Origin of the sequence: Campylobacter concisus, from assembly GCF_003048875.2 — a bacterium.
Lineage (GTDB): Bacteria > Campylobacterota > Campylobacteria > Campylobacterales > Campylobacteraceae > Campylobacter_A > Campylobacter_A concisus_AU.
The window spans coordinates 112569-170239 of record NZ_CP049264.1 but is presented as its reverse complement, the minus strand read 5'-3'; the positions used below and the strand labels follow the sequence as shown (position 1 = coordinate 170239).

50 protein-coding genes (2 of these 50 cut by a window edge) are annotated in these 57671 nt (G+C 35.8%); 12 read left to right on the top strand and 38 right to left on the bottom strand.

Annotation, left to right across the window (positions count from 1 at the left end):
• The 7 genes from CVT07_RS00890 to CVT07_RS00860 all read right to left on the bottom strand — a co-directional run.
• Nucleotides 1–517 carry the 5' portion of a D-2-hydroxyacid dehydrogenase gene (locus tag CVT07_RS00890; protein ID WP_107937438.1) on the bottom strand. 413 nt of this gene lie to the left of the window's left edge, so the window shows 517 of its 930 coding nt (coding positions 1–517); the start codon lies at nucleotides 515–517; the stop codon falls past the left edge of the window.
• A 2-nt stretch (nucleotides 518–519) separates the two neighbouring features.
• Nucleotides 520–1701, bottom strand: coding sequence for a glutathionylspermidine synthase family protein (locus CVT07_RS00885; RefSeq protein ID WP_107937436.1), 1182 nt, complete (start codon nucleotides 1699–1701; stop codon nucleotides 520–522).
• A 2-nt stretch (nucleotides 1702–1703) separates the two neighbouring features.
• Nucleotides 1704–2327, bottom strand: a complete 624-nt coding sequence (locus CVT07_RS00880) for a UPF0323 family lipoprotein (RefSeq protein ID WP_107937434.1) — start codon at nucleotides 2325–2327, stop codon at nucleotides 1704–1706.
• An 81-nt stretch (nucleotides 2328–2408) separates the two neighbouring features.
• Nucleotides 2409–3026: a UPF0323 family lipoprotein gene (locus CVT07_RS00875; protein ID WP_103573929.1), complete on the bottom strand. Its 618-nt coding sequence runs from the start codon at nucleotides 3024–3026 to the stop codon at nucleotides 2409–2411.
• Entirely contained in the window at nucleotides 3023–3655 is a 633-nt protein-coding gene (locus CVT07_RS00870) for a transcriptional regulator (protein ID WP_004317981.1), read from the bottom strand. The genes CVT07_RS00875 and CVT07_RS00870 overlap by 4 nt, the downstream gene beginning before the upstream one ends.
• 103 nt (nucleotides 3656–3758) lie before the next feature.
• On the bottom strand, nucleotides 3759–3971 hold the full coding sequence (rpsU, locus tag CVT07_RS00865; protein ID WP_009294994.1) for a 30S ribosomal protein S21: 213 nt from the start codon (nucleotides 3969–3971) through the stop codon (nucleotides 3759–3761).
• A gap of 58 nt (nucleotides 3972–4029) precedes the next feature.
• Nucleotides 4030–5505, bottom strand: coding sequence for an FAD-dependent oxidoreductase (locus tag CVT07_RS00860; RefSeq protein ID WP_107937432.1), 1476 nt, complete (start codon nucleotides 5503–5505; stop codon nucleotides 4030–4032).
• Between the two features lie 104 nt (nucleotides 5506–5609).
• Here CVT07_RS00860 and ccoG point away from each other — a divergent pair, with 104 nt between their 5' ends.
• From ccoG to CVT07_RS00830, 6 genes are all read left to right on the top strand, one after another.
• Nucleotides 5610–6935, top strand: coding sequence for a cytochrome c oxidase accessory protein CcoG (gene ccoG, locus CVT07_RS00855; protein WP_107937474.1), 1326 nt, complete (start codon nucleotides 5610–5612; stop codon nucleotides 6933–6935).
• Nucleotides 6936–6965: 30 nt separating this feature from the next.
• Entirely contained in the window at nucleotides 6966–7592 is a 627-nt protein-coding gene (locus CVT07_RS00850; protein WP_107937430.1) for a TetR/AcrR family transcriptional regulator, read from the top strand.
• Between the two features lie 107 nt (nucleotides 7593–7699).
• Nucleotides 7700–8857: an efflux RND transporter periplasmic adaptor subunit gene (locus CVT07_RS00845; protein WP_107937428.1), complete on the top strand. Its 1158-nt coding sequence runs from the start codon at nucleotides 7700–7702 to the stop codon at nucleotides 8855–8857.
• A 10-nt stretch (nucleotides 8858–8867) separates the two neighbouring features.
• The gene (locus CVT07_RS00840; RefSeq protein ID WP_107937426.1) at nucleotides 8868–11993 is read left to right on the top strand and encodes an efflux RND transporter permease subunit; all 3126 of its coding nucleotides are present in this window, start codon (nucleotides 8868–8870) and stop codon (nucleotides 11991–11993) included.
• Nucleotides 11983–13365 (top strand): efflux transporter outer membrane subunit, encoded by a 1383-nt coding sequence (locus CVT07_RS00835; protein ID WP_107937424.1) that lies wholly within the window; start codon nucleotides 11983–11985, stop codon nucleotides 13363–13365. The genes CVT07_RS00840 and CVT07_RS00835 overlap by 11 nt, the downstream gene beginning before the upstream one ends.
• Nucleotides 13366–13386: 21 nt before the next feature.
• Nucleotides 13387–13614 (top strand): hypothetical protein, encoded by a 228-nt coding sequence (locus CVT07_RS00830; protein ID WP_004318043.1) that lies wholly within the window; start codon nucleotides 13387–13389, stop codon nucleotides 13612–13614.
• A 130-nt stretch (nucleotides 13615–13744) separates the two neighbouring features.
• On the opposite strand, the gene aqpZ is transcribed toward CVT07_RS00830, so the two are convergent.
• From aqpZ to CVT07_RS10070, 29 genes are all read right to left on the bottom strand, one after another.
• Nucleotides 13745–14452 (bottom strand): aquaporin Z, encoded by a 708-nt coding sequence (gene aqpZ / locus CVT07_RS00825; RefSeq protein WP_103574900.1) that lies wholly within the window; start codon nucleotides 14450–14452, stop codon nucleotides 13745–13747.
• A gap of 299 nt (nucleotides 14453–14751) precedes the next feature.
• Complete coding sequence (locus CVT07_RS00820) at nucleotides 14752–15204, bottom strand: hypothetical protein (protein ID WP_107937422.1); 453 nt, start codon at nucleotides 15202–15204, stop codon at nucleotides 14752–14754.
• A 300-nt stretch (nucleotides 15205–15504) separates the two neighbouring features.
• Nucleotides 15505–16131, bottom strand: a complete 627-nt coding sequence (locus tag CVT07_RS00815; protein WP_159071308.1) for a hypothetical protein — start codon at nucleotides 16129–16131, stop codon at nucleotides 15505–15507.
• Nucleotides 16132–16678: 547 nt separating this feature from the next.
• Nucleotides 16679–17005: a hypothetical protein gene (locus CVT07_RS00810; protein ID WP_107937416.1), complete on the bottom strand. Its 327-nt coding sequence runs from the start codon at nucleotides 17003–17005 to the stop codon at nucleotides 16679–16681.
• A gap of 33 nt (nucleotides 17006–17038) precedes the next feature.
• Entirely contained in the window at nucleotides 17039–19216 is a 2178-nt protein-coding gene (locus tag CVT07_RS00805) for a hypothetical protein (protein WP_107937414.1), read from the bottom strand.
• Nucleotides 19209–19844 (bottom strand): hypothetical protein, encoded by a 636-nt coding sequence (locus CVT07_RS00800; RefSeq protein WP_196375741.1) that lies wholly within the window; start codon nucleotides 19842–19844, stop codon nucleotides 19209–19211. Before CVT07_RS00800 ends, CVT07_RS00805 begins: the two co-directional genes overlap by 8 nt.
• A gap of 2 nt (nucleotides 19845–19846) precedes the next feature.
• The gene (locus CVT07_RS00795) at nucleotides 19847–20419 is read right to left on the bottom strand and encodes a hypothetical protein (protein ID WP_107937410.1); all 573 of its coding nucleotides are present in this window, start codon (nucleotides 20417–20419) and stop codon (nucleotides 19847–19849) included.
• A gap of 61 nt (nucleotides 20420–20480) precedes the next feature.
• Nucleotides 20481–22976 (bottom strand): type VI secretion system Vgr family protein, encoded by a 2496-nt coding sequence (locus CVT07_RS00790; RefSeq protein WP_196375740.1) that lies wholly within the window; start codon nucleotides 22974–22976, stop codon nucleotides 20481–20483.
• 1313 nt (nucleotides 22977–24289) lie between these two features.
• Nucleotides 24290–24658 (bottom strand): hypothetical protein, encoded by a 369-nt coding sequence (locus CVT07_RS00785; RefSeq protein ID WP_087583047.1) that lies wholly within the window; start codon nucleotides 24656–24658, stop codon nucleotides 24290–24292.
• The gene (locus CVT07_RS00780; protein WP_230855714.1) at nucleotides 24655–25200 is read right to left on the bottom strand and encodes a hypothetical protein; all 546 of its coding nucleotides are present in this window, start codon (nucleotides 25198–25200) and stop codon (nucleotides 24655–24657) included. The genes CVT07_RS00785 and CVT07_RS00780 overlap by 4 nt, the downstream gene beginning before the upstream one ends.
• Nucleotides 25197–25757 (bottom strand): hypothetical protein, encoded by a 561-nt coding sequence (locus CVT07_RS00775; RefSeq protein WP_230855713.1) that lies wholly within the window; start codon nucleotides 25755–25757, stop codon nucleotides 25197–25199. Before CVT07_RS00775 ends, CVT07_RS00780 begins: the two co-directional genes overlap by 4 nt.
• The gene (locus tag CVT07_RS00770) at nucleotides 25754–26308 is read right to left on the bottom strand and encodes a hypothetical protein (RefSeq protein ID WP_230855712.1); all 555 of its coding nucleotides are present in this window, start codon (nucleotides 26306–26308) and stop codon (nucleotides 25754–25756) included. The genes CVT07_RS00775 and CVT07_RS00770 overlap by 4 nt, the downstream gene beginning before the upstream one ends.
• Nucleotides 26305–26796: a hypothetical protein gene (locus tag CVT07_RS00765; protein WP_230855711.1), complete on the bottom strand. Its 492-nt coding sequence runs from the start codon at nucleotides 26794–26796 to the stop codon at nucleotides 26305–26307. Before CVT07_RS00765 ends, CVT07_RS00770 begins: the two co-directional genes overlap by 4 nt.
• A gap of 187 nt (nucleotides 26797–26983) precedes the next feature.
• Entirely contained in the window at nucleotides 26984–27505 is a 522-nt protein-coding gene (locus CVT07_RS00760; protein ID WP_012001093.1) for an Hcp family type VI secretion system effector, read from the bottom strand.
• A 64-nt stretch (nucleotides 27506–27569) separates the two neighbouring features.
• The gene (locus CVT07_RS00755; protein WP_107937406.1) at nucleotides 27570–28487 is read right to left on the bottom strand and encodes a hypothetical protein; all 918 of its coding nucleotides are present in this window, start codon (nucleotides 28485–28487) and stop codon (nucleotides 27570–27572) included.
• Between the two features lie 9 nt (nucleotides 28488–28496).
• Nucleotides 28497–31985: a type VI secretion system membrane subunit TssM gene (gene tssM, locus CVT07_RS00750; RefSeq protein ID WP_107937404.1), complete on the bottom strand. Its 3489-nt coding sequence runs from the start codon at nucleotides 31983–31985 to the stop codon at nucleotides 28497–28499.
• Nucleotides 31986–32062: 77 nt separating this feature from the next.
• Nucleotides 32063–32959: a type VI secretion system baseplate subunit TssG gene (locus CVT07_RS00745; RefSeq protein WP_107937402.1), complete on the bottom strand. Its 897-nt coding sequence runs from the start codon at nucleotides 32957–32959 to the stop codon at nucleotides 32063–32065.
• Entirely contained in the window at nucleotides 32956–34674 is a 1719-nt protein-coding gene (gene tssF, locus CVT07_RS00740) for a type VI secretion system baseplate subunit TssF (protein WP_107937400.1), read from the bottom strand. Before tssF ends, CVT07_RS00745 begins: the two co-directional genes overlap by 4 nt.
• Nucleotides 34674–35063 carry a hypothetical protein gene (locus tag CVT07_RS00735; protein ID WP_012001091.1) on the bottom strand — a complete coding sequence of 130 codons (390 nt, stop codon included), beginning with the start codon at nucleotides 35061–35063 and terminating at the stop codon, nucleotides 34674–34676. The genes tssF and CVT07_RS00735 overlap by 1 nt, the downstream gene beginning before the upstream one ends.
• A gap of 8 nt (nucleotides 35064–35071) precedes the next feature.
• A complete protein-coding gene (gene tssC / locus CVT07_RS00730) occupies nucleotides 35072–36520 on the bottom strand; it encodes a type VI secretion system contractile sheath large subunit (protein WP_107937398.1) in 1449 nt (482 codons plus the stop codon).
• A 2-nt stretch (nucleotides 36521–36522) separates the two neighbouring features.
• Complete coding sequence (gene tssB, locus CVT07_RS00725) at nucleotides 36523–37008, bottom strand: type VI secretion system contractile sheath small subunit (protein WP_012001089.1); 486 nt, start codon at nucleotides 37006–37008, stop codon at nucleotides 36523–36525.
• An 80-nt stretch (nucleotides 37009–37088) separates the two neighbouring features.
• Nucleotides 37089–38372: a type VI secretion system domain-containing protein gene (locus CVT07_RS00720; RefSeq protein ID WP_107937396.1), complete on the bottom strand. Its 1284-nt coding sequence runs from the start codon at nucleotides 38370–38372 to the stop codon at nucleotides 37089–37091.
• Nucleotides 38373–39137 carry a type IVB secretion system protein IcmH/DotU gene (icmH, locus tag CVT07_RS00715; protein ID WP_021086306.1) on the bottom strand — a complete coding sequence of 255 codons (765 nt, stop codon included), beginning with the start codon at nucleotides 39135–39137 and terminating at the stop codon, nucleotides 38373–38375.
• A 9-nt stretch (nucleotides 39138–39146) separates the two neighbouring features.
• Nucleotides 39147–40541 carry a type VI secretion system baseplate subunit TssK gene (gene tssK / locus CVT07_RS00710; RefSeq protein ID WP_103617862.1) on the bottom strand — a complete coding sequence of 465 codons (1395 nt, stop codon included), beginning with the start codon at nucleotides 40539–40541 and terminating at the stop codon, nucleotides 39147–39149.
• A gap of 1 nt (nucleotide 40542) precedes the next feature.
• On the bottom strand, nucleotides 40543–41010 hold the full coding sequence (tssJ, locus tag CVT07_RS00705) for a type VI secretion system lipoprotein TssJ (RefSeq protein WP_087583804.1): 468 nt from the start codon (nucleotides 41008–41010) through the stop codon (nucleotides 40543–40545).
• A 115-nt stretch (nucleotides 41011–41125) separates the two neighbouring features.
• Complete coding sequence (locus CVT07_RS00700; protein ID WP_230855710.1) at nucleotides 41126–42406, bottom strand: thioredoxin reductase; 1281 nt, start codon at nucleotides 42404–42406, stop codon at nucleotides 41126–41128.
• Nucleotides 42407–42484: 78 nt separating this feature from the next.
• Nucleotides 42485–46189 (bottom strand): hypothetical protein, encoded by a 3705-nt coding sequence (locus CVT07_RS00695; RefSeq protein ID WP_196375739.1) that lies wholly within the window; start codon nucleotides 46187–46189, stop codon nucleotides 42485–42487.
• 24 nt (nucleotides 46190–46213) lie between these two features.
• Nucleotides 46214–49573 (bottom strand): lipase family protein, encoded by a 3360-nt coding sequence (locus tag CVT07_RS00690; protein ID WP_107937394.1) that lies wholly within the window; start codon nucleotides 49571–49573, stop codon nucleotides 46214–46216.
• Nucleotides 49573–50328 (bottom strand): tRNA 2-selenouridine synthase, encoded by a 756-nt coding sequence (locus tag CVT07_RS10070; protein ID WP_230855709.1) that lies wholly within the window; start codon nucleotides 50326–50328, stop codon nucleotides 49573–49575. Before CVT07_RS10070 ends, CVT07_RS00690 begins: the two co-directional genes overlap by 1 nt.
• 318 nt (nucleotides 50329–50646) lie before the next feature.
• Between CVT07_RS10070 and CVT07_RS00680 the strand changes: the two genes are divergently transcribed.
• Together CVT07_RS00680 and CVT07_RS00675 are read left to right on the top strand one after the other, a co-directional pair.
• Entirely contained in the window at nucleotides 50647–51837 is a 1191-nt protein-coding gene (locus CVT07_RS00680) for a NifS family cysteine desulfurase (protein ID WP_103617352.1), read from the top strand.
• 16 nt (nucleotides 51838–51853) lie between these two features.
• Nucleotides 51854–52846, top strand: a complete 993-nt coding sequence (locus CVT07_RS00675) for an iron-sulfur cluster assembly scaffold protein (protein WP_103617351.1) — start codon at nucleotides 51854–51856, stop codon at nucleotides 52844–52846.
• A 278-nt stretch (nucleotides 52847–53124) separates the two neighbouring features.
• Here the strand turns inward: CVT07_RS00675 and miaA are convergent, their stop codons facing one another.
• On the bottom strand, nucleotides 53125–54003 hold the full coding sequence (gene miaA, locus CVT07_RS00670) for a tRNA (adenosine(37)-N6)-dimethylallyltransferase MiaA (protein ID WP_103617350.1): 879 nt from the start codon (nucleotides 54001–54003) through the stop codon (nucleotides 53125–53127).
• Nucleotides 54004–54005: 2 nt separating this feature from the next.
• On the bottom strand, nucleotides 54006–55220 hold the full coding sequence (locus CVT07_RS00665) for an NAD(P)/FAD-dependent oxidoreductase (protein WP_107936198.1): 1215 nt from the start codon (nucleotides 55218–55220) through the stop codon (nucleotides 54006–54008).
• A 102-nt stretch (nucleotides 55221–55322) separates the two neighbouring features.
• On the opposite strand from CVT07_RS00665, the gene mqnP reads away from it, so the two are divergent.
• From mqnP to moaA, 4 genes are all read left to right on the top strand, one after another.
• Complete coding sequence (gene mqnP, locus CVT07_RS00660) at nucleotides 55323–56183, top strand: menaquinone biosynthesis prenyltransferase MqnP (protein WP_430393577.1); 861 nt, start codon at nucleotides 55323–55325, stop codon at nucleotides 56181–56183.
• Nucleotides 56180–56701, top strand: coding sequence for a hypothetical protein (locus CVT07_RS00655; protein ID WP_103597885.1), 522 nt, complete (start codon nucleotides 56180–56182; stop codon nucleotides 56699–56701). The genes mqnP and CVT07_RS00655 overlap by 4 nt, the downstream gene beginning before the upstream one ends.
• A 9-nt stretch (nucleotides 56702–56710) precedes the next feature.
• Nucleotides 56711–57217, top strand: a complete 507-nt coding sequence (locus CVT07_RS00650; RefSeq protein WP_107936196.1) for a DUF6115 domain-containing protein — start codon at nucleotides 56711–56713, stop codon at nucleotides 57215–57217.
• A gap of 133 nt (nucleotides 57218–57350) precedes the next feature.
• Nucleotides 57351–57671 carry the beginning of a GTP 3',8-cyclase MoaA gene (gene moaA, locus CVT07_RS00645; protein WP_012001065.1) on the top strand. Its footprint extends 648 nt past the window's final position, so only the first 321 of its 969 coding nucleotides appear in the window; the start codon lies at nucleotides 57351–57353; the stop codon falls past the right edge of the window.

The window sequence follows — 57671 nt, the reverse complement described above, 5'->3', positions numbered from 1 at the left end:
AGCTCACGTTTGCGCCAAATGCACGTGCCGCTGCCGCCACGCCGCGTCCTATCTCGCCAAGTCCGATGATGCCAAATTCTTTGCCGGCTATCTCGCTGATATCTGCGCCAAGATAGGTGAAAATTTCGCTTTTCACCCACTCGCCACTTTTTACGTAGTGATCGTAAAATTCGATACGATTTGTTAGCTCAAAAAGCAAGGCAAACGTATGCTGCACGACGCTTGCGGTTGAGTAGCCAGCGACGTTTTTCACAGCTATATTTTTAGCTTTTGCATGCTCTAGATCGACATTATTCATACCAGTTGCGCTTATGCAGATAAGCTTTAAATTTGTCGCCTCCATCACGGCTTTGTCGATGACGACCTTGTTTGTGATGACGACATCAACGCCCTTTAGACGAGGCACGACCTCTTCGCTCTTAGTTTTTTGGTAGCTGATAAACTCGCCAAATTTCTTAAAAACACTAAGATCAACGTTTTCGCCAAGAGTGGCTGCGTCTAAACAAACGATCTTCACCTTTAGTCCTTAATAAAATGTCCTACAAATTTAGAGTAGTTATTTAAAATTTTACCGCCCTTTCTATATCCAAGCGCGCATGCCTCATAAGCGTAAAATACCCCTGCTTGGTAGCTCTCGCCCCTCTCGTCTTGATTAAACTCGTAAAATTCTTGATAGATGGCTTTGTTTGAGTCGTATTCGCCATCATTGCTAGCTATTTGCGCGCCGTTTTCATCGTGTATCGAGACGTTTGCGCCTTCTCTGCCAAATACCGGCTTTTTCACATATTTTTTGCCTTTTAGTGGCTCATTTGAGGTCTCAAGCAAGAGCGGGTGATTAGGATAAAGATCCCAAAGGATTTTTAAAATCCCTTTGCTTTGGAAAAGCAGCGTGTAGGCTGGATTTATGATGATAGCTTTTTGATTTTTGACAATGTTTGAAAGTATCAAAGCCAGCTCGCCCTCATCGATCGCTATGCTCTCCCAAGGGACAAGCTTAAACCAGTACTCGAAATTTTCATCGCCTTTAAAAATGCCCTCATCATCGTTAAAAACGACCTCATCGACGTAGGCAAAGTCTGTTTCAAAGCCAGCCTCTTTTGCGATGTATTGCAGAAGTTTTACGGTCTGCTCGTCCTCGATACTGCCAGCGATGCTGCTAAAGAGTATCCCCCAGCCCTCGTAAAGCTCGTCAAAGTCCGCATCCTCGTCGCCAAGCGTTATAAGGCGTTTGAAATTTTGCTTTAGCGACTCGTAAAGGTCGTTAAACTGGGCCGCTTCATCCATGTGATTTAGCTTTAGCATAGCCCACTGGATGATCGCCGTCTCAAAAACTGCCGTTGGCGTGTCGGCGTTAAATTCGATCAGCTTTATAGGCTTACCATCAAGCCCGCCAGCTAGGTCAAACCTGCCGTAAAGGTGCCAATGAACGTCATTTTCCCAGCTATCTTTTATGATATCAACAAGGTTAAATGGTATGCCCATCTCGTGAAAAAGGTTGTTGTCTATCACGTGCTGAGCGGCATTTACATACATATCATATAGCTCGTTTGCAGCCTCATAGTAGGCATTTGCCTCTTTTTCGCTTACTTGCACGATCTCATCTGCGATATACGAGCTGTTGTCGTTATCTGTATGCCATGCAAAGCCGATTTTCTCCATAAATTCGTTATTTAATGGGGTGATTTTTCTTAAATTTATCATTTTTATCCTCCAAAGTGTAAATGTGATTTTTTGCCACCACTAAAGAACCCGCTTCTGCCACTGCTTTTAGTTGAGCTATCGCTTGAGGTTCTATACCTTCTCTTACTCTTATTATAACTTTCAGAACTTCTTGAATAAACGCTCTGATGAGCATAACTACTTGCTTGACGAACTGCTTGATAGGTTAAGTTACCAATAAGCTTACTGCCTATCCAGCTACCAAGTATCGCGCCAGCTGCTGAAGATAGTATCGTCTCGCCAAGGCTTAGACCACCGCTACTTAGCTGTGCGTCGCTCTCTTTTGTTGAATTTAACGTCTTGCTATCTTCTGTATCACTTGCATGAGTTAATAGATCTTCTATCTCGTCATAGCCTAGCACACGCTCGGTGCCGTTCATATCTTTTAAAACGACCCTAGTTTCGGTGCTTGGATACTCTTCTAAAATTTTATAAACGCCAGGTGCGCTCTCCTCGATAATGACAAAGGCACCGTTTTTTTGCGCAACTTCGTTTAGTGCGTTTTCATTACCGCCATCGTCGCTTCCACAACCAGCAAGTCCAGCCATGATAATGGCACCAAATCCTCCAACCGCAGCATAAGTTGCTATCTTTTTAATGTGTTTCATATCTCTTTATATGCCATGCAAAGCCGATCTTCTCCATAAATTCGTTATTTAACGGGGTGATTTTTCTTAAATTTATCATTTTCAGCCTCCAAAGCTTGATGAACTAGAGCCTGACTTTGAGCCACCACCGAAAAATCCGCTCTTACCGCCACTACTTCTTGCAGCAGAATTTGCCGCTTTTTGCTTGTTAAAGCTATCCACACTTCTTGTGTAGGCACTTGGATTTTTATATGTGCTTTGGCGATTTGCTTGGAAATTTTGGTTACCAAAGAGCTTACTGCCTATCCAGCTACCAAGTATCGCGCCAGCTGCTGAGGCAAGGATCGTCTCGCCAAGGCTTAGCCCGCCGCTACTTAGCTGTGCATCGCTAGTTCTTGTCAAATTTGAAGTGTTGTTGTCGATCTTTGCGTTTGCTTGCGCTAGAAGCTTATCGATCTCCTCTTTGCTTAGCACGCGCTCGGTGCCGTTTATATCTTTTAGCACGACCCTAGTTTCGGTGCTTGGGTACTCTTCTAAAATTTTATAAACGCCAGGTGCACTCTCTTCGATGATGACAAAGGCGCCGTTTTTTTGCGCAACTTCATTTAGTGCGTTTTCATTACCGCCATCGTCGCTCCCGCAACCAGCAAGTCCAGCCATTATAATGGCACCAAATCCCCCAACCGCAGCATAAGTTGCTATCTTTTTAATGTGTTTCATATCTCTCCTATCAACTCTTTTAAATTTTTATGTCTTCTAACAAGTATCACGCCGCGTTTAAATTTGATAAATTTGGAGTGATGTATCGCTTTTATTATCTTTTCACTGATCTTTTTTGTCGCTTTTGGCTTTAAATTTAACTCCTTTAGATATTCGCTTAAATTTATCCATTTTGATTCGTCCTCTATCTGCGCATCTATCGCCACTTCGCTTGCGGCACTTTCGTTTTTAGGTGCTAAAAGTGGCCTTTGCATAGCATTTAGAAACTGCATGAGCTTCTCGTCTCTGTCCTTGTAAATTTGCAAAATTTCATTTTTGCGCTCAATGAGCATCTGCTCTTTTTCTTTAAAAAGCCTGTCTTTGTCGGCTTGTAAGTTTAAATTTAAGCTCTTAAGCTCATTTAGCTCATTTAGCAAATAACTTACAAACTCGTCGTTTTGGGATTTAGTTTTTGTGCTTTTTGGGGCGGTTTTTGTGGGTTTTTCGCTACTTGGCTCCTCGTCAAGGATGACAAATTTAGTGCCATTTTCAATGACCGTTTTTAACGAGCCTCGGCGGATTCTATTATATACTGCTTCTTTTGTTATGCCTAAAATTTCTGCAGCTTCATTTACAGCTAGCTTTTGCATCGGATTTCCGTTTAAAATAAAATAAAAAAATTGCTTTGATTATAAAAAAATAAGGCTAAAAGAAGAGTTAAACAAAGAGAGCAAAGCCCTCTTTGTCTTGGTTTTAGAGTCTTGACTCGTAGCGTCTAAGCATATAAAGACGTTTAAGCATTTTCTTGCGAGCTGCAATTTTTTGTTTCTTGCGGATCTCAGTCTTAGGCTCAAAGAAGCGTCTAGCTCTTGCTTCAGTAACGACTAAGTTACGGTCAGTTTGTTTTTTAAACTTTCTGTAACCCTCGTCAAATGACTCGTTAGGATGTACCTTAATACCAGGCAACGTCCTCACCACCTTTCAGATTAAAATAAGCCGTGAGTATAGTCTGTTTTTTATAAATTTAAGCTTTCAAAATATGCTCAGCAGCTATCAAACCAGAGCTAATGCAGTCTGGCGTAGAGCAACTTGTCAGTCTTGCATAGCCGTGAATTCCACCTGTTGCTTCGCCTATGGCATATAAATTTTTAATAGGCATATTATCTTTCAAAGCTAAAACTTCAAAATTTAAACTAACCCTTACTCCGCCTGGTGTATAGCTTATACCAGGAGCTGCTAGCATCGCGTAAAACGGAGCTTTTGAGATAGTATTTACCTTACTTATATCTTTTTTAAAGTCACTATCATCTTTTTTCTCTATATTTTCATTATATCGCTTGATCTCGCTGTTTAAAGCTTCTAAATTTAGCCCAAATTCCTTTGCCAACTCATCTAAATTTTGAAATTTCTTCATCTTTCCATCTTCCACAAATTTGTTTAGTCTTTTTGGATCATGACTGCTTCCAAAGCCGACCTCATCGAAGATTATCACTGCAAATTTATCTGAGTTATTATCTTGCATATTTTCTAAAATTTTATCCGACAAGCCCTGCCTATCGCCATCTTCGTTCATAAACCTTTTTGAGTTTTTACCATCGACTATCATTGAAAAGACCAGGTCTTCAGTTGGGATCCCAAAAGAGTACCTACCAAGACTTAGCTGAATAGGCGTTGCTCCAGCTGCTAGCATCATCTTTAAAGCACCAGCTGTTGCGCCTGGATTTGAAGGTGTTTTAGCAAGAGCTAGTCTTGGATTTTGAGCAGCTTTAAATGCCTTATCTGCCGAATATCCACCACTTGCAAAGATGACAGCTTTATTTGCTTTGTAAAATTTGCTATCGCCTGTTGTGTTTTGTATGTCGTCATCAGCCAAGCTCTTATCAAATTTATACTCTTCTCTCACCTTTAGGCCTATTACCTTGCCGCTCTCGTCAAATATAATCTCATCAGCCTTTACGCGCTTAAGACTTGCCCCGCCTTTACTTTCAAAGTGCGAATTTAAAGTCTGAACAAACGCTCCACCGCCGCCATCTGTCTCTAAGCTTCTGGCTACGCTATGTCCGCCAAGATGTTTTAGCTTGCTAGCAAATTTAACACCTCTTGCCTTTACAAATTCATACGATCGTTTCGAATTTTCAGCTATGCGTAGAGATTGCGCAACGTCGTTAAAACCCTTACCTGCTTTGTTTAGGTCTTTGACAAAAAGTTCTATGGAGTCTTTTATGCCAGCATTTACCTGTTCGTCTGATCCAACGCATGCAAAGTCAAGCTGTGAGATGACTGAGTTGCCACCAAGCCTTGACATCTTTTCAATCAGCGCTACCTTTAGTCCAGCCTCTGCCAGAACTATACCAGCAACATTTGCGCTAAGTCCGCTACCAACGATAAGTACGTCAAATTCTTTATCCCATTTTGGCTCGTTTTGTGACGCCTCTAAATTTAAAGCAGCTAGTGTTGTGGCTGCTAAACTTGTCTTTATGAATTTTCGTCTAGAAATCATGCACGCTCCTTTAAAGAATTTGTAAAAATATAGCTTAAAAAAAGGGCAAAAATGGGTTTAAAGCGGTTTTAATGTATAATCACAAAAAATCAAAAAGGCTTACCATGTCAAAGGATGTTCATCTTACCTACGCCAAGAGGCGTTACATTTTTTTTGCCTGTATCACGCTATTTGTATTTATTTTGCCATTTATCAGGATAAATGACGCGCAGCTATTTTTGCTAAGTTTTGATAAGAGCAGAGTTGATCTATTTTTTACAAAATTTGATATGCAAGAGCTATATTTGCTGCCGTTTTTGTTTATCACTTTGTTTTTGACTATATTTTTCCTAACGACGCTTGCAGGGCGTATCTGGTGTGGCTGGAGCTGTCCGCAGACCATTTTTAGAACGCTCTTTCGTGACCTTTTGCAGACTAAAATTTTAAAGATCAGAAAAAACATACAAAACAAACAAAATGAGCCACAAGGTCAAATTTTTAAGCGTGCATTAGCTGTTGGAATTTGGTGCGTTTTAGCCCTTATCATAGCTGCAAATTTCATGTGGTTTTTTGTGCCGCCATTTGAGTTTTTAGCCTATATAAGCGAGCCAAGCGAACATAAAATTTTACTTGCATTTTGGCTTAGCATAGCTGCTTGGCTAGTCTATGACGTGGTCATTTTAAAAGAAAATTTCTGCGTCTATGTCTGCCCGTATGCGAGGGTGCAGTCAGTTATGTTTGATAGCGACACGATCCAGGTTATTTATAATCAAAAACGAGGCGGCGTCATATATGATGGCCGTGAGAAATTTAAAAAGCCAAAAGAAGAAGGCGCACTTTGCACTGGGTGCGAGGCCTGCGTAAGGATATGCCCGACGCATATAGATATAAGAAAAGGCATGCAGCTTGAGTGCATAAACTGCCTTGAGTGTAGTGACGCGTGCGCTAAAGTGATGGGGCATTTTAACGAAAGCTCGCTCATCGAGTGGAGAAGTATAAATTCTCAAAATGAAAATAAAAAGGTGAAAATTTTTAGATTTAGAACGGTTGCTTATCTTGTCATTTTGTGCGTAGTTTTGGTAGCTGCAGCGCTGATGAGCGGTAAAAAAGAGAGCATGCTTTTAAATATAAATAGAACAAGCGAGCTTTACAAGGTTTTAGATCAAGACGAGGTTGAAAATTCTTATGTATTTTTAGTGCAAAATACCCAAAGCAAGGATCATAAATTTTACTTTGAGATAGATGATAAAAGCATAGAAATTTCTCGTCCAAATAAGCCTTTTACACTAAAAGCTGGCGCAAAGCAAAAGGTAATCGTCACGCTAAAATCAAAAAATGAAAACACAAGCGAAAAAGATCTTTTAAAACATATAAATATAAAAGCTTACGCCACTGACGAGCCAACTATCAGCGTGCAAAGAGCTAGCACCTTTATCTATCCTAAAAGATGATAAAATGACGAAAATTTAGTGGGAAGTGAAATGGCGATCTCAGAAAAAGGCAAAAAACGATACGAGCTCATCGTAAAAACAGCGCTTGATCTATTTTTAAAAAATGGCTACGAAAAGACAAGCCTTAGCGATATCGTGGCGATAAGTGGCGGCTCGCTTGCTAGCATTTACACATTTTTTGAGAGCAAAGAGGGGCTTTTTCAAGCGATCATCGAGCAAGAGATAAACGCTCTTATAAAAGAGATCGATGAGAAGATAGATCTTAAAATTTCTCACAGCTTGGAGGAGTTTTTAACCAAATTTGCAACCATTATTTTTTCTATCATCTGCACCAAGAAAAATATCTCACTTGGTAGGATAATGATGAGCGAGGGCTCTAAAAATGGCGGCAAACTTGGCAGGGTATTTTTAGATCAAATTTTAAATAGGATCGATCTTGTGCTTATAAATTTCTTTGAAAGAGATGAGGTAAAAGCCGAGCTTAATCCAAAATTTACAGTCAAATTTGCCGCAAAGTGCTTTATGAAAAATGTAATTGGTCTTTATTACTTCGACTCGCTTATGATAAACAAAGAGCCAAAACTAAGCAAAAAAGAGCGTGAAGAGCACGTTGCTTTGTGCGTGGAGCTATTTTTAAATGGCATTATTAAGAAGTAGAATTGACTTTTAATTTATTTTTGGTTATATTCATGGCATTTAAAATTTTGTAATGAAAATTACAAAACTAAATTTGGGATTAAAATTTAAAATTAAGAGAGGTTTTTATGTTGAAATTTAAAAGTTTTCTTATGCTTTCAGCTGCCGTTTTTTTGCTTTCTGGCTGCTTTGAAAGTAGCGACAAAAAGGCTGCTGCTGGCCGCCAGATGCCAACATCTCATGTTGATATATTTGTTGCACAAAAAACAGATGTGCCTATTAGCTTTGACTACACGGCCACAGTTACAAGTAACCAAGATGTCATCATCTATCCAAAGGTTGGCGGCACGATCATAAAGCAGTTTTTTAAGCCTGGCGATAAGGTAAAGGCTGGAGAGAAGCTATTTCTCATAGATCCAGAGAAATATCAAGCCAGCTACGACTCACTTGACGCAGCTGTTGGCGTTGCAAATGCAAATTTAAAAAATGCCGAGACTGAGTTTAAAAGAATTTCTGCCCTTTATAAGAAAAATGCAGTCTCTCAAAAAGACTACGACGCAGCCGTTGCAGCTTACGATATCGCAAATGCAAATTTAGTAAGCGCAAAAGCAAATTTAAAAAGTGCAAAAATAGATCTAGGCTACACAAGCATAGTAGCTCCATTTGACGGCGTAGTGGGCGATAATAAAGTCGATGTTGGCTCACTTGTCATAGCAAGCCAAACAAAACTTGTAAGACTAACTAAGATAAATCCGATCGAAGCTGACTTTTACATCGCAGACGTGGATAATCTAAGCAGAAAAGCAAATTTAGATAGTGGCGCTTGGCAGCAACTAAATAGCGAGGCTGTCTTAAATTTAAATAATAAAGATTTCACTGGCAAAGTGACTTTTATAGATAATGTCGTAAATACCGCAACTGGCAGCATTTTGGCAAAGGCTAGCTTTGATAATAGTGAAGGTAAAATTTTACCAGGTGCGTTTGGTCATATAAAGATGAGCGGATTTGTTCAAAAAAATGCCTTTAACATCCCACAAGTTGCCCTTCAACAAAGCGCTACAAACACTTATGTTTTGGTCGTAAAAGATGGCAAAGTAGGCCAAAAAAATGTAAAAACAGGATATCAAACAAAAGATATGATCGTAGTGACTGAGGGTCTTGAGGAGGGCGATAAGATAATAGTTAGTAACTTCCTTAAAATCGGAGTTGGCGCACCAGTTGAAACTGACAAAGACCTAAGCGCAAATTTCTTAAATAAAGATGCAAACGCTACAAGTAGCAAGTAAAGGCAGATAGATGTTTTCAAGATTTTTCATAAACCGCCCGATATTTGCAACTGTTATATCTATCATCATAGTTATAGCAGGTTTTATGGGTATCAAAGGGCTTCCTATAGAGGAGTATCCAAGTCTTACACCGCCTACTGTCTCTGTAAGTGCGACATATAGCGGTGCTGATGCACAGACGATCGCTGACTCAGTCGCAAGTGCCATTGAAGATCAGATAAATGGCGTTGAAAATATGCTTTATATGCAAAGCACCTCAAGCTCTGCAGGTACTATGAATATAAGCGTATATTTTAAGATCGGCTCGTCAGCAAAACAAGCAACGATCGATGTAAATAACCGCGTGCAAGCTGCCCTTTCAAGATTGCCTCAAGAGGTGCAAAGTATGGGCGTAACGGTGCGCGAAAGAAGTGGCTCGATCCTTCAAGTAGTTGGCTTTACAAATCCAAATATGAACCAAGTTGAGCTATATAACTATGTAAATTTAAACATTGCTGACGCGATCAAAAGGGTAAATGGCATCGGTGATACAGTGCTAATTGGCAACAAAGAGTACTCGATGAGAATTTGGCTAAAGCCAGACAAACTCGCTCAGTTTAAACTAACTCCAAGCGATGTCATCTCACAAGTAAAAATTCAAAACTCACAATACGCCGCTGGCAAGATCGGCGAGCAGCCATCAAAGGGCGAGAATCCTTATGTTTATTCAGTAGTTTCTGAAGGACGTTTTAAAGATCCAAAGCAGTTTGGTGAAATTTTGATAAAAAGTGATAACGGCACAGTTGTCAAGCTAAAAGAGGTCGCCACAGTCGAGCTTGGAGCTGCTAGCTACGCATCTGAAGCTATGCTAAATGGCAAGCCAGCAGTGCCACTTTTGCTATTTTTACAAAACGACGCAAACGCACTTGCAACTGCTGAAGCGGTCAAAGCAAAGCTTGAAGAGCTAAAGAAAACCTATCCAGTTGGCCTAGAGCACACGATAGCCTACAACCCAACTGAATTTATCACCGTCTCAATAGACGAAGTTATAAAAACTTTCGTAGAAGCGATGGTGCTAGTTCTTATCGTAATGTACTTCTTCTTAAAGAGCTTTAGAGCTACCATCATACCGATGCTTGCTGTGCCAGTCTCTATCATAGGCACATTTGGCGGGCTTTATGTGATGGGCTTTAGTATAAATTTGATCACACTTTTTGCCCTGATCCTAGCCATCGGTATCGTCGTGGATGACGCGATCATCGTTATAGAAAACGTCGAGAGAATTTTGCATGAAGATAAAGAGATAAGCGTAAAAGACGCGACATTTAAGGCGATGGAAGAGGTGCAAACTCCAGTCATCTCTATCGTGCTCGTACTTTGCGCGGTTTTCGTGCCAGTTTCATTTATGGAGGGCTTTGTCGGCGTTATACAAAAGCAGTTTGCACTAACACTTGTCGTTGCTGTTTGTATCTCAGGCTTTGTCGCTCTTACTCTTACGCCAGCGCTTTGTGCAGTTATGCTTAAAAAGCAAGAGAGCAAGCCATTTTGGATAGTTCAGAAATTTAATGACTTCTTTGACTTTAGCACTAGGCTCTTTACAGCAGGCGTGGCAAAAATTTTAAAACACGTCATCATTAGCTTTATAGTAATTGGCATAATGGGATTTGCTACGTATGGCTTGTTTCAAAAGGTGCCAAAAGGGCTTGTGCCTTCAGAAGACAAGGGCGCTTTGATGGTTATCACCTCACTTCCACCTTCAACAAATATGCTAAAGACTAAAGAAGAGGTAAAATCTATTAGTAACGCCATTTTGAGCAATCCAAATGTCGAATTTACCATGGGCTTTGCAGGCTATGATATGCTAGCTAGCTCGCTTAGGGAAAACTCAGCCATTAGCTTTGTCAAGCTAAAAGACTGGAACGAAAGAAAAGGTGCAACAGACGGCGCAGATGCTTTGGTAGGTCAGTTTAATGGCATGCTTTGGGGCTCTAAAAACTCAATGACCTTCGTCGTAAACGTGCCACCTATCATGGGTCTATCAATGACTGGCGGCTTTGAAATGTATCTACAAAACAAAAGTGGCAAGAGCTACAACGAGATAGAAGCAGACGCTAGAAAGGTAACTGCAGCAGCAAATGCAAGACCTGAGCTAACAAATGTGAGAACTACGCTTGAGACAAACTACCGCCAGTTTAAGATAACTGTTGATAAAGAGAAAGCAAGGCTATTTGGCGTAAGCGAGAGTGAAATTTTTAGCACGATAGCGGCTACTTTTGGCTCTTACTACATAAATGACTTCAACCTTGCTGGTAAATCTTACCGCGTATATGCAAGGGCGAGTGATAACTTTAGAAACAACCCTGAGGATCTAAGAAAGATTTTCGTCCGCTCAAATGAGGGCGAGATGGTGCCATTAAATTCAGTAGCGACGCTTACAAGATCGATAGGACCTGATATCGTTGATAGATTTAACCTCTTTCCAGCGGCTAAGATCATGGGCGATCCAAAACCTGGCTACACATCAGGTGATGCGATAAGGGCGATCCAAGAGGTCGTAAATGACACGCTAAGTAGCGACGACTACGCTATAAGCTGGGCTGGAACTGCGTATCAAGAGGTAAATTCTCAAGGAACAGGCACGGTCGCCTTTATCTTTGGTATGGTCTTTGTCTTTTTGATCCTTGCGGCTCAGTACGAAAGATGGCTCATCCCACTTGCAGTCATCACTGCCGTGCCGTTTGCAGTATTTGGCTCGTTGCTAGCTGTTTGGTTAAGAGGGCTAACAAACGATATCTACTTTGAGATCGGACTCTTGCTACTCATCGGTCTAGCGGCCAAAAACGCCATATTGATCGTAGAATTTGCGATGCAAGAGCGCGAGAGTGGAAAGAGTATATTTGACGCAGCGATAAATGCGGCCAAACTTCGCTTTAGACCTATCGTAATGACCTCGATCGCATTTACTTTAGGCGTTTTCCCGATGGTTATCAGCACAGGCGCAGGCGCTGCATCTCGCCACTCACTAGGAACTGGCGTGGTTGGCGGTATGATCGCATCAACAACAATAGCGATATTTTTCGTGCCGTTGTTTTACTATTTGCTTGAAAATTTAAATGAAAAATACTGGAAAAAGGGAGCAAAAAAAGATGAGAAATAAGGCGTTTATACTTATAACAGCGGCGTTTTTGGCTGGTTGCTCGTTTCGCCCAGATATGCCAAACGTGGATACAAATTTCACCTCAACATACACTTTTGAGACAAGCGACATAAGAGATCTTTGGTGGAAAGAATTTCACGATGAAAATTTAAATTCTCTAGTCGAAAGCGCACTTGAGAAAAATACAAATTTACGTATTGCATATTTAAATTTACAAAAAGCAAAGGCAAGTCTTGGCATTGCTGAGGCTGATTTGCTGCCAGGGGTAAATTTAAATGTAAGTTATACCAAGGCAAAGACCAGTGGTGAAACTTACACTGGGCAGCCTCAAACACGCTATAGAAGCTCGAGCATAAATTTAGGGCTAAACTATGAGATAGATCTTTGGGGTAGAGTGCGAAATAGCGTGCTTGCAGCTAATGAAAATTTAAATGCGAGTAAATTTGACTATGATAGCGCCAGACTAAGCCTTAGCTCAAGTGTGGCAAAAAGCTACTTTGCTCTAGTATCGCTAAACATGCAAGAAGCGGTGCTAAAAGAGACTCTAAAAACCTACGAAGATACGTTAGCACTTCGCAAGACGCAGCTTGATCTTGGTGGCATAAACGAGATGACCTATCTGCAAAGTAAGGCTGAGGTTGAAAGGGCAAAAACTAGCCTAACTTCAGTGCTAAACTCCAAGTCGCAAGCGCTTACTTCGCTAGCCATCCTAACTGGCAAGAGCAATGATGAAATTTTAAAAGGAGCCGTTGCTAGTGCGCAAAATTTACCAAGTTCGCCTGAGATAAAGGCTGGCATCAGCTCAGATGTCTTGCTTAGAAGAAGTGACGTGGCAAAGGCGCTAGCAGATCTAAAAGCTACAAATGCTCTTGTGGGCGTGGCAAAGGCTGATTATTTTCCTACGATCTCACTTACCGGACTTTTGGGCTTTACAAGTATTGATTTTGAAAATATATTTGTAGGAAATGCCAATACTTGGAACATAGGTGGCTCTTTAGCGCAAAAAATATTTGACTATGGCAGGACAAAAAACAATGTCCGCATCGCAGAGACAAACGAGCAAATCGCAGCTATCACTTACGAAGCGACCGTTAGATCAGCCCTTGGTGAGGTTAGAGATGCCCTTATATCAAGGCAAAACGCAAAGCTCTCTTTGGATCAGGTAAAAAATTTGCTACAATCGCAGCAAAAAATTTATTCGCTTGCTAAAGATCAGTATAACGCTGGCTATATCGGTCACTTAGAGCTTCTTGATGCACAGAGGAATTTGCTTCAAGCAAAGCTTCAAGATATCTCAGCTAAGCTTGATGAGGTAGATAGCGCGGTTGAAGTTTATAGAGCACTTGGCGGCGGATTTAAGATAGATAAATAAACTCAAAAAGGAGAAAAGTTGATGACTAAGATTTTAAATTTTTTATTTTCTTGGGGATTTTTTGTTTTTGCTATCGCTCTTGGTGTAGCATTATGGTTTGCGATAAATTACGTGGATACCATTAGGCTTGAGTCAAGCTTTTATGATATCGGCGAGATATTTATGATGGCAGCTGTATTTGGTATCGTTTTTTACCTCATTGCAGCGATATTTGTTATACCTATTAGGGCGATGACAAAAAAGGCCTAAAACCTCTCTTCATCTAAGAATTAAATTTCTTAGATGACCCCCTCAAAAATATCTTATAAATTTCTTTTTACTGATTTAAATTTTTAGAAGTAGAAAGGGCGAAGATCGCCCCTTGAAGTATAAAATTTGATTATTTTGCACTTTTGCAGCCGCATGTGCAGCCTAAAATCCTATAAATGATAGCTCCAATGATCGCTCCAACGATAGGCGCAACCCAGAAAAGCCAAAGCTGCTCTAACGCCCAAGTGCCTTGAAATATCGCAACACCGGTTGAGCGAGCTGGATTAACCGATGTGTTTGTGATAGGTATCGAGATAAGGTGGATAAGTGTCAAACCAAGGCCAATAGCGATCGGTGCAAAGCCCTTTGGAGCACGCTCGTCAGTAGCACCTAGGATGATGATAAGGAAAAACGCAGTTAGAACGATCTCTGCAACAAGTGCTGAAACTAGACTGTAGCCATTTGGTGAGTGCTCGCCGTATCCGTTGCTAGCAAAACCGCTTGCAGTAGCGTCAAATCCAGCCTTGCCTGAAGCGATAAGATATAGCACAGCAGCAGCTGCGATCGCTCCGATAACTTGTGCGATGACGTAAGGCACGAAGTCTTTTTTATCAAATCTTCCGCCAACTAATAGACCAACTGAGACAGCAGGGTTGAAGTGTCCGCCACTGATGTGACCAACTGCGTAAGCCATCGTAAGAACTGTAAGACCAAAAGCAAACGCAACACCTACAAATCCAATACCAAGCTCTGGAAAAGCTGCTGCAAATATCGCACTACCGCAACCTCCAAAAACTAACCAAAATGTGCCAAAAAACTCGGCTAAATATCTCTTCATTTTCTCCCTTTTAGGTAAATTAAAAGGGGCGATTTTAGCAGAAACGTGTGACATTACAAAATATTGTAAAGATAGAGTTTTATGTAAATTTACTTGTGGTTTTGGGTTAAAATTTTTAATACTTATACAGCCAATATTTATTGCTCACTATATCATCGTAATTTTTTAACCCTAGCTGGCACAATATAGACAATTCACATAAGTTAATATTAAAAAATAGGATATAAAATTATACCAACCTTATATCGGCTACCATCAAGACTATATTCTTTCTCTAAATCCTAGTAAGCTCACCACTTTTATGCACCGCTGTCGCCATCCAAAATTACTTCTATCCCATTATTAACTTTTTTAAAATCAACATTGAAGAGAGATTCGTTAGAACAATCATTGTATTCTAGTTTGAGATAGTTTTTACCAGCTCTTGTTAGGTTGAAATAGCATGTGTTTTCACTATCTTCTGGTCTGCTTTTAAATTTATATTCAAGCCTTATGGTTTTATTTAAATTTGGCATTTTCATCTCTTTGGAAGCGCTCTTATATATCTTTTTTCTATCGTCTTGAAAGTATTGTTTTAAATAGTGCTTGTAAGCCCCAAGCAAATCAGTATTTTTATAAATGCACTTTGATGCAACGCAACTATAATCACCATTACAAATTTTTTCTTCATAACCCTCATCACAATCAACTACAATCTCGCTTGACCAGCAAAACATAGATATTACACTTACTGTAAGCAGTATTTTTTTCATAATTTCCTCCAGAATACTTTTATAAATTTATAACTACTTACCTGATTTTACCCTTTATAATGTCTAAGCACAATATAGATAAAATTTAAAACGCATAAGCCACAAAGGCTATCATGCTCCATGTAAAGCATAAATAAGTAAAAAATGCTGTTATCGCTTAATATTGAGCCACAAACAACCTCTGAATTTATATAAATTGAGCCAAACAAATCCAATAAAAATCATTTATGATAGTTGGATTATCGTAAAAATGATGTTAGTCTTCTCTAGCTATCTAACTACGCCTTATCTTACATTGCATCAATAATATATTTTCTCATTATATTTTGGAACGATAAGTTGGTTTTCTCCAAGTTTTATTTTATTCATATCTATTTGGTTATTGTTTTTTACATCAAACATAAAATTTTTTATATTTTTGCATTTGTTTGCCTCTTTTGTTAAGCACTCTACCTTGTATATGGCTTTATTTGTTAGAAGGTTATAGTTCAAGTTTTGATCTCTTACATTTTTATCTAGCATATTTACGCTAACGCCTATTAATTTCCAAATTTTATCTTTTAAATCAAGTCTGTATTTGTGGATATAGCTCCACTCAAATCTACCGCCACCGCCACTATGATTTATTGTGATCACTCTATTTTTTATCTCCAAACCTTCAAAAGGATCTCCCATGGCACCACCATCATCAGACTTCATTATTACATTACTAAATTCTTGCCATTTGATCCATTTATTTTCACTATCTCTTTTGAAAATTTGCAAAACTCTATGCAAGTCACTATCTTGCCAAACCACTACTCTTTCGTCCTTGCTATCACCGTCTAGATCCCCAAAAGCTTCTGAAATTTCAGAAGCAAATAAAAAAGTACTTAGTAAAACTACTATATAAAATATTTTCATTTGAGAACTTTCTATAATTTTCACAAACTAGCTTTATCGATCATAAAAAAGCCATTTGCATCAAGATAAAGCGATAAATATATGCCAGCAGACATATTGTAAAGCAAATTTTAAAAGATCTTTCATATCCTTTAAAAAATGAGTAAATGCCGATTATCGCAGTGGCGATAAAGAACAAAGCTATAAAAAATACTTCTATTGGAAGCAAAGTATAATCTTGTTTAAAAGTTGTAGGAAATTTTAAACCAAAAAGCTCTAGCGATATCAAAATACAAGATATTATGATATCAAGGAAGTAGGACACGACAAGGTATTTGATAAAGAGATTATTATAAAATTTATCTAGAAAAATAAAAACTAGGCCAAGTACCCCAAAAATAAAATATCTGCCTATGATTTCATGTTGCAAAAGAGTAGAAAATGGCAAGGATGATGCAAATACCATAGAGCAAGATAGAAGCAAAAATAAAAACAAAAATACGTATTTAAAAATCTTGGTCATAGTCTGTTTCTTCTGTGCAAAATTTTAACTTTAAATCACTATTACATTTTATATTTTTTTGCTTATATTTTATAAAGCTATACTTTTAGGAAGTATCGTCAAAATTCTAACATTGCCCCAAGATTTCTTGCCACCAGGCCAAGAACCCATCGCAATACTTGCTTTAAAGTGTTGAACATTATCTAACTTTTCCCAATATTGAATTGCATCATCTTTATTGCTAGATAAAGGCGTTATATAATACATGCCTTCAGGAACTGGCCCCTCGTTTGCCAAAAGTTGTCTTTTTTTACTGTAGTCAAAGTAATAATTTGAACCACTTTTTATTGGTGCACCTGAAACCGCCTTAAAGGAATGAACTTGTTTTAATTCATTATAAGTTATATGTATCGACAAAAATTCTCCATCAAATTCTAAAAATAATGATTTTTAGTGATTTACATCAACCCTTCCATGAGTTTTACCATATCTCGTCGTATATCTTGGTGCTTTTAGATATGCAAAAAACACTAATGTACTATCGCCTTCTTTTAGCTTATCCAGTAGCTTTTGATCTTTTATATCAGTTTGTGGAGTGAAGCTTATCTCTTTGCCTTTAAATTTCTCTCCCTCCAGCTTTATATCATTTGCTACAAAATTTGACTTTACTTCTTTGTTATACTCGCCTTGCTTGATAATTTTATAAGACCAATTCACCTCTTTATAATTATCATCACCCTTATTTGGCTTATAGACAGCTTTTAAATTTATAGTGTCCTGTATGATTGTTTGATCTATGTTTTGCACATCTACAACTACGCCAGTTATATTATTTGCCACCTCAATAAGTGAAGTTTTTAGATCATATGTGATACTGCCTTCTGCTTTTTTCTTTGCTTCAAGAGAGATGACGCTATTATCACTCATGCTATGGATATCGCTAGTTGAGTAGTCTTTACTTAGATCACGGTAGGCTAATATAAATTTAGTTGTTCTTTTAAAGACACTTTGGTCTTTATCAAGGATGAGATTTATATTAAATTTAGCCGTGTATGAGTTTTTATCTGCTTCATCATTATCATTTTTCTCAAGAGAGCAAGAGCGATATACTCTTTTGTCTTCGCAGTTATGCAAATAAATTTCTTTGATATCACTGCTATTTAAATTTTCATCAGTGATTATTAGATTTTTTACTATGAGATTACAATTCCCACTATTTGTAGTTGGTTTGCTCTCTTCTTTGTCTGCTAGTTTTAATTTTACATCAAACATGGCTGAGGATTTATCACTTCTTAGGCTTAAGCCATTTTCTTTGGCAAAATTTAGCAGGTTAAAGTTTAGATTATTAAAGAAATTTAAAGTTACTTTGGAGCCATCATAAGAGTATTTTTTATCTTGTGAGATAAATTTATTATTGCCATCTTTATAAAGCGTGATATCTCCGCTTGTCGCTGAATCTACAAATTTTATATCTTCTTCTTTGCTGTTTGCTTCGTATGGGTTAAATTTATAGTTAGTTAGTATAAGTTTGCTCTCGTCTTTACTTCCTTGTGGGTTTAAATTTATACAGTCTAGGTATGTCTTATCTGCCAAGATGATGGTAAGTTTTGTATTTTTAGGCTGATATGGCGCTATGATCTGCGCTGAATGATAGGGGCATATCAGTAAAATTTCTTCTTTATTGCCCGCTTTAAACTCAGAATTTTCTTCTCGCTTTTTTAGCGCTTTATTTATCTTTGAGATGTTGTTAGTTCCATCAGAGCTTATGCTAACTACATATATGTTTTTAAGAGAGAAAATAGTACTAATGGCTTCTTTTATAAAAGAGTGGAGTTTTTCTGAAAAAGAAGATAGCGAAGTTTCAGCATCTATGCCATTTTCACTAGCGTAGGCACTAAAAATTTCATAAAGAGTTTGCTTATCATCTATATGTTCTTGCTTGTCATTATTGTATTTCAAAGCTTTATTGTACTCAGAAGACATAGGCGTATTTAAAACTGCAAAAAAGTCGCATATCTCTTTAAAGCTTAGCTCAGAAATTTCTTTTTCTTTTACGCTATTTTTTAGCGTTTCATAATGGTTATACTCTGCTTCATTGCTTGCATAATAGAGCGGCTGATGAGTTGGAGTGGTTACCATTTCACCATTTCTATTTATAGGCACTTTTGCATAAGGCACCTTTTGCAGCTGCCCTCCGACCATAGCCTGAAAATCTTTTTTATAAGTATAAGTATAAGAATTATTTTTATCATATAACTTCATTGACTTTAGAGCATTTTTTAAATGAGAGCCAAGGTGATTGCCTGATAAAGTTAATGCAGAGTTTAAAGGAGTAGCAGAACCCTTTAAAGTCACATATAAAATTACTTGCCCTACAAAGTCTCCAACTATTCCGACTATTTGTTCATCCCATGTATCTCCTTTAGCAGTATCGACTATAATGCCACCGGCAGTTGATTGCATCAAAATAAGACCTTTAGCACTACTTATATTTTTCAAAGGAGAAACCGATGTTGCAATATCACCAGCTACAGTCAGTAAATTTTTAGCCATCTCTAGATTATTTAAAAATTTATCTCTTTTGTCCCTATTTAAATTATCCAAATTACTCTCTTGTTCATTATTCATCAAGCTCTCCTAATTTTATATTTTCAAAGCCATGAAAAAGCTTTTTATAAAACTTTAACTTGTCTATATCTATCTGAAATTTATCTAAGAAATATTTTTTAACCAAAGCTCTCTCATATCTTGAAGTGGCAAGTATATTTAAAACTTTATCGCCTTGAAAAATAATAATGCAGTCATAAAATTTATAAAACATTCCTTTTGTCTTAAAAAAATAAAATAAAAATTTAATAATTAAAATAGGCAGATAATATAGTAAGTAAGATACTGGTACCGAGATAAACCTAAAGAAGTTTGCAAATTTATCTAATTTTTGAGTTTTGTGATAGTAATCATCAAATGTTTTATAAATTTCAAATTTTTCATCAAAATTTATACTTTCGACTAGATGATTATTTTGACAAAAATCTATCCTTTTATTAAATAGTCTTATGCTTCTTTTTCGACCATAAAAAATATATGGTCTAATATGAATAAAAAACATTTGACCAATTAAAGCAGAAATTATTATTTTATTTTCAAAAACAAATAATGCAATAAAACAACCTAAAACGAATGGTAATGAAAACAAACATGAAAATATCGAATTATAGTCCTTTATAATTATCGGTCTTTTATCATAATCTCTCATCTTTACTCCCCATCAAATATAAGCAATTTTTTTGCTTTTTCTATATCAATATTAAAATTATCTTTAAAGAATTTTTTTATCAGCGTTCTTTCGTAATTGGTATTTGGGCTAATACTAATTATCACGCTTTTTTGTTTTAAAATAATATACTCATAAAATTTATAATTTACTTTTTTTTTAAATAAAAGCCAAAAAATAAAATTTGACATTATTGTCAAAGGATAAAGAGTTATTCTTGCTGGTATTGTCAAATATCTCCTAGCTCCTTTTAACTCTTTACTTAGATTTTCAAAACTTTTATAAATTTCGAAATCTTCGTTTAATTTTATCTCTCTTATAATATTGCCATTTTCCAAAAATTTCATACTATCAGAGTTTATGGCAATGTAGTTTTTATTTTTTAAATACGGCAATATATAAGCTACAATACCAAATGCTATGATAGCTGACAAAAAGCGATTAGCGCCAAGCAATAAATAAATAAAATCTACAATAAGCACTGGCAGAACAAAAATAAATACAAAGAGCAAGCTATTGTCCTTTATAACTATTGGTCTTTTATCATAATCTCTCAATTTTACCCTTGCTTACTTAGCTACTTTATACTATTTTAAGACCTCTTTGCTTTTTATATTTTTACAGCGCTTTGATATCTCCGCCGATGACTCTTAGTCCCATGCTGTCAAATATCGCTTTTATGCCGCCAACTTCTATCACGACACTTGCGCCATTTATGGTTACTTTGGTGCTGCCTACTTGGTGGATGATCTCATTTTTAGCATTTACCTCGTATGTCGTCTCGATCTCGCTATACTTAGAGTCTGCCATCTCGGTGTGCTGCGCGGCTGTTTTTGTTGTAAAATTCGACTTAGCATTTATGTCGATGTAGTTGTTTGCCTGAAGCACGATGTGCTCGTTACTAAACTCATTTATGCCCTTTTGAGAGTTTAGCTTGTAGCTACCATCTATGTTTTGCTCTTTGGTACCTTTTATCTCTTTAGTCTCATCGTTGTGTATGGTTGTGTTGAGGTTTGATTTTATCTCGACAAATTTGTCATTGCCGACAAACTCGTGTCTATCTTGACCAACTCTAGTTGTATCATCAACAGCTACATTTAGTGTATTTGAGACGCCTACTACCGTATCTTTTGAAAGTCCAACCGTCGTTAGATATTCGCCACCGACATTTACGTTTTTAGCAAGATCTATCGTTTGGATGTGTGCTTTTTTGACCCTTTCGGTGTAGCTACCATGCACTTGAGAGCTTTTGTCGTTTAGGATCGTTTGAGAAAAGTCGTTATTTACTAGCTCGTCGTAGTCTTTCTCCGCTTTTACATAAATTTGCTCTTTATTTTTTAAGTTTGACAAAGTGATCTCGTTTATGCCGGTCTCGTTTGCACCGATTGTTTTTGAGCTAAGCGATGTTTGGTGGTAGTTGTTATCTACATTTACTAGTGGCATATTTGAGGCATTATATAGGCTGCCGCTTACCACTGGGTTGTCTATGTCGTTTTGCAAAAATGAGATGATCACCTCATCGCCGACCCTAGGTATCGCAAAGAAGCCAGAGCTGTTGCTAGCTATCGGCGTGATCACTCTTAGATAGGCACTTTTATGATAGCTTGCGTTTATGGTATCATCTTTATCTATCTGCTCTTGTGTGCTAAAGGCATTTAGTCTTACCTTTACCCTACCGTAGCTATCCGTATGGATGGTGTTTATTTGGCTGTTTAGCCCATCTTGTCCTACAACAAGACCTAGAGTGATGTCAGGCGCTTTTGGCTTTTGCTTGTAGCTTGGCACAAATTTCACACTGCTTGGGATGATGCTTAGTTCATTTGTATATGAGCTTATAAATTTCTTATCTTTTAAAGGGACATTGTCGCCTAAATTTAGAGTATTTTCTAAGACACTTTCGTCTATATAAGTGTGTTTTATGGCTATTATTTTAAACTCATATTCGCCACTACTTTGATCTATGGCGACTGAGATATTGTCGTTTAAATTTAGAGCAAAGACATTTGAGCTAGCGATAAATTCTTTTAAAAGCATATCGCTTCTTAGCTTTTTAAGATAGGTGCTGACCTCAAGCAACCTCGTATCACTAAATGAATACTCATCTAAATTTATATGCTTATCATAGATATTTACCTGCTCGTCAAATATCTTCTCATTTTTGCTCTCTAGTACGTTTGGATAGGCTGTGTTTTGAAATGAGTGGGTGAAGCTATTTGCTTTTAGAGTTTCGCTCTTTGTGATTTTATTTATGTGTTCGCTTGCAAGATTGTTATTTAAATTTACATTAAAGCTTACTTTTCTAGCCTCTTTGCCATTGCTCGGTTCGCTCTGTACTAGGCCTTCAGCTTGGTTACTATAAGCTAGGATAAAGGTATCGTGAAAGTAAATTTTCTCATTATCTTCGTAAAAATATATACCGCTATCATGGCAAAGTCTTGTTATAAAGGCTAGGTCACTTTCGTTGTACTGCGCTATAAATTCTTTTTTATTGTAGCTATTTTTGATGTTTGAGAAGTCTAGCTCTTTGGTTAGCCTTTGCTTGTTAAAAGACAAAATTTCTTTTACTACTTCAAGCACGCTTTGGTCTGTGTAAATTCTATTTGCTCTATTTATACTTAGTCTATATAGCGAAGATGTGAGTTTAAATTTGAAGAAATATTTTTTGTCTATATTTGTACTGCTATCGTCATCAACGCCTAGATACTCGACATCGCTTACTATGCCGCTAAAGTAGATATGGTCACTGCCATTATTGCCTGGGATGATACTCTTGTTCGTAGAAGATGGTCTTTTTATACTTAGCTTCATGCCTTTATCAAGGTATCTATATATGCCAGTTTGAGCGTTATCGTTATATATGCTCTCTAAATTTTCGTAAAGCGGGTTTTTGACTAAATTTATATAGGCAAAGCACTCTATGCTAAATATATCCTCTAAACTCTCATTTATATCAGCCCTTGTGACTATAAATTTATCGTTTGCTATCTGAAGAGTAGAGAAGGCATCGTTAGATACGCCATAATCTACAAAGCCGTCTGTTGCCACCGAGTTGCCAGATGCTAGCATGACTGGCCTAGTTAGTGATGATGTTGGTGATGTTATGTTTTTGTCCATTTGTTGCTCTTTCAATCTTTTTTCTAAACTATCATAGTTATTATTGGTTTCATTTGGTTTATTAAATAAACATTTGTATTGTCTCGCTTTTTTCTCTAAGTTTTCTCTTGATTTGTTAGGTGACTCATATAATACTTGTGCTATATCCCAAATTCTAGTAGTTCTTTGCAGGTTTGCATCATTTAATAAATTTATTTTTATTCCCTTAAAGTCATTAATATTAATGCTTGGATCTTTTTCAAAAATACTTTCTGTTGATATGCCAACCTCAGATAGTACAGTACCTACCACAGAATGACATACCTGAGAATTATCTCCTATTTGTACGGACAAAGTAGAAAAGTCGATAGTCGTATTATCAAGCTCTATTTCATAATCTATTTCCGGGTCTATTTTTTGTGCAGCATTAACCATCTTAGACCAATAATCATCTATATCGCTGTCATCTATGTCTAATTTTATATATTGCCACCCATTTGGTTTTTTACCATTATATGCATCAAGAGTTTGATCTATATCTTTATCTATATCTATTTTTAAATCCATGAAGTTAAAAGATGCAGCTTGTGTATTTGGTCCACCTCTAATTATCTTGGCTTCTCCAAAACCATCTCTTTTTACAAGGCTAGTATGCCAATTATTACCAAAAACAGGTACTCTTTCAAAGTATATACCTTTGGGCAAATACTGATTACTTATTTTTATATCAGGCATATTAATATTTCCCTACAATCTTGTACTTTTTAATAACTAAAATTTTTATAATACTATATACTATAGTTATAACCATAAAAATTGGTAGCACTAGTTGAACAGCCATTGCTAATCCCATCTCATTATAAAAACCAATTACATAAAATGGTAAAAAAACACATGTAAAAAAATAAAATTTAGAATAAGTATATAAGCTTGCATCATTAATCATATACTTAAAAGCCATGTATCTCAAAATAGCAAAAATAATCATGCACAAAGCCATAAATAATATGCCATAAAATTTTATATTACCTACATCATCAAATAAAAATCTAAAGTATAAAGCCAAAATAAAAGAAATAAAAAAATATACGGGATGCCCAAAACACATAATAACAACGGACAAATATTTAATAATTATATATCTGTAAAGACCACAAAAGTGCATTAGTAAATCTATTAAGACAATAACAATTATAATAAATGCAAAAATCCAAATTATATTCATTTTATAAACCAATTTTTATTTAATATTAATACTTTTGTATTATAAATTTTACGAAAGTATGAGAACCAATCTTTTTCACCCACAACTGAATAAATTGCAACTTTTGACATTATTGTTTTTCCTTATTATTAAACGCAATGGTTTTTAAAAGGTTTTTATTACTAGGTGGTGTACTGCTAGGTATCCAAGTTTCTTTATAAACATTTACTTTTATATTTGCTTTCGTTTTTATTTTTGCTATCTCTATATTTTCAAATATCTTTTTTAAAGCTTCATCGCCAGAGCTATATATATTTATATCGTAACGATTAAAAAAACATGCCCAAGTTCCATTTGCATCATCTTTACTAAGTCCTTGATATATCATTTTTTCAGCATATTGATTTTCATCAGTTAAACACTCTACTCCTTCGCACCCAACCAAAATGAAAGAGAGTGGTACTAAAAATAAAAGTCTATAGCCAAAATTTAGCATCATCTCTTCTCGCTTTCTAAAAGCTTATCTAAATCTTTTTCATCTCCTACTATCTTTAGTATAACCCTTAAATAGCCATAATGATAAGGATCTTGTCCATGTTCTAATAGTTTTTTGATTAATTTAAATTTTTCTTCTTTAAATTCTTTATATTTTTGAGTTTTTATAAATTCTAGTAGCTCAGGGCTTGCTTTTTTATCTTTTATGCCATCGCTATTTTCTCTAAAAAAGACCAGGAATTCTGTTGCGATGTCTCTTGTTAGCCACTTACTAGGAAATGTACCCTTTTGTAAAAGTAAATCAAGTGTTTTAGGCTTATTCATTGCATAAGTACTGTCAAGTAGATTTGGTTCATAATGCAATTTATCATTTTCTAAAGTAATGTTAGCATCACAACCAATCTTATCTATGTAATATTCTATGTCTTTAGCAGTATTTTCATCGGTTGTATTTTTGTCAAATACCACAGCAAACATATTTAAACAATTTGCTTCATGTGAATATAAAGATGTTATGAGAAATATGATTATTGCTAATTGCCTCATTGCGCTAATTCCTTTTTATTTCCATTATTTAATAAATTCTCTAAATCTTTGTCATCATTTATGAGTGTCAAAATATATTTTAAATATTCGTAGTCTTTTGGATCTTGTCCATACTGTAATTGCCTTTTAATTAATTTAAATTTCTCTCTTTTAAATTCTTTATATTTTTTAGTTTTTATAAAATCAAGTAGCTCTTTACTAGGAATTTTACTTTCAAAACCGACTTCATTATCTCGAAAAAAGAATAAGAATTCTGATCCCATAGAAAAAGCCAATCTGCCATTTGGTTTTGTGCCTTTATCCAAAAGATCATTAAAAGTTTTAAATTTATTCATCATAAAGGCAATTTCTAATAAATTTGGTTCATATCTAAGTCTTGCAGACTTTAAGGTAATATTTGCATTGCAACCAAATTTATCTATATAAACATTCATATATTTTGCTGTATTTTCATCACTTATTTTTTTGTTGGCTACTATATTAAACATATTTGCACAATCTAGGTAATGTAGATTATATATTGCAAGTGGTATAATAAATGAAATCAATATACTCATTTACTATCCTTTTTATATTGCTCTAGTAACCTATCTAAATCTTTTTCATTATTTACAAGCGTTAATACTTTCTGTAAAAGGATATAGCCTTTTGGATCTTGTCCATGTTCTAGTAGTTTTTTGATTAGCTTAAATTTCTCTTCTTTAAATTCTTTATATTTTTGAGTTTTTATAAATTCTAGTAGCTCAGGGCTTGGTGACTGCCCTTCTAACTTAACACCATTTTCTTCAAAAAAAAGCAAAAAGTCTAATCCTATTGAGCCAGCCAACCACGCATTAGGTACCGCGCCTTTTTCTAAAAGTTTGTCAATGCTTTTTGGTTTATTTGCATTATAGGCAAATTCTAACAAGCTAGCTTTCATCGTTAAATTTGGTAAATTTATACCAGCATTAGCATCACATCCGAGATCATCTATGTAGTATTTTATATACTTAGCCGTTTCAACATCGCTTAAATTTTTATTATAAATGAGTCCAAACATATCCGTACAGTTTGCTTCGTGTGAATATAAAGATGTTATGAGAAATATGATTATTGCTAATTGCCTCATTGCGCTAATTCCTTTTTAGCTCCATCTTTTAATAAATTCTCTAAATCTTTTTCATCATTTATAATTTTCAGAATAATCTTTAAAACTTTATAGTCTTTTGGATCTTGTCCATGTTCTAGGAGTTTTTTGATTAGCTTAAATTTATTTTCTTTGAATTCTTTATATTTTTGAGTTTTTATAAATTCTAGTAGCTCAGGGCTTGCTTTTTTGTCGTCTATACCGACACCATTTTCTCTAAAGAAAAATGCAAAGCTCATACCTATAGACGTTGCTAGGCTTGCATTAGCGGCTGTACCTTTTGCCAAAAGAGTATCAAAAGTTTTTGTTTTATTTGTATCATAAGCATACTCTAATAAATTTGGTCTTATTGAAAGATCTGGTATTTTAATAGTCATATTAGCATCGCATCCAAGATCGTCTATGTAGTATTTGATGTACTTAGCCGTTTCAAAATCACTTAAATTTTTATTAAAAATGAGTCCAAACATATCCGTGCAATTTGCTTCGTGTGAATATTGTGAATATAAAGATGTTATGAGAAATATGATCATAGCTAAGTGTTTCATATCGCATTTCACATATCATGGTGTTTTAAAAGATAATGATAAAAAGGGCTCATTTGTGTCCTTCCAACGAGAATATTGATATCCCTAGGGAGGATCCCTAGGTTATTTTTTAAGCTTTTTTAGTAGCTTCTCTCCAGTCATCGCTTCCGCTTGTACCTGCAGCTACGTGCTCCCAAACTATCTTTCTATAGTTCATTGAAACTTTAAAAAGCTCAGTTTTGTCGCTGTTTAGCTTGTCTTGAGCATTTGGGCTTACTAGAGTGATATCTGTTATAGTTGCATCTTCTAGTTTTGTAGTAAAGAAGTGCTCAGCGCCGCCGCTAGTTGATGTTCTATACCAGTGGATCTCAACCTCTGGAAGTCTCTCGCCTTGAGTTAATGCGTTGTAAAGAAGTGGAACAGCTTTGTTTAAAGATGTTGTAAAGCTAAATGGCTTATGTACTCTTTGTCCTGATGGTTGTCCACTTTGTGGATCTACTGGAACAGTTACGATGTGAGAAACCTCTTGTGCCATGATCTCATCTTCGTGACCTGACTGATAGCGATTACCGATACTAGCTTCTGTTGAAGCACCACTTGAGATAAGTCCTTGAGTAGAACCTTTCACCTTAATATACACTGGTTGTGACATATTTACTCCTATTAAAAAATTTGGTTATTTTAACTTTTATTAACTTTCTATTTTATTAAAAACATTACTTTTTTAACATATAGCTTTCAAGTGCTTTATGTAATAAATAATTAAACGCCTCTTTATCTTCTTTGGTGCTTTTTGTTACAGCACCAGAGAGATACTTGAAAAATGAATTATTCTCGACTATATCGTACATTTGACTATATAGCTCTTTGCATATAAGCTTAAGCAAAACAGCATTCACAAGCGTCGTGTTGTCACTTAGAGGCAGCGTTTTTATAATAGTTTCCATATCTTTTGTATTTAACGTCCTGCTCTGCTCACTTATAGGGCTCATGTTTGGCTGCACTTTTATACTCTCAACTAAATTCATCAAAAGATCATCCATGCTCTTTGCTGTTAGCATCCTTTGACTATTTATATCTTCTTCATCGAAATTTTGAGCGCTCTCATTTAAAATTAAAGGCGCATCATTGACATTTTCATTTAGAGTGATATCTTTTTCTTCGTCTATGAGAGAATTTATCTTTGGCTCTTCTTTAAAATCAACATTTGAGATTTTCCCAACTGGCTCAAATTCTTTATTATCAAGCTCATCAAAATTTTTGGTATTTTCTATGATCTTGTGAGCTTTACCGACATATTCGTCTATCCTAGAAGGATCTATAAATATAAATTTAAGCTCTCCTATCCTAAAAATATCTCCTGGGTTTATCACACTTTCATAATCATCAGGTAACTTCGAATAAGAATCGCTATAAAATATCTCGCATCCTTCGTATCCGCAAATGGTAAAAACACCCTCTTCAAAGCCTATATGAGCGTGCTTTGAAGCTATAGAGCCACTTGTATCGCTGCACGGAAATTTAACCGTATCTAGCGAGCCTATGTCTCCGCCGTTTTCATCAAAAATGACATACTGTGCCAAAAAGCTTGAAGCTTTATCGAAATTTTGTATAACCGCTGCTATTTCTTGCATATCTTTTCCTTAATAAAGCATCTTTCTTGGTAAATCAATAGTTGGTATGATATTCATAAGCTCTAAAAGCTCTCCGCCATTTGGAGTAACTTCAAAGCCAAAATATGACTCTTTTTTACCATCAAAGTTAAGCGTGCTAACGCCAATGCTACTGAAATTTGAAGCCTTTAAGAGCTTGTACCAGCCCCACTCTCCATCAAAGCTGATCTCTTTTTTATCACTGCCTGCATTTGAAACTGCATTAAATTTAAACTGAGTTGAGATATCAAAGCTTTTACTTGAGACAAGTAAATTTGATGGGATCGTATGATCATACGCCAAAGAATTATTTCCGTAGCCTATATTTATGTGGCTGAAATTTGCCGATAGATCAACCGCTTTTAAGTTATAGTTTAGTTTTAGCTCGTCATTTGAATCAAGCATCAAATTTGAAATTCTATCGATATAAGCGATATTTTCAAGGAAGCTTTTATTAAATCTTAGCTCTTTTGCATATTTTGGTCTTACCTTATAACCACTGCCAGTTTTGCTTAAAATTTGTTTTAGATATTTATCATAAAAGCTATTCCAAGTTCCGTCTTTGCCAAAAAATCTCTTAAATTCTTCGATGCTAACAGCTTTTGCTGAGTTTTCATTAAATGGATAATAAGGTTTTATAAGACTTTCAAAGTCATCAAGAACATCATCTTTATAAGCTGTTGCTAAAAGCGATGAAGCTCCATTTTCTACCTGTTTCCAAGCAAGTTTTGATAGCTTTTGATAGTACTCATTTAGCTCATCTGGAAGCTTTTTAGCGTCATTGTTGAGCACGATAAAAGGATCGTTTTCATTTTTTATGCCATTTATCGCATAAACGATCTTATCGTCACTGCTTTGAAGCATCTCAAAGTTATAGTCACTAACTTTTTTATATACATTTGTGACGTCATTGCTGATAAGATCTAGCGATCCGTCAGAATTTAGCGCATGATAGTTTGTAAATTTAGTGCTAAAGTCTGTAAATACACGTTTTATCTCGCTTGAAGCAAAGCCTAGAGAGTAGATGTATTTTAGTAAATTTTCATCATTTAAATTTGTATTTTGATTAGTTAGTTTTATAAGAGAATTTAGTGGGTTTTCTCTTTTTGACAAAATTTCAAGCTCATCTATGACCTCTTTTTTAGTAGCAAATTCATTTGGCTCGATCGCTCTTAAAATTTGGTTCCATTTATCAGCATAGTTTTGCAAGTAAAGCTCTACAACTGCGATGCTTAGCTCTTTTTTCTCATTTGAGCTGATATCTTTTAAAGATGAGTTGGTATCCATCAGCCATGACTCTATGCCTGCAGTCTCATCGATGTTTGAGCTAAGTTTTGCCAAGAAGTCTCTTAAATTTTCTTTTGTATAAATTTTATTAAATGGATTAAACGCCTCTTTTTCTTGAACTACTTGGTTTAAATTTTCAACCTCTTTTTTGATGTCATAGAATGATTTTTCATCTTTAAATGAGATAAACTCAAGTATCGAGTAGAGCCTTTTTGCTCTTTGAACAGGTGTTAGTTTAGTATTTGCAGCACTTTGAGCACTCTGATCTGCTGAAATGCTTAAATTTTTAGCATTTAAAATAGCTTCAATGTGTGCTAAAAACTCATTTTTAGCAACACCATATTTTTCAAATTTATCCCAGTTTGCAGCTATCCAAATTTTAAATAGATCTACGTTTGTATAGTTTTTATCAAAAAGTGAATCATACATATAAAAGGCTTTTATAAGCTTATCTGGATCACTCTCTGTTTTTAGGATATTTTCCATCTCAGTTAAAACTGTATTTTTGAAAAAGTCAGCACTAAGATCGTAATAAAGCGCTTTAACAGGCGCAAAACCCTTATAAGAAGTATCAAGAGTGATGTACTCAAATTTAGTATCGCCGCTAAAGATCCTTGGATAGTCGTTTAGACTTTGTTTTAGCAGATTTAAAAGCTCGATCTTTTGTGTAGCGGTAAGGTCTTTATACTTTTTACTATCAAGATAGTTAGAAATTTTATCTACGTTGTTAGCCGCAATTTGCTCTTTTGTATTTTTGATATTTAAAATATAACTAGAGCCAAAATAAACTCCCACACAAAGTGCAGCCACTAGGGCGAAATTTATAAATTTAATAAATCTATTTTGAGCGCCAAATTTAGTTACATTTGCTTTAAAAGCGATCTCTTTTAAAAATGATTTTACAAAGTAGCTTTGTTTGCTGTAATTATTTACCGCTCTAAGAAGTGGTTTTTTGATGCTGTATTTATCACAAATTGTATTTGTAAGGTAGTTTATAGGGATATTTTCTTGATATGCACTTACAAAATAAACTCCATTTATAACAGATGTGTTTTTAAGAGCATTTTGAGAGCTTAGCTTTGTAACAAAGTCTTTTACTAGCACAAAGAAATTTTCAAGCTGTTTTAAGAACAAATATGAGCGTTTTTTATCTTCTAGCATGTGCGAGATCGAGTTTTTGCTCATTAGGTGTTTAAATAGTGAGTCGCTTAAGCCCTTAAGCTCTGTCTCAAGTGTTTGAGCAGTGAAATTTGAGTCTAAATTTATACCAAGAGCTTTATTTGCCACGTCTTCATTAAATAATTTGAAATAATCACCCATACCATCTATAAGATCAAGCTTGCTAAAGACTACGTAAATAGGAAATTTAATGCCAAGATGCTTCTCGCAGTCATTTATCCTCTTTACCATATATCTTATAAGCTCGTCAAAATACTCTTGAGTGCCTTCTAGGAATTTTTTAGTATCGATGATAAGCACGGCACCGCTTAGTCTTGAGTTAAAGTCATTTCTCTTTAAAAAGTGTAAAAACTCGTTCCAAACGCCTTTTTTAAGTAGATAGTCTCTGTTTTTCTCTACATCATCTTCAGGAAGCTCCTCTGTTGCAGTTGGCTGATAGAGACTCTCTTGCGCAAAGTGAATGCCCTCAGTATCTAAAAGTGCTCCAAATTTTGATACATAAAGGTTAAAATTTGTCGTACTTTGGTGTATCTTTTTATATGTATCCAGGCTATCAGATAGAGGAAATTCGATATTTGAATAGTTTATAAAAGCACTTTTGCCAGCGCCCTCGTTGCCTATTATCATTATTAATGGCAATTTTTTGAAATTTATATCTTTCTTCCAAGTCGTTTTGGCGTCTTTTAGCGAAAGTAAGAAATTTCTCTTTGCCTTGCCAAAACTATCCATTGACTCTTTTTTGATCTCTTTTAGTTTGTCGTTTTTCTCATCTTTGCGTGATGCAAAATAGTTCATCAGCGGTCTGAGCAAGACAAAAAACAATATAACTGCCCAAAAAGCAACTAGCACGCTAACTCGTGAGCTAACGCTAGCAAAGCTGTATATATCGTTAAATGCTACAAGCGGAGCATATAGCCAAAACAAAACACTAAGAGCGATAGAGGTTACTAAAACAACACTGTGTTTAAACCTAAAAAATGTGAAAAATCTGCGTAAGTAGTCGATAAATGCCATAGCTGCAAATCCTTTTACAAATAAATATATTTCTTTTATGTAATTATATCAGATTTTTTTGATTTTGGAGTTAAATTTTATGAACAAAGTCTAAATTTTATAAAATTTGACATTTTTTTATCATTTTTAAGCCTTGAACCAAAGCCAATTTGACTACTTGTATATTTTGACCCGAGCTTAAACTGCATCTTATGAGAGTAATTTATCTTCAAATATAAATCAGAAACAAATTCATCATTAGTAAAATAAGAAAGAGTCTCTTGAAGCTCTTTAAATTTATCTTTTTTGGGGAAGAAATTCACAGCCTCTTCGTACTCTATGCCGTTTATAAAGACTGCGATCTTAGTTTGCTTTTCAAAAAGCTTTTTGCCAAGGATGAAATTTTTACCAAGTGTCCTATTTTTATGGCCTAAAGAGTTTAAATTTGATGGTGCTATGAAAATTTGATTTGGTAAATTTTCAAGTATAAAAAGCTTATCTTTTAGCCCAAAGTGGCTCTGAAGCGCAAATTCAACCTCTTTTTTTGGCCTTCTTTGGCTAACTGCAAGTGGCGAAAATGGCAGAAATTTCTTTGCCAGCTGCTTTTCTTTTATATTAAGCATATCAAGCAAGATCTTTGAAATTTTATCGTCAAGCTCATCTTCAAAAGATCTTGCGTAGTTTTTTAGACTAATGCTGTCAAAAAATAGCCAAAGTAAGTAGTTGTCAAAAAAATCAAAAAATAGCTCATAGCTATTGTCATTAGTCTTTGAAATTTTCTCTAAAATGTAGCTTGTTAGGTGCGAGCCGCTTCCTAAAAGACCCATAAAATTTACAATTATCTTTGTAAACTCCTGCTCATCTAAGCTCTCGAGCTCTTTGATCGGGTAGGCAAAACTCGAGCTATTTTTTAAAAATATCTCGCCCCTATCCCTATCTTTTAAGATATTTTTTATCAGTTTAAAAAAAGAAGCCTGGCTTATCTCTTCGTTCATACTAGCTCTTTCGTACCGCTTAAAAACCCATAATCAAATAAAATTTTACTCTTTACGCACTTGATCTTAAGCTCGCAAAATGAGTTAATAGAAGCAAATTTTGATAAAAACTTAGCCAAATTTATACCTAAAACATAGACATTTCCAAGGCTTTCAAACTCGCTCTCATCTATATAAAATATACAAAGCACTCCTCTTTTTGCAAAGCCGCCATCGACCCTATGGATCTGTTTTGTCTTTATCTCATGAAGCGAGCTAGAAAATTTCTTCAAAAACTCATCATCAGGTAGCATAAAGGCATTAAGCAGTGCCAAAAAAGAGCCTTTGTTTAGTATGCTTTGATAGCTAAATGACAAGATGCTAACCAGCCTCCAGAGTAAATTTCCATCTACATTTACACGTTTTACGCTAGTTGGGATAGTTAAATTTTTGGTTACTACACCTTGGTGATTTTGGATTTTGTTTATCTCGCCAAGTTTTAGATTAGTTGGTAGATCGCCATTACAGCAAAGTGTCTCGATGCTCACGGTCTGCTCTTTGGTGTCATTTTTAAAAAATGAAATTTCTTTGTAAGAGTTTAGCTTCATATCTATTTTATTGCTTACAAAGTAATAATCTTTTGATCTTTGGCTATTTAAAAACTCAAATCTCTCAAAGCTTTTGTAGTTTTTAAGTATCCTTTTTTCATTATTGCTGCTGTGAGCGACGACCTTTGTGATAGAGACTATCTCGTATGCGTTTATGTTTGAGCGGTCGATGAAAATTCTATACTCACTTCGTTTGTTGTTGTTTTGTATAGGCTCAGCGCCTTTTGCAAACAAATTTATCGCTGGCGTGGCAAAAAGAGAGAAATACTCTAGCCTTGGCACATAGCCATTTGGCATATCTTTTGAAAAGACAAATTTGATGTTAAAGCTTTTTGCGTCAAATCTCTTTAAAAAACCAAGTCCATTTATACGGATGAAATTTAGTTTAGATGAAAAATACGAAAGCTCTTTTATAAGCTCAAATGCCTCAAAACCAAACTCATCGCTATTTATCAAAGCTTCATCAAATTCATCCAAGCTAAGCTTGTCAGCTCCAAGTTTTATCTCTTCATCGCTATCTTCAAAGCTTATGACTATAAATTTTAAGTAGTTTTTTAGCCACATCAAAAGGGTTGAAGAGAAGTATATGTTATCGCCAAGGTATAAATTTAAAAAGTTGGTATCTAGATCTTTGGTGCTAAGCTCATCTTTGGTGATAGATATGTTTAAATTTAAAAGATAGTCGCTTTTGTTGTTTGACATGAAAGCTTTTGATATCTTTAGTGGAAGCAAATTTACGTCATATATCGTCTGAAATTTACAAGCCACGCCGTTTATTGGCTTTGACTCTATGATGCTGCCCTTTGGTATAAATTCCTTTTTTTCTGAAAAATCATCTCTTAGAGCAAATTCTTGCATGCAAACTGAGGGGAAAGGATTTGTGTAGCTTGGCATTAAGATATTTATCAAAGACTCGGCTATTAAGGGGATATTTTCATCTAGCTCTTGTCTAATCCTTGATGTCAAAATAGCCATATTTTCTATGATACTCTCAACATCAGGATCTTTGCTTTTAGTATCTAAAAATGGTGCAACTTTTGGGAAATTCTTTATAAAAAGTGCTCTTGTTTCGTCAAGATACGCCATCTCTTTTTGAAAATAAGCTAAATTATTTTCATTATAATCCATTATAAAATCTCACAATATCTATTGTTCTTAAAAATAACCTTTAGCAAATACTCTTTGAAATTGTCGTTTTTATGCTTATAGTTTATGTTAAAGATGATGCGCCAAGGCTTTAGCGAGTCATCATAGCCGATAGAAGTTATCTCTATTCTATTTTCGTTTGAGGTGATTAGCTCATATATCGCCATGCCAAGTCTATGGCCAAGCTCGTTTATCTCGACCCCAACCGACCAAAGATCGATGATACTATCATTTAAACGGCCGTAGTTTCCAAGCCTTGAGTTTAAGATAGTATCGATGTGATCTTTGATGTCGCTGTCTAGATCTTTAAAATATGGACGAAATTTTGACTCATCACTAAATTCATATAAAATTTTATCTATCAGCGACATGCTTAAATTTACTCTTTATCCAGCTTACCAACCAAAGAAAGCTCGAAATTTGCCCCCATAAATTTAAAGTGAGGTCTAGCTAGAAGCTCTATCTTGTACCAGCCTGGCTCACCAGCTATATCGCTAACGATGACTTTTGCACTTCTAAATGGCCTTCTACTTCTTACATCAGCTGGTGGGTTTTCCTGATCTGAGATGTACTGTCTTAGCCACTCATTTAAGCCACGTTCAACGTCACTGCGCTCTTTCCAAGTACCGATCTCTTCTCTTTGAAGTACTTTTAGATAGTGAGCCAAACGAGAGATTAAAAAAACATATGGAAGCTGTGTGCCAAGTCTAAAATTTGTCTCAGCAGCTTTGCCTTCTGGAGTATTTGGGAAAACTTTAGGTTTTAGCACTGAGTTTGCAGAGAAAAATGCTGCGTTGTTGCTATCACGTCTTAGCGTAAGCGTGATAAAGCCATTTTCTGCAAGCTCAAATTCTCTTCTATCTGTGATCAAAACTTCGGTTGGAATTTTTGTCTGAACGCTTCCGTAGTTTTCATAAGTGTAAGTTGGTAGGTCTTTTACAGCGCCGCCACCTTTTGGCCCGATGATGTTGCCACACCATCTATAGTCCGCAAAGCTCTCTGTAAGCCTTGTAGCAAACGCATAAGCGCCGTTGCCCCAAAGCATATCATCGTGTTTATCAATGCTTTCGCGGTAGTTAAAGCTTTTTATAGGATTATCTTCTGGGACATATGGAGATCTGGTAAGAAATCTATTTACCATACAACCTGTATATTTTGCATCTTCGTTCTCTCTAAAAGTTCTCCATCTTGTGTATTGAGGACCTTCAAGTAGGCTCTTTAGATCTTTTATGTTTTCAAGTTCGCCAAAGTTATCAAGTCCAAAGAATTTAGAAGATAGCGAAGTTAGAAGCGGAGAGTGGCTCATCGCCGCAATTGATGACATTTTGTTTAAGAAAGTCATGTCTTGATTTGACTTATCTAGCTCATAGTCAGCAACTATCGCACCAACTGGCTCACCACCAAATTGACCATACTCAGCTGAGTAAATTTGCTTATAAAGTGTGCTTTGAGTTATATCTAGATTGTTTTCAAAGTCATCTAAAATTTCCTCTTTTGTAGCGTCTAAAAGATCGATCTTTACGTTTTCGTTGAAATTTGTTCTCTCAACCAAAAATCTAATGCCACGCCAAGTAGACTCTAGCTCTTGGAAAGATTTGTTGTGTAAAATTTCATCCATCTGAGCTGATAAAAGCGTGTCTATATGGGCTATCATCTCATCAAGTGCTAGCTTGTTTATCTTCTCTTCAGCGTTGTTTGTTGTGATGATATTTGAGATAAACTCGGCAACTCCTTGCTTTACTACGCTATAACTTTCATCATCTTTTGTATATTTGCTCCTTTGCATTATGCTTTCAATGATAGGAGTTTTTACTTTAGTTTCAGACATTTTTATTCCTTATCTTTTTCGTCTTTAAGCTCTAAAAGAAGCTGTTTTCTACTATCTTCATCCTTAATAGCCTCTAAAACCGCTTTTCTAAAATCAGGCATATTGCCCATAGGTCCTTTTAACGCAACTAAAGCCTTTCTAAGCTGCAATAGCTTTTTTAGCTCAGGGACTTGGTTGATGATATTGTCTGGATTGAAGTCTTGAATGCTTTCAAAATTTAGATCGATATTTAGATCTTCGCTACCAGAATTTAGTCTATTTTTCACTGAAAATTCAGTATGAATGTCTAAACTTTTCATAACTTGATCGAAATTTATCTTATTTATAGAGACAACTTCGCGATCTTCAAGTGGAGTTTGGTTTTCACCAGTTAAATTTGAAACTACCATCAGCTTTAATGGAAGCTCGACATCTGCTTCTTGGTTGTTTGTTTTGGTTCTATAAACAATGTTTATACGTTCTTTTGGTGGGATTGAATTCTCTGCCATAATAACATCCTTTTTTTGAGTAAATGATTTAAGAATTATAATTAAATAAAATTAAAGAAGTTTTAAAAAAACATATTTTATCACAAAAATGTTTTTGCCTTTATATAAATATCTGACAAATAATCCTTAAGCTCGGTGTTTTCTATAAATTTAACTATTTGCGAATATACAACTTTCGCGTTGTTGTCCATGCCTTGGCTTGTAAAAATTTTGGAAAGCTCTAACAAAAAGCTAAGCTCACTTTGCGAATTTGTTGCATATTTGCTTCTATCAAGGGCTTTTATCAGCTCTTCAAAGCTCATATCTTTTTTCATTTCGTCACTAGAAATAAAATTTGCGCTCTCTTTTTTACTAAAAAATTTAGCACTCTCTTCGCTAAAAAATGCCTCTTCACTTTGAAATTTAAGCTTTTTCATATCTGGGAATTTTTCTATAAAATTTAAAGTCATACTAGAAACTAGCTCGCTTTGCTCGCTTAGTCCAGATGATCTTAAAAATTCACAAAATATCCTAACGCCATCTATCCAAAATGGATTAAGAGATAAATTTCTTATAAATTTCTCTAAATTACCAAGGTTTGCTTCTTTCATATTTTTAAAAAGTAAGATCAAATTTTCATCAGGATAGCGTATCTGCGTCACTTGCTCGCTGCTAATTGGCAAAGCCTTGATCCTGCCCCACATCGCCTCAAAGACAAGCGAGTAAGCGGTCAAATTTTTTATATCATTTTTTAAAAGCGAGATGGATAAATTTACAAAATACTCCCTAAACTCTCTATCACTAAATGTACTAATGTCACTACTGCCAAAAGAGACACTTTGCGTGTAGCTTGGCTCGGTCTTTTGCGGCTGCTGCTTTGGCTCCTCTACTCTTTGAGCTTGCTCGCTTTTTTCTTCTATATAAAGCGTGTCAAAGTGCGTGCTAAGCTCGCGTGAGAGCTCAGGTACAAGCTCATTAAAAGCTCTTGCGTCCGCTTCGTCTAAATTTATACCGTCCCTATGGGCTTGCGTAAAAAGCTCTATCGTTTGGGCAAATATCTTTTTTTTAGCAGGCACTTGCTTTTCATTTTTGGCTAATAAATTTGGCTCTTGTTTTAGAGTAGTGAGAAAAAATGAAAAGGCCTCGATTAGGGTTTTAAAACTATCTTTTTGGTTTAAATTTACAGCAGAGATCGCTAAGAAATTTAAAAGCTTTACATCGAGGCTAAATTCGCTTAATGCCTTTAAAGACGAGCTATAAACAAAGTCCCATTTTATCGTATCGTGAGTCAAAGTCTTATACTTTGACATCTCGTCTATAAGGCTGATGTAGAGTTCGTTTTCTGAAAAGTTTTCGCTAAATTTGTTGAAAAACTTATCTTGCACTTACTTTTTGTCCATAAAATTTTCTATTTTATTGTTTAAAACGCTGTCGTTTTTAACGTTGTTTTGATCCATCGAGTAGGTGCTATATAAAAATGCAGCCGCAATAGCTGCAAGCGCTATAAGGATAAAGTAAAATTTCAAATGCCTTAGTGAAAATATCTCAAAAAAGCTTCTCTTTTTAGTTTTTAAATAGCTCTTTTCAAATACATTTTCATCGGCCTTGATAAGTGGTGAAACGGCTGAGGCTATATTTTCACAAAGGTATGAAATTTTCTCGTTGCAATCTTCCTGCGCCTCATATTTGCCCTTGTATCCAAGCACCAAACAAGCGTAGATAAACTCTAAAAAGTCCTTGTTTTTGCCAACATTTTCAAACCATTTATCCATGATGCCAAAGAATTTGTTGCCACCTAAATTTTCGTTGAAAAATCTTGTAGTTAAGGTGTTGTTCGCCCAAAAACTATTCATAAAAATTTCATTTTTAAGCAAACTCTCATCGATAAAAACGCAAAGGCAATATCTAAGCCTAATGATATCGTCCTCTTCATAAATGCCCAAATTTGAGATCTTTGAAGTGGTGCTTAATATATCATTTATCAGCTTTTCACGTAAATTTTGCATCTCACTTTGTGAAAAATTTTGAAGTTTTGATACTCTGTTTGCCAAAAGAAGCAGTGGTAGCACATGATCTAGGGCAGGATTTGCGCCAAGTCCTAGAAGCTTTGTCTGGCTTAAAACTGAAATGTCATTTTGATTTTCACTCATTTTTTGTCCTTATAATAAAGCCCACATTTTAATGTCAGCGTTTGATAAATTTGCTGTTATATAGACGCTAATAACGCTTTGATTTGCGAAGCTTTTGAAAATTTCATCTTTTTTATCGATCTTGTAGTAGATATAGTCATTTAGCTTTGGCAATGTACTAGGTATAGCTGAAATTTGCTCTACGTTTATGCCACGAAGCTGTGATGAGACGATACTTTTGATGTTTGATTGGGTGTGGATTTTGCACTGTTCTTTGAAATTTTTAAGCAGGTACTCATTTTTTGTATCGCTATGGATAGCAAAGTAAATTTCTGAGTTTTCTATTATGCTTGGGTTATCAAAGACGCAGTCAAAAAAGCCGTGATTGTTTTTGACGATCTGTGCCATGACGTATTTTGGAGACAAGATATGCGAGAACAAAAGCCTAAGATTGTTTATTAACGGTACGAAAGTTTGACTTAAGTTGTTGTGATCATAAGCTATAAATTCGCTAAAACTATCATCGTGACTTAGGGCTAGCAGATCAGCTTGAAAATCAACCAGCTTTTCATATAGATACTCTGGATGAATTTTGTCTCTTTTGAAAAGATATGAGAATATCAAGTGCCATTTTTTCAGCATATTTAGCGTCAAATATGTTGAAATATCAAGCCTATTTTTCGCCTGATCTATACCGCCTAAAAGCCCAGTATAGCTCTCTTGATGCTGCTTTGTAGCAAAGCTAAACTCATCTATAAAGCTAGTGATGAAAGAATTTTTACTGATATCGATGCAGGTTGGGATAAATTTCTCATCAAGCGTTATTTGCTTGTTTAGGTCGATGTTTTTTATCCTGCAAATAGGCACGCTAAGCTCATAAGGCGTCTTTGAGCCAAGCACTCCTAGAGCCGATCTTTGGCTTGCTAGGATCAAATTTTCTTTATCCTGCGTAAAAGCAGACGAAAGCTCAAAGTCGTCTTTGTCATCTAGCTCGTTCAAGATATCGTTGCTAGCTTCATCATGCACTCTTGAGCTAATGAGCGCTTGTTTAGCTGTAAATTTTAGATTTGGCAGGTTGTTTTGCAAGCTAACATCAACAAGCCCCGAGCTAACTGGTAGCTTTAGCACTATGACAGCAGAATTTAGCTCGCTAGGGCTTATCTCAAGTGGCTCTGGTAGGTCGTCTTGACCTGGAGCGTTAAATATCGTACCATCTTGTGAGATGCAAGAAATTTTATTTAGCCCTATCTTGCCTTGAAGCAAAAGCTCACTTGAGATCTCAAGCTCCAAAACTCCATATAAATTTGATAAAGACGAGACGGTTTTTAGGTTTAAATTTCTCTCAAAATACCTCTCTTGCTGCTCGAAATGAACTTTATCAACGTTCATCCCGTTGTACCAGACAACTTTTAGTTTATCAGACATTTTATTTGCTTGCTTGTATCTTAGAGCTACTAGCGTCTATGGTATTTACGCCATTTTTAGTTATCTCAAAAACTATATTTTTCTCTTTTGCTTCTTTTGTTGATTTGTAAGCTTTGATATTTGTCTTGCTTTGATCAGCATAAAGCACCAAAATGCCTACGTATGGCACTTCGTCTGGATCGACATTTGTAAAAGCGTATCTGTTTGTGTTTGGCTGAATTTGCGTTTTTATCGAGTCTATCTTGTCTTGACCAAGTATGTCACCATTTTTCTCAGCTAGATCAACTATGCTAGCTTGCTGAAATTTTGCCACATCTTTCAGCTTGTAAGCGATGATAGTCACTGGTACGTTGTCACCGTGGTAGTTTAAGTTTGAATTTGGAGTGTTGCTTATGATAAGATCTTTTGCACATCCTGCGATAAATAGCATAAAAATTAAAGAACAAAGAAATTTAAACGTTTTCTTCATGGTTTCCTTTACCTCACGTTAATAATATTATTTTTATGTAATTCTATCTAAATTTATTTTAGAAGAAACTTATTTTAAAATCAATGTTCTTAAATAAAACTTTAATGAGCGTTAATCAATCCTTTATATTATGCTCTTTGGCATAGCTTAATATCTTTTGCCTAAGATCTTCTGGGAAGCTATCTCTATACATTACTGGTGTTAGAGGGTTTAGCTTTTTATCTAATTTACCAGCCTCGTATAGTCTTGTTAGCTCTTCTGGTGTGTTGTAGTATGGTGCATTTGGATATCCCTCTGGTGGGGTTAGGGACATTATTTTGGCTTCTAGGAGGGTGGAGTCGATGTAGAGGTCTATATCTCTATCTTCGTAATTAGCAGGATAGCCTTTTTCAGAAAAAATCTCCGCATATTCTGGCAATTCTTTTTTAACATAAGAGACAAATTCCTCCCTTGTAGTCTCGTTTGCGTCAAGGTCTCTAGGATCTAGTAGTTTTCCTTTATCTTCTACAAGCTCTCTTAAAACTCTATGCATTGAACCTGTAGGGTTAATCACTATCCCATTTCTATTAAAATCCATCACGAAATAGCTACCTATCATCTCATCAAGATAAGGTATCATGCCATATTCATCTAGTGGGGGATTTTTATATAGTTTAAGAATTTTTTCGTAGGTATCTAAATTTTTATTTACTCCCATGCCATAAGTGTAGTACTTAAAAGAGTCTGCCAGATAGTTTAATGCTTCTACTACTCCTAGTTGTGCTGCTAGAAATGCTTTTTGAAAATCTCTTGCTTTAAATCCTGCTGAACCACCAGTGCCAAATGCTAATGGATTACCTAATACACCAGCACATAAATTCCACTCTCCTATAAATAGCTCTGATTTTAGTGTATTTTTATTTCTATCTACTTCATCATAAATTTCAGCATATTCTGGCTTTGTTAGTTTGCCATTACTATCTACTCTGCCTATTGCATCTTCTGGGATATCTATCATGGTGCATTTTAGATTGCTTCTTTTTACTAGATAGATATATCTATCTCTCTTATCTTTTAAGCTTTCATAGTAGGCTTTTTCTGATTTAGTCCAAGGTGAAATTTTAGTTGAGCTTGGTTTATAGCTAATGTCTAGCCATGGTTTAAAAGCTAAATAATCTGTTTGACCTAGAGAGTTTGGTTTAGGGTTATAGTATAGTGGTTTATAGTTTTTATATGGAGATGAGTCTAGGATGGAGCGAGCTTGAAGGAGCATTTTAGATTTTTCCTCAAAATATTTTGTTGTATTGTCATCTTTAGTTTTAGACACAATTAAATTTGTATTTTTATCAAACCAAACCTCTTCTCCATTTGGAGCTATAACCGTATATGTATTATCCATTAAATTTTCTTTACTCATTAAATTTCCTTTGTTTATTATTAATAGTGACCCTACTGTTAAGATAGCTAAAGTTATAAATATTATCTTCTTCATATCTTATCCTATATATAGACCATCTTCCATAACTATGGTAGTAGCTAGACGACCGACAAGTCTTGGAGGTATCGTTTCTTTAGTTCTTTTTCCGTGTTCTATCTTACACCCCACATACATACCTTTTACATTGTTATTGCCTATAACATCTAGTGCTTTTAGTAGTCTTCTTGATTTATTATCTACTTCTGATCCAAATGTGTTTAAATTTCCATTTTTAAAGTCTTCTAGTATCTCCATAGCTTCGTTGTATTTGTCTATTGGAATACCAAAAGTTGCATTGGCGCTTTTGTTTTCAGCTACAGATTTTTTATACATCTCATAAATTCCCTCTCTTTGTTTTATACCTATTGGATTTGATGGACTTATTGTAAGCAATGTTTTAACTCCTTGTAGCATAAGCTCTTTTGGTGAATATGCTAGCTTCTTGTTTCTTTTGTTTAGATTATTAAAGAACTCTTCATCGGTTTTATTATCTGTTCTTAGTTCATCCAGACATAGATAAGATATCATAGTATCTAGGCTTATATCTTTAGATAGATTAGAGTCTAGTTTGTTTGTAGTGGTGTTTATATCATAGTAGAAGAAGTTATGATAGTCTAGTCCTCCACTAGATAGTCTTCCTCCTATGATAGTTCTTTTTAGATCTATATTTATAAAAGATGAGTATATCTCTATAGGGTAGTAGGTATATTCACTTGTTTTATTTGAATAAGGTTCATAAGATATATTCTTAACAGCATAGGTATCATTAAATTTATTTGTGAAATACTTATGAAGTATTAGTTCATAAGATCTTTTTTGTTGTTCGTAGGTGTTGATAAAAAAACTATCTACAAAAAAACCAAATCCAGCCTTTGCCAAATCTTTTACAAATGTTATCGAGCTATTTTTTACAAATTCTTTACCTGCCTTTATAGCTATCTGTCTTTTTATTTCTTCACCTACTTCAAATTCATCTATCCATTTTTTTGCACTTTTTAAGCTCCGTTTAGTTTTATTAGTGCGTTCCATATTTATAAGTAGAATCTTGTTGCTTTTTTCCTTAGTTATTTCAATAAATCCTTTTTTCTTTTTTTCTTTTATTATTTTGCCATGATCCTTATTGACTATTTTTGCAACTGGCAACTCATTTAATGTACTAAATGTTTTAAGCTCTCCTACTAGTTCGATAAAAATATTTTTTAAAAGGTTATCTTTGCTGCTCGAAAAGAAAGCCTTTGTTATGCTTTTTAGTATAGTTTCATATGATTTACCTATAAAAAATCCATAAAACGGAAATATGTCATATAAAATATCGTCTAGTGTGGATATCATTGCAAAATCTATCGTATATTTATACTCGTCATCATCTAATTGCTTGATATTTTTCGTAAATTTTTCATCCTCGACACTCTCACCATCTAAACCTGTATAATTTTTAAGAAGTTCTTTTAGTTCCTCATATGAATGATCATCTAATACATGATCAATATCTCTTACATGGCTTTTTTCTATTGTTTCCACTATCTCTTCTATACAAATTATATTATTTTGTATCTCTTTATTTTCTTCCTTGTTTGTTTTTAGTTTTGCTATTTTGCCCTCTTTTGTTTTTTTAAAAAAGCAAATCGGCACTTTGACTCCGTCTTCTTTCAAGTAATAAGAGTCTTCAGAACAAACCATAAATGACTCGTCAGATATTTTTATAGATTCATAAGCAGATACAGTAATATCTTGACTAATCATAGAATTATCAAATGTTTGTCTTATGACATAGTAGCCCATAACCAAAAGAAATACTCTAGTAGCTGGATAATAATAATCAGATAGTACTATTATATCTGGTACTTTAATTACAGCATCATTTTTTTTCATCATAGAATTTAAATTTTGCAAAGAAGGTATTTCAACAACATGTGATTCACTGTGTTCTAAAGAAGAATTTATACTTGAAAAGAAAGTTTCAAATTCTTTTATACTTGCAACTAAAAAATCCTTTTCATTCTTAACTATCTCTTCCATGTCTTTAGCATTTTTGAAATACTTATTTATGTGTCCAAGATAAGAATTAGCTTTTAAAAATCTATATGCCACCTGCTTTTCGTTCTCACTTAATGTATCAAAGTACATAATCGTATTTATTTGATTTTGTTTATCTTGCATAAAATCATTAAAAGTATCTATATCTTTTTGAAATTTTTTAATTCTATCTTTGCCAACCCTTGTAAATGGGCTTAGGCTTAATAGGTACAGATCTTCCTCTTTTTGGGCATCTATTTGTATAGAGTACTGGCTATAGTCTTTTGTGCCATTTAGCTGCTTAGGATCGGTCACCTTCTTGTCATCAGCCCTATTTAGACTATCTACTATCTTATAGTTTAATACGTTTTGTAAAAGATGTTCGTTTAGCTTTGCGTTTAGTATTGAAGGAGCATTCGAAACAACAAGATAGTTTTTAGAGATACCGCTACTATTATTTGTATTATGAGTATTGTCTTTTGTGGTTAAGGATTTGTCTCTTAAGAGATTTGCAAATTTTAAAGAGTTAAAAAATGGATATTGCATATAGACAAAATTTGCTCTATTTGCGATCACGCACTCTTCTATCCTTTTAAGTAAGCTCTCTTCAGTATTATCCTTATCGTTTTTGCATATTGATATATTATTCTTTTTGTCTATATTTTCATATTTACTTATCTTTGCATCAAATAGACTTTTTTCATCACCTTCTAATGAAAAATTGGAGCAAATTCCAATATACTCATCATAATTACTTTTTGTGTTAGTGGCTGTTATATCAAATCCTGAAAAGTCTATAAATGCTCCACTCTTTTGATCGTCATTTGTAAAAACTAAAATATTATTAAACGATACCGTATTTAATAGTCCTAGTATAAAACCAAACTTAGTAGCTAGCAAACTCATAACCGGACTAGAAAAAGCATAAGAACCTCTTTTTTTTAGAGAGCTAAAGATATTTTCGGTAGTTTTCAACGCGTCTGGCGTAGATGACACAATATTTAATAAGCCGAACGATTTTTTAAAATCAGTGATATCAAAAAAACTCATAAAAAATTTAAATATCTCTTTTTTGATATAAGTGTCGCCACCCTCTGAAGCTTTCTTAAGATTTTTTTTGATCTCATCAAAACTCTCTTCTATCGTTTTTATTACTTCATCTCTTTTGCTAAAATTTTCACGAATTAATATAATATTTGCCCTATCTATTAACGCAACTTTTAGTTTGTCCATCAAAGTCCAAAGTCTTTTTTCTATTGTATTATATTCACTAACTAGTATACTAGATGCCTCCTCGAAATTTTTAACCTCACTGTCATCGCTTTTAACTCTATTAGCAAGATAAATTAATCCATCAACAAATTCTTCTACTGGATCTTGCTCTTCACTAAGGATTTCTGCATATATACTAGAATTAAGAAGTGTTATCTTGTTATTTTTTTTCGTAATATTTTTATTGAACAAACTAGGCTTATCCAAGTATTTATATGTTTTTACAGACAAAGATTTATTACTGTATTGTTTTAGAGAAAATAACCTTGTAATTATTTTATTATATAATGCCTCTCCATTAAACACATTTGGTTCGTAAAAATGATTTAAGTCACGACAATAAAATGTTATATTTTTGTATGTCTCACCATTAACACCAAACTCGAAAAGCAATTCCTCTATGCTTCTAATAATTTTCGTATTATCTAATCTCAAGAACGATCCTTCTCTTTAAATTTATCAACTAACAAGCATTGTAAAGCTAGTTGTGTTTATGTCGTTTTCATATCCACTATCTAGCCCTTTAGCTATCTCAAGCTCTATACTTTTAGCGCCAGTTGGAGTTAAAAATACATTTGTATAAGTTTGCTTGTTTTTATCTGTGCTAGAGCTGTTAAACTCGTCTAAACTAGCATAAAATCCCACACCACTTTCAGGACTATTTGCTTTTTTATAGTTCTCTTTATCAAGTGCGCTAAAATTCTTTGGAGCAACAAATACCAAATTTAGCTTATCCGCTCCATATCTTAGTTTAAATTCTTTGATATCATAACGCTTATCGTCATAATTATCCGCCAAAAGAGCCTTTAAATTCTTATCCTCTACATCTCTTCCCTCATCTAAGTTGAGCTTGATCTTGCTAAATCCATTTTTATCTTCAAATTTTTTATCAAATAGATAGTACGTAGCCACCAAAAGGTTATCACTCTGAGAAGCAAAAGCCTTTACATGCAGCCTTATGACTGGCTTGTTTAAATTTGGATTTATCACAGCTGCATTATTATTCTCAGATGTAGGGCTACCTATGCTATGAGCTAGCTTTATCCTATTTTCTTTTTTTATGCACCTTAGCGGTGAGCTAGTGTTACTTAGGCATGCTGACACTAGGTCTTGCATAACAGCATAGTGGTTATTCATACTTTTTAGACTAAGAGCCGCTCTTGGCACGTATGCCACCTTTGTGCAAGGATTTTTAGCTGAGCAGCCAACTATGGGTGAGTTTATAAAGTCAATATCAAGTATCACGCCTTGATCATCTGATCTTATGCTTTTGCCCGCTCTACTTTTTAAGATCACATGACCGCCATGTGGGCAAACTACCACGTCATCTTCTATTATTGGATTAGCAAAGGCAGTACCACCAGCACTTAGCGCACTACTTCTCTTTTCTAAATTTAGTCTCTCATTTGCCCGCTCAAGCGACTCTTTAGTCTCTTTGTTTGTTGGTTTTAGGTCTATATTTAGGCTTTTGTTTAGCAAAGAGTAGTTTAGTATGCTTGCCTGTGAGTTTTTATAGCTAACACTTAGTCTTCCTTTATCTTTTTCCTCATCCCTTGGCTGATGAGTGAAGCTTAGTAGGTTAGAATTTGACTCCTCCCCGTCCTCTTCATTTTTAAAGTACAGTGGATAGTCTGATTGCTCAGTGGCGGTGTTTAGTGGCATAGAGTTTAAAAAGACATTTGGCTTATAGGACCTGATGTCCTCTATATTTAGCCTATCTTCTATCTTATTATAAATTTCATCGCAGTCCACAACATCCTTATCGTTTAAAAATATATAAAGCTGCTTGTTCTCAGTGTCAGCAAATGCCGTAGAGCTTGATCTATCTAGGCTAAATTTCTCTTTAGCCCCATTGTCTCTTATATAAATGCTAGTAAAGTTATCGCTAAACATAGCATTTTTAAACTGAGCCTTTTTGGCCTTTATAAACAAGCTATCTTTCTCTTTTGACAAATAGCACTTTGTAAGATTTGAGCCGTAGGTGTAGGCTTTCGTGATATCAGTTTTATCTTTTATTAGCTCATTTTCATTATGTATAAATTCCAGTGGATACATCTTTTGCAGCGATCTTACTTGATTTAAAGGTATATTTGAGCTATCGTCCATATCGTTTTTGTCTATTATCCTTGCATAAATTTGCTTATCCGCTAGATCCATCAGCATATCCACCAAGGTTACTTTACTTAGCCTATTTTCGCTTTCGGCAGAGTATTTGTCTATTATCTCTTGATACTCCTCATCTCCAAGGCTCTCTAGTATATGATAAAGCTCTCCCAAAATGATACTTATATAGTTTTGATTACCATCTTTGATATTTTCGTTTTTATCGCTAAGCTTATATTTATTGCCCTCTATGTTGTCTACTAGTATGGCAGATAGCTTATCAAGATATGTTAGCGCGTATGATATGTCCTCGCTTAGCGCCTTTTTCTTAGAATTTTTATCTTCTTTTAAAAGATAGTCGTATAGATATATGGCATATATTATACTAGTCATATAGTGCGAGTTTATATAGTAGATGCCATCGAGATGACCTATATGAAGTAGATGAAGCCTAGGCGTATTTTTGTAGTTTATCCTATCATCTTGAGTAAGCCCTAGTTTATATCCCAGATCAGCTATCACCGACACAGTAGGCTCTATGGCTCTGTTAAAGTCATTGCCTATGTTAAATTCCTCACAAGTCACAGTGTTTTTTATAGTCTCACAGTGATGTATCTCAAATGGTATATTATCTTTGTATATAGTTTTGCAGCTAGCAGCGCTCTCCTCTAGCAAGTTAGGGTCTAGCTCGTCTTTGTGCTCTTTGCACTCACTTATTAGAGTATCAGTACTTTTTGAGCCGTTATAGATCTTATCTACGCATTTATCTATAACTTTTCTGGTAAATCCAAAAAGATCAAGCAGCTTATGTACGCAAAATTTGATCATCTTAACTATCAGCCTAACCACCCTAAATACAAAATGCAAAGCACTGATAGCAAGACCACCTATGCCAGGGGCATTATATGTATAAAGCTCATCTACGTTTAGACTCTTATAAAACAAACAACACACCTGAGATAGATGCCCGCCAAGGCTGTGGCCACATATACTTACATTAAAGTTAGACGTTTTCTTATCACTGCCGCTATCTTCTCTGATGGCCTTATTTATATCAGTGATCATCGTAAATAGCGATATGATCTGAGGTAGCCCAGCAAATGCAGCTATAAACACGTCAGTAAGCACCAAGTCTTTAAAAAACTCCGCACCGCCAACCTCCGTGCCCCTAAAAGCTATGATATATCTTGGCTTATCACTACTCATAGTGGGCTTCGTATCCTTAAATATCGTGTAAGAAAAGCCAGATATCGCTGTATTTGACTGGTGAGATATCAGCTCATATCTATTTACAAATGTCTTTGTTCGGTGAGATAGGGAGGTTGGTTTATAAAATAATTCTTGTTCCTTTGTCTCTTCGTCTACGTGTATAAAATTTTTAACATCGTTATCAATAGCATGGGGTTCGCTTTCATTTGGTCCTATGATTTCTTTATCTTTCATAAATCTAGCTTCTACACAAAGAGCATAAGCTGTCATTAATTCTGTTTCTAGATTAATAAAACCTTGTTTAATATTATCAGCATAAACCCATTTAGGATTAGGTTTTTTTAATACCTTATAGTTATAAAATTCATCTGATTTGCTCCATGTTTCATTATTATCTATAAATTCGTAAAATGAATAAGAGGCGTCAGCCATATCAGCATGATCTTTTATATCAGATATTATTTGTTTTACAGATTTATTTTTGGGGTTATTATTGCTATTTTCCACTATTTTTCCTTAACGAAAGTGTTTTTAGAGCTATCAAAGTAAAATTTATTTCCACCTAAGACATAGTTTGTTTCACCCTTACTAAATTTTATCCCAGCTCCTTCATCACCAAATAAGCCATATTTTTTTGATTGATAGCTGTATGTTAATGAAATAGTTATAGGTATGATTTGACCATTATCTATATAAAATTTTCTTAGCAATGGTTTTGGTGATTTACTAAAATTCTCATCTCCTATAAACTCTTTTATTTTATTAACATATTCATCTGATATTTTTACTTTTTTACCTGTTTCATTTTCATAGTCTAGCCATTTAAGATAGTATCGCTTGCCATTAGATAAAACTCTATCTAAACTACGAAATTTCTCTCTAACCATATCTTCTATAAAAATTCCTTTGGCTGTAAAATAATCATCTTTCATACCATATTTTTTATAGACCATTTTTGCATATTCATCTTTTTTAAGCTGCCATTGTTTATATAACAAAGAATTTGTATTTTTAAATTCCTTATTAAGCTCATTTCTATAGTTGTCTTTATTTGCTTTCATATTTGTTTCTGATAGTTTTATTTCTTTTTCACGCCTATCTATCTCTTCAACAAATTTCTGATTAAATATATAAACCCCACCATATTTATTAGCTAAATTCTCTAGTTCAGAGTTACTTATCTTATTGCTTGCTTGATTTGCAGAGCAAGCTATTAAAAATATGCTTGTTAGTAGTAGAAGTATAATGCCTATAAATTTCATCCTATATCCTTTTAGAAAATTTATTTTGCTTATTTTATTGTCGCAATATTTACAATCCCATTAATTTTCTCATCCTTAAGTTTTCAATCCTTAAGAAAAAGAATTAATATTAAGAGTAAAATAGGCTTTTTTTAAGCGAAATTTCGCAAATGACGTATCTGCCAAATATTGATAAAGAATTTCAATATATTTTACTATCAAAATGAGCCAAATATTGAAAAAACTAAAGCTATTTTTTAAACTTGCTTTTAACTTTTTTGTTATAATATCCCATCAAAAATAAAAGGGATATTTTTTATCCGAATTAAGGTTTTAAATTTGAGAGTATATTTAGATAATAACGCCACAACGATGGTTGATCCAGAAGCTTTTGAACTTATGAAGCCGTTTTTTTGCGAAAAATACGGCAATCCAAACTCACTACACAAATTTGGCTCAGAGACCCACCCAGCACTAAGAACAGCACTAGATCAGCTCTACGCCGGACTAAACGCAAAAGATAGCGACGACATTGTCGTTACCTCATGTGCGACCGAGAGCAACAACTGGGTAGTAAAAGGCATCTACTTTGATAAGATCGCAACTGGCGAGAAAAAACGCATCGTCACCACCGCAGTCGAGCATCCAGCCATTTTAGCAACTTGTAAATTTCTAGAAAAATATGGTGTGGATCTTACGGTTTTGGACGTAAATAGCGACGGTATCGTCACTCCAGATCAGCTAAGAGCTGTCATGGACGAAAATGTCGCACTCGTTGCCATAATGACCGCAAACAACGAAACTGGCATGATCTTTCCTATAAAAGAGCTTGCCAAAGTTGCCCACGAATACGGTGCTTTATTTCACACTGATGCCGTGCAAGCAGTTGGCAAGATAAAGATAGATGTTCAAGACCTAGACGTTGATTTTCTAAGTTTTTCAGCGCATAAATTTCACGGACCAAAGGGCGTTGGAGCGTTGTTTATAAAAAATAGTATGCCACTAAGTAGCTTGCTTCACGGCGGCGAGCACATGGGCGGACGCAGAAGCGGCACGCTAGACGTTCCAGGTATCGTTGGCATGGGCAAAGCACTTGAGCTAGCAAATAAATTTATGGATTACGAGCACTCACACGTTCGCCGTTTGCGTGACAAACTTGAAGACGCATTGCTGCAAATTCCTGATGTTAGCGTCGTTGGCAAAAAAGATCAGCGCGTGCCAAACACTATCCTAGCCTCTATCAAAGGTGTCGAGGGCGAGGCGATGCTTTGGGATCTAAATAGAGCTGGCATAGCGGCATCTACTGGCTCTGCCTGTGCGAGCGAGACGCTAGAGAGCAACCCTATCATGGAGGCGATCGGAGCTGACAAAGAGCTAGCTCACACTGCACTTAGACTATCTCTTTCAAGGTTTAACACAGAAGAAGAGATCGACTATGCGATCGAGCAAATAACAAAGGCTGCAAATAGGCTAAGAGGCATCTCAAGCACATTTGCATACGCCCCAGAGTGGCATAAGAGTGGATTATAAAATTTAAAGGAAAAACATGGCAAAAAATAACTTAATCGGAGGCTCTATCTGGGACGAATACTCCAAGGTAGTGCAAGATAGGATGAACAATCCTAAATTCATGGGCGAGCTAACCGAAGAGGACGCCAAAAAAGCAAACGCAAAACTTATCATCGCTGACTTTGGCGCAGAGAGCTGTGGCGACGCAGTTAGGCTTTACTGGCTCGTTGATGAGAAAACTGACAAGATAATAGACGCTAAATTTAAAAGCTTTGGCTGTGGCACGGCGATAGCTAGCTCTGACACGATGGCTGAGCTTTGCATCGGCAAAACTGTCGATGAAGCGGTTAAGATAACAAATTTAGATGTTGAAAGAGCTATGCGTGACAACCCAGACACCCCAGCCGTCCCGCCTCAAAAGATGCACTGCTCGGTCATGGCATACGATGTCATTAAGGCAGCCGCAGCAAGCTACAAGGGCATAGACCCAGAGCACTTTGAAGATGAGATCATCGTTTGCGAGTGTGCTAGGGTGAGCCTTGGCACGATCAAAGAGGTGATAAGACTAAACGACCTTCACACGGTTGAAGAGATCACGCAGTACACCAAAGCTGGAGCATTTTGTAAATCATGCGTTAGACCTGGCGGACACGAGAAAAAGGACTACTACCTTGTTGATATCTTACGCGATACGAGAGCTGAAATGGAGCAAGAGAGACTCGAGGCTCAAGCCAACGCTCAAGCAAACAACACACTTAGCGACGTTAGCTTTGAGAGTATGACGATGGTTGGTCAGCTAAAAGCGATCGAGTCGATCATCGATAAAGAGATCCGCCCGATGCTTATGATGGATGGCGGAAATTTAGAAATTTTAGACATCAGAAACGATAACGGCGAAAACATCGATGTTTATATCCGCTATCTTGGCGCTTGCTCTGGCTGTGCGAGCGGCTCGACTGGCACGCTTTATGCGATAGAAAATGTCTTACAAGAGAGCTTAAGCCCAAAGATCAGGGTAATGCCTATATAAATTTATCGAACGGCTTCTTTTGGAGCTGTTCGCCTCTACCAAATTAAATTTACCACCTAGACGATTTAAATTTAACTCAACTGAATTTACCCTTTTAAAAATTGGCTCTGTTATAAAAAAGTATTGTTGCCCGCTTCGCAAACCCTGCTCACTCCGCAAAGCGCCGAACATATAGCACGAAAATCGCGCTCAGCTTTACAGCTTCACTAATTTTCGGCGGCGATAGCGTCGTTTCGCAAGGTTTGACTTTGTTTTGGAAGTTAAAAAACAATATTTTTTCAAACAGAGCCTAAAAATTTCAAAATTTCATCTCTAGTTTGCGCCAAGTCGCCAACAAATTTCTTTTCAAACTGCGATCTATTAAATGTTCGCTGACGCTTGGCAAGCTGGGCTGTGTGCGTGGCGATAAGCGTTTCTAGCTCGCTTTTTGAAATTTCACCCTCCAAAAACTTCTTGCACTCTTTTAGACCTATTGATTTTAGTGGTTTTGGCTCGCTTTTATACTTGTCAAATAAAAACTTCGCCTCATCTATCAAGCCCTCATCTAGCATATTTTTCGTTCGCTTTGCGATACGAGCTCTAAGCTCATCTTTATCCCATAAAATTTCAAATATTGCAAGCTCTTTTATGACGCTCTCTTTGGTATTTTGCTTTAGCCAGATGCTTGGGATTTGACCGCTAAATTTATAAATTTGATACCATTTTTCGAGACGGTAAGAGTCGTTTTGGCTAAATTTACTTGCAAACTCAGGGTCGTTTTGTAAAGCTAGCTCGTAAATTTCTTCGTTGCTTAAATTTAGCTCGCATTTTGGCACGTCTGGCGCAAGGCCGCTAAGCATCGCCTTTAGATAAAAGCCACTGCCTCCTGTGATGATGAGCGGGCAGCCTTGCGAGCGCGCAAATTCCTTTGCATTTTTATAAATTTCAAAAAATGCCCCAACGCTAAATTCCTCATCAGGGTAAATTTCATCCACCCCAAAGTGCCTCACAGCTCCAAGCTGCCAAGGCTTTGGCTTTGCGCTGGCGATATCTATCTCTTTATAAAGCGCAAGCGAGTCAAGGCTTAAGATGACGCCCTCAAACTCCTTTGCTAGCTCAAAGGCTAGATCGCTCTTGCCGCTTGCCGTGGTGCCAATTAGTGCTAGCTCGCCAAACAAGCTTAACCCTCATAAAGTGAGCTAAATAGCAAAACTTCATCACTTTGCTCGTTACTTTTGCCCTCTTTTAAAAGATCAGCCAAAACGCCTGCAAAGTGCGGTGCAAAGCTTAGTTCGTTTAGCCCATACGCTTGGTTGTAGAGTAAATTTTGATATGTCTCATCGCGTCCGATCGCTGGCTTGTCGTTTGAGCTAAGAAGGACGAAATTTGCCCTAAAACTAGGCTCTTTTAGCTCGCTTATGCCAAGATGCCTTTTTAGCTCGTTTAAAAATGCGTTGATCTTCTCTGTTTTTACAAGCGTATCGATCGCGCCCACTTGTAAATTTGTGATGATCGTGACGCCATTTTTCGTTGGATAAATTTTGGCAAACATATCATTTAAAATGATCGGTTTTTTAGGGATCTGACCCTCGCTTAGCACAAGGTCTATCGTGTAAAATTTAGCCAAAATGGCGCTTAAATTTGTCCCAAGCTTGCTTGAAAGCTCCAAATTTCTACTAGCCACTACAAAGCTATCAGCCTCGTACTCGCCAGCACTGCCAACAGCCTTTTGCACGGCTTGCCCATGCGTTTTTAGCTCATAAATTTCATCGTTTATAAACTGCACTCCAAGCTCATTTAGCTCGCTAACAAGCGCCTTTTTTAGCTCAACCGCGTCGATGCTTGCGTTTTTAGCTAAATTTAGCGCGCCTTTTATATTTTTATTTATCAGACCAAAATTTGCTAGCTCACTATCCACGCTTAAAATTTCTTGCTCGCTATCAGCGACTTTCATCTCATCAAGCCTTTTTTTAAAGATCTCATCCTCGCTAAAGATGAGATAAACGCCACTCTCATCAAATTTTATCTGCGGATATTTTTCGTTTAGCTCTCTTAAAATTTCAAAGCTCTTTTGTCCAAATTTTTTAAACAAAATTCTCATCTTTTTGTCGTGAGCCTTTGTTGATTTAAGCGTGAAATTAGCCATCCAAGCTCTAAAGTTTTCATTTAAGCAAAGCGCTATATCAAGCTCGCTTTTTTTACTAACAAGCCCCAAAAATGAGCTAGATATCGCTCCATCTCTTGCGAGCGCTGGGGTGTTAAATGGGGTTAAAATTCCGCTTTCAAACTCATCTTTTTGGTTACTAATAACTAAAATTTCCTCACCCTTTTTAGCTAGCTCAAGCGCCGTAAATAACGCACTAAAACCATCTCCGATAATCGCTATTTTACTCATCATAACCCTTCATTTTAAATTACTCTCGCAATGATAATATAAATTTAGATTTAAAGCAAAATGGTGTAAAATCAGACACTTTTTAAAAAGATGGAAATTTATATGATCAAAAAGCTAAAAGATATCGCAGAACTCATCGTTTTTAAGCACTCGGTTTTTGCCCTGCCCTTTATCTTTGTGGCGATGATAGTTGCGAGCAAGATAGAAAATGGCTCGGCTTGGTTTGGCTTTAAACTGCTTATTTTAGGCACTATTTGCGCAGTCAGCGCTAGAAATTTCGCCATGGCGTTTAACAGATATCAAGACGAGGACATCGACAAGCTAAACCCACGCACCGCAAGCCGCCCAAGCGTAGATGGGCGCATCGGCAAGGGCAATATGCAGCTGTTTATCGCAGCAAACGCGCTTATATTTATCATCTGCGCCTATTTTGTAAATTCGCTCGCATTTTGGCTGAGCTTCCCTATCCTTGCCGTGCTTGGCGGATATTCGCTATTTAAGCGATTTAGCGAGCTAGCGCACTTAGTACTTGGACTTAGTCTTGGACTTGCTCCGATCGCTGGCGTGGTCGCAGTGAGCGCTGCTATACCGCTTTGGAGCGTGCTACTTTGCCTTGGTGTGACATTTTGGGTGGCTGGATTTGACCTGCTTTACTCGCTTCAAGATATGAAATTTGACCAAGAAAACAAGCTCTTTAGCATACCAGCCATTTATGGCGACAAGGCGACACTGTTTTTGTCAGCCATTTTTCACGCCTTAGCTTTTATACTTTGGCTACTTTTTGCTTGGGCGGCTGGGCTTGGAGCGATGGCGTTTTTTGGCATTGTGGTAAGCGGCGTGATATTATTTTTCGAGCATAGGATCGTAAGGCGCGACTTTAGCAAGATAGACAGGGCGTTTTTCACGCTAAATGGCTACTTGGGAATTTTATTTTTCATCTTTGTTTGGATCAGTGTATTATGAGCGAAGTAAGGCTTTTTAAAGCGCCTCTTAGCATGGTTTATGAGTGCGACAGAAGCGGGGATGAGAAATTTTTAAGAGAATTTAACTCTATCTTACCAGGCGACGAAGATGCGCTTGGAGCGTGGCTAAAGCGTGCAAAATCACGCGGCGAGACCAAAGAGAGCGACCAAGTCTTGCTAACGCTTGTCATTGAGCTTCATAGAAAGATCGATGCGCTTAGTGATTATATAAAAAACGAGCACAAGCAATACTTGCCACTAAAAGAGAGCGCAGATATCGATGAGATCGGCTTTACGCATATAAAAATAAGCGAAGATAAATTTAAAAAAGATGAAATTTACTACGCAAGGATTATGATGCCTATCTTTCCAAAGAGAAATTTGAGCCTTTATCTAAGGGCGCAGGATGAGAGGCTAGCAAAGATAGAGAACATGCACGAAGAGGACGAGGCCGACTGGAACGCTTACGTGACGGCTAGAGAGCGTGTGATGATAAGAGAGCTTAGAGCGAATTCGTAAAGGAAAAATATGGAAATTTACATTTTTTTAGGTTTTGGCATCGTTTTAGCGATAATAATAGCTTTGATATTTATAAAAGATAGCGAGACAAATAAGAAATTTACAAGATATGAGCGTGCCATAGAGAGCGCCATACAAGAAAACTATAATCTCAAAAAGCAGCTAGCCGCACTGGCAAGCTTTAAGTCTGATGATGATGAGCAGCTAAAAGATGTAAAAGATGAGCTAAAAGAGCAGATAAATGAGCAGATAAATGAAAAAATCGTGCCGATAATCCGCGCTATAAAGAGCATCGAGCGAGTGATCGATGACTTTGCAAACGAGCAAAAAGATAGGATGTTTAACCTTGAAGAGCGAACAAGAGATATCAATAAAATCGCCCCAAGCGTCATCAACGAAGAAGAGCAAATTCTAAAGATGTTTAAAGATGGCAAAAGCGCAGCCATGATCGCTAAAGATCTTCACGTGGGTATGGGGCGAGTTGAATTTGTGCTTAAATTTCATAAATTAGCCTAAATTTGGGCTAATTTTAAAAGACAAAACTACTCTTAAACTACAAAAATTAGCTTAAATTTTTATTTAAATTTAAATCTTTTAACATATAATTGAAAATTAAAAAAGCTCTAACCAAGCTTAAAAAAGGTGCTTTATGCTAATAGATAAATATGGTCGGGTTGTTGATTATTTAAGAATTTCTGTGACGCAGCGTTGCAATTTTAGATGTAGATATTGCATGCCTACTACGCCATTTAGTTGGACACCAAAAGAAAATTTACTGACATTTGAAGAGCTATTTTTATTTGTAAAAGTAGCTATCGATGAGGGTGTGAAAAAGATCAGGATCACAGGCGGCGAGCCACTCGTGCGCAAGGATCTGGACGTCTTTATAAAGATGATAAGCGATTATAAGCCAGACATCGATCTAGCGCTTACGACAAATGGCTTCATGCTGCCACACTTTGCCAAAAGG

What these genes read in the sequence shown, in the direction of transcription:
- CVT07_RS00885 (WP_107937436.1), bottom strand. Translation starts at nt 1,701, where the DNA reads ATGATAAATTTAAGAAAAATCACCCCATTAAATAACGAATTTATGGAG.
- CVT07_RS00880 (WP_107937434.1), bottom strand. Translation starts at nt 2,327, where the DNA reads ATGAAACACATTAAAAAGATAGCAACTTATGCTGCGGTTGGAGGATTT.
- CVT07_RS00875 (WP_103573929.1), bottom strand. Translation starts at nt 3,026, where the DNA reads ATGAAACACATTAAAAAGATAGCAACTTATGCTGCGGTTGGGGGATTT.
- CVT07_RS00870 (WP_004317981.1), bottom strand. Translation starts at nt 3,655, where the DNA reads ATGCAAAAGCTAGCTGTAAATGAAGCTGCAGAAATTTTAGGCATAACA.
- CVT07_RS00860 (WP_107937432.1), bottom strand. Translation starts at nt 5,505, where the DNA reads ATGATTTCTAGACGAAAATTCATAAAGACAAGTTTAGCAGCCACAACA.
- ccoG (WP_107937474.1), top strand. Translation starts at nt 5,610, where the DNA reads ATGTCAAAGGATGTTCATCTTACCTACGCCAAGAGGCGTTACATTTTT.
- CVT07_RS00850 (WP_107937430.1), top strand. Translation starts at nt 6,966, where the DNA reads ATGGCGATCTCAGAAAAAGGCAAAAAACGATACGAGCTCATCGTAAAA.
- CVT07_RS00845 (WP_107937428.1), top strand. Translation starts at nt 7,700, where the DNA reads ATGTTGAAATTTAAAAGTTTTCTTATGCTTTCAGCTGCCGTTTTTTTG.
- CVT07_RS00840 (WP_107937426.1), top strand. Translation starts at nt 8,868, where the DNA reads ATGTTTTCAAGATTTTTCATAAACCGCCCGATATTTGCAACTGTTATA.
- CVT07_RS00835 (WP_107937424.1), top strand. Translation starts at nt 11,983, where the DNA reads ATGAGAAATAAGGCGTTTATACTTATAACAGCGGCGTTTTTGGCTGGT.
- CVT07_RS00830 (WP_004318043.1), top strand. Translation starts at nt 13,387, where the DNA reads ATGACTAAGATTTTAAATTTTTTATTTTCTTGGGGATTTTTTGTTTTT.
- aqpZ (WP_103574900.1), bottom strand. Translation starts at nt 14,452, where the DNA reads ATGAAGAGATATTTAGCCGAGTTTTTTGGCACATTTTGGTTAGTTTTT.
- CVT07_RS00820 (WP_107937422.1), bottom strand. Translation starts at nt 15,204, where the DNA reads ATGAAAAAAATACTGCTTACAGTAAGTGTAATATCTATGTTTTGCTGG.
- CVT07_RS00805 (WP_107937414.1), bottom strand. Translation starts at nt 19,216, where the DNA reads ATGAATAATGAACAAGAGAGTAATTTGGATAATTTAAATAGGGACAAA.
- CVT07_RS00800 (WP_196375741.1), bottom strand. Translation starts at nt 19,844, where the DNA reads ATGAGAGATTATGATAAAAGACCGATAATTATAAAGGACTATAATTCG.
- CVT07_RS00790 (WP_196375740.1), bottom strand. Translation starts at nt 22,976, where the DNA reads ATGGACAAAAACATAACATCACCAACATCATCACTAACTAGGCCAGTC.
- CVT07_RS00785 (WP_087583047.1), bottom strand. Translation starts at nt 24,658, where the DNA reads ATGATGCTAAATTTTGGCTATAGACTTTTATTTTTAGTACCACTCTCT.
- CVT07_RS00780 (WP_230855714.1), bottom strand. Translation starts at nt 25,200, where the DNA reads ATGAGGCAATTAGCAATAATCATATTTCTCATAACATCTTTATATTCA.
- CVT07_RS00775 (WP_230855713.1), bottom strand. Translation starts at nt 25,757, where the DNA reads ATGAGTATATTGATTTCATTTATTATACCACTTGCAATATATAATCTA.
- CVT07_RS00770 (WP_230855712.1), bottom strand. Translation starts at nt 26,308, where the DNA reads ATGAGGCAATTAGCAATAATCATATTTCTCATAACATCTTTATATTCA.
- CVT07_RS00765 (WP_230855711.1), bottom strand. Translation starts at nt 26,796, where the DNA reads ATGTTTGGACTCATTTTTAATAAAAATTTAAGTGATTTTGAAACGGCT.
- CVT07_RS00760 (WP_012001093.1), bottom strand. Translation starts at nt 27,505, where the DNA reads ATGTCACAACCAGTGTATATTAAGGTGAAAGGTTCTACTCAAGGACTT.
- CVT07_RS00755 (WP_107937406.1), bottom strand. Translation starts at nt 28,487, where the DNA reads ATGCAAGAAATAGCAGCGGTTATACAAAATTTCGATAAAGCTTCAAGC.
- tssM (WP_107937404.1), bottom strand. Translation starts at nt 31,985, where the DNA reads ATGGCATTTATCGACTACTTACGCAGATTTTTCACATTTTTTAGGTTT.
- CVT07_RS00745 (WP_107937402.1), bottom strand. Translation starts at nt 32,959, where the DNA reads ATGAACGAAGAGATAAGCCAGGCTTCTTTTTTTAAACTGATAAAAAAT.
- tssF (WP_107937400.1), bottom strand. Translation starts at nt 34,674, where the DNA reads ATGGATTATAATGAAAATAATTTAGCTTATTTTCAAAAAGAGATGGCG.
- CVT07_RS00735 (WP_012001091.1), bottom strand. Translation starts at nt 35,063, where the DNA reads ATGTCGCTGATAGATAAAATTTTATATGAATTTAGTGATGAGTCAAAA.
- tssC (WP_107937398.1), bottom strand. Translation starts at nt 36,520, where the DNA reads ATGTCTGAAACTAAAGTAAAAACTCCTATCATTGAAAGCATAATGCAA.
- tssB (WP_012001089.1), bottom strand. Translation starts at nt 37,008, where the DNA reads ATGGCAGAGAATTCAATCCCACCAAAAGAACGTATAAACATTGTTTAT.
- icmH (WP_021086306.1), bottom strand. Translation starts at nt 39,137, where the DNA reads ATGAGTGAAAATCAAAATGACATTTCAGTTTTAAGCCAGACAAAGCTT.
- tssK (WP_103617862.1), bottom strand. Translation starts at nt 40,541, where the DNA reads ATGTCTGATAAACTAAAAGTTGTCTGGTACAACGGGATGAACGTTGAT.
- tssJ (WP_087583804.1), bottom strand. Translation starts at nt 41,010, where the DNA reads ATGAAGAAAACGTTTAAATTTCTTTGTTCTTTAATTTTTATGCTATTT.
- CVT07_RS00700 (WP_230855710.1), bottom strand. Translation starts at nt 42,406, where the DNA reads ATGAGTAAAGAAAATTTAATGGATAATACATATACGGTTATAGCTCCA.
- CVT07_RS10070 (WP_230855709.1), bottom strand. Translation starts at nt 50,328, where the DNA reads ATGAAATTTATAGGCATTATACTTCTACTACTAACAAGCATATTTTTA.
- CVT07_RS00675 (WP_103617351.1), top strand. Translation starts at nt 51,854, where the DNA reads ATGGCAAAAAATAACTTAATCGGAGGCTCTATCTGGGACGAATACTCC.
- CVT07_RS00665 (WP_107936198.1), bottom strand. Translation starts at nt 55,220, where the DNA reads ATGAGTAAAATAGCGATTATCGGAGATGGTTTTAGTGCGTTATTTACG.
- mqnP (WP_430393577.1), top strand. Translation starts at nt 55,323, where the DNA reads ATGATCAAAAAGCTAAAAGATATCGCAGAACTCATCGTTTTTAAGCAC.
- CVT07_RS00655 (WP_103597885.1), top strand. Translation starts at nt 56,180, where the DNA reads ATGAGCGAAGTAAGGCTTTTTAAAGCGCCTCTTAGCATGGTTTATGAG.
- CVT07_RS00650 (WP_107936196.1), top strand. Translation starts at nt 56,711, where the DNA reads ATGGAAATTTACATTTTTTTAGGTTTTGGCATCGTTTTAGCGATAATA.